General features: G+C 58.0%; 51 protein-coding genes (1 of these 51 cut by a window edge). 33 read left to right on the top strand and 18 right to left on the bottom strand.

Translation table 11 applies throughout. The features are described from left to right. Positions 1 to 214: 214 nt before the first annotated feature. The 13 genes from dgcN (at position 215) to IV493_RS10090 (ending at position 16,005) form a co-directional block, all read left to right on the top strand. On the top strand, positions 215 to 1,222 hold the full coding sequence (gene dgcN / locus IV493_RS10150; RefSeq protein WP_061062276.1) for an N-acetyltransferase DgcN: 1,008 nt from the start codon (positions 215 to 217) through the stop codon (positions 1,220 to 1,222). A gap of 1 nt (position 1,223) precedes the next feature. Beyond that, positions 1,224 to 2,189, top strand: a complete 966-nt coding sequence (gene dgcA, locus IV493_RS10145) for an N-acetyl-D-Glu racemase DgcA (protein ID WP_195857080.1) — start codon at positions 1,224 to 1,226, stop codon at positions 2,187 to 2,189. 15 nt (positions 2,190 to 2,204) lie between these two features. Beyond that, the gene (locus IV493_RS10140; RefSeq protein WP_195857079.1) at positions 2,205 to 4,067 is read left to right on the top strand and encodes an ABC transporter ATP-binding protein; all 1,863 of its coding nucleotides are present in this window, start codon (positions 2,205 to 2,207) and stop codon (positions 4,065 to 4,067) included. 25 nt (positions 4,068 to 4,092) lie between these two features. Beyond that, the gene (locus tag IV493_RS10135; RefSeq protein WP_195857078.1) at positions 4,093 to 5,634 is read left to right on the top strand and encodes a glutathione ABC transporter substrate-binding protein; all 1,542 of its coding nucleotides are present in this window, start codon (positions 4,093 to 4,095) and stop codon (positions 5,632 to 5,634) included. Between the two features lie 82 nt (positions 5,635 to 5,716). Then, positions 5,717 to 6,649 (top strand): ABC transporter permease, encoded by a 933-nt coding sequence (locus IV493_RS10130; RefSeq protein ID WP_195857077.1) that lies wholly within the window; start codon positions 5,717 to 5,719, stop codon positions 6,647 to 6,649. After that, the gene (locus tag IV493_RS10125; protein ID WP_110331786.1) at positions 6,646 to 7,530 is read left to right on the top strand and encodes an ABC transporter permease subunit; all 885 of its coding nucleotides are present in this window, start codon (positions 6,646 to 6,648) and stop codon (positions 7,528 to 7,530) included. Before IV493_RS10130 ends, IV493_RS10125 begins: the two co-directional genes overlap by 4 nt. 2 nt (positions 7,531 to 7,532) lie before the next feature. Beyond that, a complete protein-coding gene (locus IV493_RS10120; protein ID WP_195857076.1) occupies positions 7,533 to 8,576 on the top strand; it encodes a P1 family peptidase in 1,044 nt (347 codons plus the stop codon). Continuing rightward, positions 8,573 to 9,394 (top strand): M55 family metallopeptidase, encoded by an 822-nt coding sequence (locus tag IV493_RS10115; RefSeq protein WP_195857075.1) that lies wholly within the window; start codon positions 8,573 to 8,575, stop codon positions 9,392 to 9,394. The genes IV493_RS10120 and IV493_RS10115 overlap by 4 nt, the downstream gene beginning before the upstream one ends. A gap of 357 nt (positions 9,395 to 9,751) precedes the next feature. Then, positions 9,752 to 10,660, top strand: a complete 909-nt coding sequence (locus IV493_RS10110; protein WP_195857074.1) for a LysR family transcriptional regulator — start codon at positions 9,752 to 9,754, stop codon at positions 10,658 to 10,660. A 336-nt stretch (positions 10,661 to 10,996) separates the two neighbouring features. Continuing rightward, positions 10,997 to 12,490 carry a cytosine permease gene (locus IV493_RS10105; protein WP_195857073.1) on the top strand — a complete coding sequence of 498 codons (1,494 nt, stop codon included), beginning with the start codon at positions 10,997 to 10,999 and terminating at the stop codon, positions 12,488 to 12,490. Next, complete coding sequence (locus IV493_RS10100; protein WP_195857072.1) at positions 12,490 to 14,196, top strand: nitrilase-related carbon-nitrogen hydrolase; 1,707 nt, start codon at positions 12,490 to 12,492, stop codon at positions 14,194 to 14,196. Before IV493_RS10105 ends, IV493_RS10100 begins: the two co-directional genes overlap by 1 nt. 46 nt (positions 14,197 to 14,242) lie before the next feature. Further along, positions 14,243 to 15,400 carry a transporter substrate-binding domain-containing protein gene (locus tag IV493_RS10095; RefSeq protein WP_195857071.1) on the top strand — a complete coding sequence of 386 codons (1,158 nt, stop codon included), beginning with the start codon at positions 14,243 to 14,245 and terminating at the stop codon, positions 15,398 to 15,400. Then, the gene (locus IV493_RS10090; RefSeq protein ID WP_013357611.1) at positions 15,397 to 16,005 is read left to right on the top strand and encodes an ANTAR domain-containing response regulator; all 609 of its coding nucleotides are present in this window, start codon (positions 15,397 to 15,399) and stop codon (positions 16,003 to 16,005) included. Before IV493_RS10095 ends, IV493_RS10090 begins: the two co-directional genes overlap by 4 nt. A gap of 173 nt (positions 16,006 to 16,178) precedes the next feature. Here the strand turns inward: IV493_RS10090 and ychF are convergent, their stop codons facing one another. Both ychF and pth read right to left on the bottom strand, forming a co-directional pair. Next, positions 16,179 to 17,270, bottom strand: coding sequence for a redox-regulated ATPase YchF (ychF, locus tag IV493_RS10085; protein ID WP_013357612.1), 1,092 nt, complete (start codon positions 17,268 to 17,270; stop codon positions 16,179 to 16,181). Positions 17,271 to 17,378: 108 nt separating this feature from the next. Continuing rightward, entirely contained in the window at positions 17,379 to 17,966 is a 588-nt protein-coding gene (gene pth / locus IV493_RS10080) for an aminoacyl-tRNA hydrolase (protein WP_013357613.1), read from the bottom strand. A 255-nt stretch (positions 17,967 to 18,221) separates the two neighbouring features. Here pth and ychH point away from each other — a divergent pair, with 255 nt between their 5' ends. Next, positions 18,222 to 18,497: a stress-induced protein YchH gene (ychH, locus tag IV493_RS10075; protein WP_013357614.1), complete on the top strand. Its 276-nt coding sequence runs from the start codon at positions 18,222 to 18,224 to the stop codon at positions 18,495 to 18,497. Here the strand turns inward: ychH and IV493_RS10070 are convergent. From IV493_RS10070 to lolB, 4 genes are all read right to left on the bottom strand, one after another. Next, the gene (locus IV493_RS10070; protein ID WP_195857070.1) at positions 18,494 to 19,645 is read right to left on the bottom strand and encodes a GGDEF domain-containing protein; all 1,152 of its coding nucleotides are present in this window, start codon (positions 19,643 to 19,645) and stop codon (positions 18,494 to 18,496) included. The two genes, ychH and IV493_RS10070, sit on opposite strands and share 4 nt — an antisense overlap. 211 nt (positions 19,646 to 19,856) lie before the next feature. Next, positions 19,857 to 20,804, bottom strand: a complete 948-nt coding sequence (gene prs / locus IV493_RS10065; protein WP_003850825.1) for a ribose-phosphate diphosphokinase — start codon at positions 20,802 to 20,804, stop codon at positions 19,857 to 19,859. Positions 20,805 to 20,940: 136 nt separating this feature from the next. Then, positions 20,941 to 21,798 (bottom strand): 4-(cytidine 5'-diphospho)-2-C-methyl-D-erythritol kinase, encoded by an 858-nt coding sequence (gene ispE, locus IV493_RS10060; RefSeq protein WP_195857069.1) that lies wholly within the window; start codon positions 21,796 to 21,798, stop codon positions 20,941 to 20,943. After that, the gene (lolB, locus tag IV493_RS10055; protein ID WP_033782873.1) at positions 21,795 to 22,418 is read right to left on the bottom strand and encodes a lipoprotein insertase outer membrane protein LolB; all 624 of its coding nucleotides are present in this window, start codon (positions 22,416 to 22,418) and stop codon (positions 21,795 to 21,797) included. The genes ispE and lolB overlap by 4 nt, the downstream gene beginning before the upstream one ends. 216 nt (positions 22,419 to 22,634) lie before the next feature. Here lolB and hemA point away from each other — a divergent pair, with 216 nt between their 5' ends. Genes hemA through kdsA form a run of 6 tightly spaced genes read left to right on the top strand, consistent with a single transcriptional unit; the run spans position 22,635 to position 27,957 of the window. Next, positions 22,635 to 23,891 carry a glutamyl-tRNA reductase gene (gene hemA / locus IV493_RS10050; protein WP_013357619.1) on the top strand — a complete coding sequence of 419 codons (1,257 nt, stop codon included), beginning with the start codon at positions 22,635 to 22,637 and terminating at the stop codon, positions 23,889 to 23,891. A gap of 43 nt (positions 23,892 to 23,934) precedes the next feature. Further along, the gene (prfA, locus tag IV493_RS10045; protein ID WP_013357620.1) at positions 23,935 to 25,017 is read left to right on the top strand and encodes a peptide chain release factor 1; all 1,083 of its coding nucleotides are present in this window, start codon (positions 23,935 to 23,937) and stop codon (positions 25,015 to 25,017) included. Beyond that, entirely contained in the window at positions 25,017 to 25,847 is an 831-nt protein-coding gene (gene prmC, locus IV493_RS10040; protein ID WP_195857068.1) for a peptide chain release factor N(5)-glutamine methyltransferase, read from the top strand. Before prfA ends, prmC begins: the two co-directional genes overlap by 1 nt. A 26-nt stretch (positions 25,848 to 25,873) precedes the next feature. Then, entirely contained in the window at positions 25,874 to 26,266 is a 393-nt protein-coding gene (locus IV493_RS10035) for a SirB2 family protein (RefSeq protein ID WP_147788616.1), read from the top strand. A gap of 1 nt (position 26,267) precedes the next feature. Continuing rightward, positions 26,268 to 27,077 (top strand): invasion regulator SirB1, encoded by an 810-nt coding sequence (gene sirB1 / locus IV493_RS10030; protein ID WP_147788272.1) that lies wholly within the window; start codon positions 26,268 to 26,270, stop codon positions 27,075 to 27,077. 25 nt (positions 27,078 to 27,102) lie between these two features. Beyond that, positions 27,103 to 27,957 carry a 3-deoxy-8-phosphooctulonate synthase gene (gene kdsA / locus IV493_RS10025; protein WP_013357624.1) on the top strand — a complete coding sequence of 285 codons (855 nt, stop codon included), beginning with the start codon at positions 27,103 to 27,105 and terminating at the stop codon, positions 27,955 to 27,957. 60 nt (positions 27,958 to 28,017) lie between these two features. Here kdsA and chaA read toward each other — a convergent pair whose 3' ends face one another. Continuing rightward, positions 28,018 to 29,109: a sodium-potassium/proton antiporter ChaA gene (gene chaA / locus IV493_RS10020; RefSeq protein ID WP_013357625.1), complete on the bottom strand. Its 1,092-nt coding sequence runs from the start codon at positions 29,107 to 29,109 to the stop codon at positions 28,018 to 28,020. Between the two features lie 373 nt (positions 29,110 to 29,482). On the opposite strand from chaA, the gene chaB reads away from it, so the two are divergent. Further along, complete coding sequence (chaB, locus tag IV493_RS10015) at positions 29,483 to 29,713, top strand: putative cation transport regulator ChaB (RefSeq protein ID WP_013357627.1); 231 nt, start codon at positions 29,483 to 29,485, stop codon at positions 29,711 to 29,713. Between the two features lie 225 nt (positions 29,714 to 29,938). After that, positions 29,939 to 30,613: a gamma-glutamylcyclotransferase gene (locus IV493_RS10010; RefSeq protein WP_167493432.1), complete on the top strand. Its 675-nt coding sequence runs from the start codon at positions 29,939 to 29,941 to the stop codon at positions 30,611 to 30,613. A 63-nt stretch (positions 30,614 to 30,676) separates the two neighbouring features. Here IV493_RS10010 and IV493_RS10005 read toward each other — a convergent pair whose 3' ends face one another. The 8 genes from IV493_RS10005 to IV493_RS09970 all read right to left on the bottom strand — a co-directional run bounded on the left by IV493_RS10005 (position 30,677) and on the right by IV493_RS09970 (position 39,683). After that, complete coding sequence (locus IV493_RS10005) at positions 30,677 to 32,104, bottom strand: serine/threonine-protein kinase (RefSeq protein ID WP_195857067.1); 1,428 nt, start codon at positions 32,102 to 32,104, stop codon at positions 30,677 to 30,679. A gap of 44 nt (positions 32,105 to 32,148) precedes the next feature. Further along, on the bottom strand, positions 32,149 to 33,102 hold the full coding sequence (locus IV493_RS10000; protein WP_095707306.1) for a hypothetical protein: 954 nt from the start codon (positions 33,100 to 33,102) through the stop codon (positions 32,149 to 32,151). 14 nt (positions 33,103 to 33,116) lie between these two features. Beyond that, complete coding sequence (locus IV493_RS09995; protein ID WP_013357631.1) at positions 33,117 to 33,893, bottom strand: PP2C family serine/threonine-protein phosphatase; 777 nt, start codon at positions 33,891 to 33,893, stop codon at positions 33,117 to 33,119. Beyond that, positions 33,890 to 35,026 carry a type VI secretion system-associated FHA domain protein TagH gene (gene tagH / locus IV493_RS09990; protein WP_013357632.1) on the bottom strand — a complete coding sequence of 379 codons (1,137 nt, stop codon included), beginning with the start codon at positions 35,024 to 35,026 and terminating at the stop codon, positions 33,890 to 33,892. The genes IV493_RS09995 and tagH overlap by 4 nt, the downstream gene beginning before the upstream one ends. A gap of 36 nt (positions 35,027 to 35,062) precedes the next feature. Further along, on the bottom strand, positions 35,063 to 35,761 hold the full coding sequence (tagF, locus tag IV493_RS09985; protein ID WP_013357633.1) for a type VI secretion system-associated protein TagF: 699 nt from the start codon (positions 35,759 to 35,761) through the stop codon (positions 35,063 to 35,065). Positions 35,762 to 35,774: 13 nt separating this feature from the next. After that, positions 35,775 to 37,889 (bottom strand): type VI secretion system membrane subunit TssM, encoded by a 2,115-nt coding sequence (gene tssM / locus IV493_RS09980; RefSeq protein ID WP_095707304.1) that lies wholly within the window; start codon positions 37,887 to 37,889, stop codon positions 35,775 to 35,777. After that, the gene (gene icmH, locus IV493_RS09975; protein WP_135909072.1) at positions 37,889 to 39,106 is read right to left on the bottom strand and encodes a type IVB secretion system protein IcmH/DotU; all 1,218 of its coding nucleotides are present in this window, start codon (positions 39,104 to 39,106) and stop codon (positions 37,889 to 37,891) included. The genes tssM and icmH overlap by 1 nt, the downstream gene beginning before the upstream one ends. An 85-nt stretch (positions 39,107 to 39,191) precedes the next feature. Next, positions 39,192 to 39,683, bottom strand: coding sequence for a hypothetical protein (locus tag IV493_RS09970; protein WP_013357636.1), 492 nt, complete (start codon positions 39,681 to 39,683; stop codon positions 39,192 to 39,194). 487 nt (positions 39,684 to 40,170) lie between these two features. On the opposite strand from IV493_RS09970, the gene IV493_RS09965 reads away from it, so the two are divergent. The 7 genes from IV493_RS09965 to cobA all read left to right on the top strand — a co-directional run bounded on the left by IV493_RS09965 (position 40,171) and on the right by cobA (position 52,107). After that, entirely contained in the window at positions 40,171 to 41,382 is a 1,212-nt protein-coding gene (locus IV493_RS09965) for a nitrate regulatory protein (protein WP_013357637.1), read from the top strand. 262 nt (positions 41,383 to 41,644) lie between these two features. Beyond that, positions 41,645 to 42,895, top strand: coding sequence for a CmpA/NrtA family ABC transporter substrate-binding protein (locus tag IV493_RS09960; protein ID WP_095707301.1), 1,251 nt, complete (start codon positions 41,645 to 41,647; stop codon positions 42,893 to 42,895). Positions 42,896 to 42,906: 11 nt separating this feature from the next. Then, entirely contained in the window at positions 42,907 to 43,779 is an 873-nt protein-coding gene (gene ntrB, locus IV493_RS09955) for a nitrate ABC transporter permease (protein ID WP_013357639.1), read from the top strand. A 10-nt stretch (positions 43,780 to 43,789) separates the two neighbouring features. Then, positions 43,790 to 44,578: an ABC transporter ATP-binding protein gene (locus IV493_RS09950; protein ID WP_013357640.1), complete on the top strand. Its 789-nt coding sequence runs from the start codon at positions 43,790 to 43,792 to the stop codon at positions 44,576 to 44,578. Between the two features lie 10 nt (positions 44,579 to 44,588). Then, the gene (gene nirB / locus IV493_RS09945) at positions 44,589 to 48,653 is read left to right on the top strand and encodes a nitrite reductase large subunit NirB (protein ID WP_195857066.1); all 4,065 of its coding nucleotides are present in this window, start codon (positions 44,589 to 44,591) and stop codon (positions 48,651 to 48,653) included. Continuing rightward, positions 48,650 to 51,268: a nitrate reductase gene (locus tag IV493_RS09940; RefSeq protein WP_195857065.1), complete on the top strand. Its 2,619-nt coding sequence runs from the start codon at positions 48,650 to 48,652 to the stop codon at positions 51,266 to 51,268. Before nirB ends, IV493_RS09940 begins: the two co-directional genes overlap by 4 nt. Further along, the gene (cobA, locus tag IV493_RS09935) at positions 51,268 to 52,107 is read left to right on the top strand and encodes a uroporphyrinogen-III C-methyltransferase (RefSeq protein ID WP_195857064.1); all 840 of its coding nucleotides are present in this window, start codon (positions 51,268 to 51,270) and stop codon (positions 52,105 to 52,107) included. Before IV493_RS09940 ends, cobA begins: the two co-directional genes overlap by 1 nt. A 485-nt stretch (positions 52,108 to 52,592) precedes the next feature. Here cobA and mazF read toward each other — a convergent pair whose 3' ends face one another. The 3 genes from mazF to IV493_RS09920 form a co-directional block, all read right to left on the bottom strand. Continuing rightward, a complete protein-coding gene (gene mazF / locus IV493_RS09930) occupies positions 52,593 to 52,928 on the bottom strand; it encodes an endoribonuclease MazF (protein ID WP_061062307.1) in 336 nt (111 codons plus the stop codon). After that, complete coding sequence (mazE, locus tag IV493_RS09925) at positions 52,929 to 53,177, bottom strand: type II toxin-antitoxin system antitoxin MazE (protein ID WP_033782896.1); 249 nt, start codon at positions 53,175 to 53,177, stop codon at positions 52,929 to 52,931. It lies immediately after the preceding gene. Between the two features lie 148 nt (positions 53,178 to 53,325). Further along, positions 53,326 to 54,138: a DeoR/GlpR family DNA-binding transcription regulator gene (locus IV493_RS09920; protein ID WP_195857063.1), complete on the bottom strand. Its 813-nt coding sequence runs from the start codon at positions 54,136 to 54,138 to the stop codon at positions 53,326 to 53,328. Positions 54,139 to 54,490: 352 nt separating this feature from the next. On the opposite strand from IV493_RS09920, the gene IV493_RS09915 reads away from it, so the two are divergent. The 4 genes in view from IV493_RS09915 to IV493_RS09900 are tightly spaced (at most 55 nt apart) and all read left to right on the top strand, a layout consistent with a single transcriptional unit that may run on beyond the window. Next, entirely contained in the window at positions 54,491 to 55,288 is a 798-nt protein-coding gene (locus tag IV493_RS09915; RefSeq protein WP_195857062.1) for a GolD/DthD family dehydrogenase, read from the top strand. A 55-nt stretch (positions 55,289 to 55,343) separates the two neighbouring features. Beyond that, positions 55,344 to 56,279: a D-ribose ABC transporter substrate-binding protein gene (locus IV493_RS09910; protein ID WP_033732417.1), complete on the top strand. Its 936-nt coding sequence runs from the start codon at positions 55,344 to 55,346 to the stop codon at positions 56,277 to 56,279. 45 nt (positions 56,280 to 56,324) lie between these two features. Next, positions 56,325 to 56,936: a DUF2291 family protein gene (locus tag IV493_RS09905; RefSeq protein WP_013357648.1), complete on the top strand. Its 612-nt coding sequence runs from the start codon at positions 56,325 to 56,327 to the stop codon at positions 56,934 to 56,936. A 10-nt stretch (positions 56,937 to 56,946) separates the two neighbouring features. Continuing rightward, positions 56,947 to 57,671: the start of a sugar ABC transporter ATP-binding protein gene (locus IV493_RS09900; RefSeq protein ID WP_095707295.1), read on the top strand. 808 nt of this gene lie beyond the right edge of the window; 725 of the gene's 1,533 nt are visible here — the first part of the coding sequence; the start codon lies at positions 56,947 to 56,949; its stop codon lies beyond the right edge, outside the window.

The raw sequence follows: 57,671 nt of genomic DNA, 5'->3' as shown, positions 1-57,671 counted from the left end.
CTGTTTTTCTCTCAACACAATCTTTTTCCTATGACCCACCCCTCCATTTACTCCATTCCCTGTCCCACCCCCCTGAAAAACCCACCCATCATCACTATTACCTCTGGCTATAACCTGCCGTTATACCCTCCTGCTAAACAAGCATTCGTCACCTTTCAGAACGCATGAAATAGTGGTTTCAGAACCTGATCTTTTAGCTGAAACGAGAGACAACATGCTAATCCCACAACCCTATTTACTCTTTCTTGGCGATGTAACCGATCCCCTCGCGGCAAAAACGGCGCGCGGTATTCATATCTGGCGGCCTGAGCAGTGCGTTGGCGAAATTAAACTGCCGGGCTGCACGGTCAGTCTGGGTCTGGATGAACTGGATATTCCCGGTGCCAAAGCGCGCGGTGCGAAAACGCTGGTGCTGGGCACTGCCAATGCCGGGGGATATCTGCCTGCGCACTGGCTGGAAACCATCAAAAGTGCCATCAAAGCAGGCATGAATGTTGCCAGTGGTCTGCACCATCGGCTGGTGGATGAGCCGGAACTGGTGACGCTTGCGCAGGCTTCTGGCGTTGAGCTGTTTGACCTGCGTCATATGCGTCCGGCGCTTAATGTTGGCAGCGGCAAGAAGCGCACAGGTAAGCGCATCCTGACCGTCGGTACGGACTGCTCAGTGGGCAAGATGTACACCTCACTGGCGCTGGAGGCGGCGATGCGTGCGCGCGGCATGAAAGCTGATTTTCGCGCCACGGGGCAGACCGGCATTCTGGTCGCGGGAGAGGGTATTGCTGTGGATGCGGTCATCGCTGATTTTATTGCCGGTGCAGCAGAAGCGCTTTCTCCGGCGAATGACGAGGACCACTGGGATATCGTCGAAGGTCAGGGTTCGCTGTTCCATCCCTCTTATGCGGGCGTCAGTATGGGGCTGATGCACGGAGCGCAGCCACACTGGCTGGTGATGTGCCATGAAATGGGACGCCCCCATATGCGTCATTTGCCGCACCAGCCCATGGTCAGCCTGCAGGCGTGCGTGGAAGCCAATCTGCGTGCCGCGCAGGTGACCAGTGAGTCGGTTCAGCTCGCTGGCTTTGCAATCAACACCTCCAATTACAGTGAAGAAGAGGCGCTCGCTTATTGCGCCGAAATCAGCGCTGAGTTCGGCTTACCGGCCACGGATCCGGTGCGCTTTGGTATTGATGAGATCGCCGCACTGCTTCAGGAGCGTGGCTGAAATGCGACAGTTGCAGATTGAGGTGGTGGAGCTGCCGCTGGCGCGACCCTTTGCTATCGCACGCGGTACCCGAACCGCCGTGACGGTCATCCGGGTCACACTGGAGCAGGAGGGTTTCATCGGGCAGGGCGAATGTACCCCGACGGCGCGTTACGATGAGTCGCCGGATAGCGTTCAGGCCATGCTCGAAGCCGTTCGTACTGAGGTGGAGTCGGGCCTGAGCCGTCATGATCTGCAACACCGTTTACCCGCCGGTTCAGCGCGCAACGTGCTGGACTGTGCGCTGTGGCGACTGGATGCCGCCCGGGCGAATCAGACGCTGTGGCAAATGAGCCAATGTGCTCAGCCATCGTCGGTGGTGACGGCAGAGACCCTTAGCCTCGATACGCTGGAATTCATGGCTATCGCGGCGGCAGATGCGGTCTCACGTGGCGCCATCCTGCTCAAAATTAAGCTCGACCGTAATGAGATTCTGGAAAAAGTGGCGGCGATTCGTGCGGCGGCACCGCACGCCACGCTCATTATCGATGCCAATGAAGCCTGGTCGGGGCTGGAACTGGAAAGCCTGCTGGCGGCACTGAAGGCTTTCAATATTGCGATGGTGGAGCAACCCCTTCCCGCGGGGCAGGATCATGACCTGCAACGTTTTAAACATCCCATACCGGTCTGTGCCGATGAGAGTTGCCATACGCGGGCGGATATTGCCGGATTACGCGACCGCTACGAGATGATCAACATCAAACTGGATAAGTGCGGTGGCCTGACGGAAGCGCTGGCGATGGTGGAGGAAGCCCGCGCGCGCAAAATGCGCATCATGGTCGGTTGCATGCTGGGTTCGTCACTGGCGATGGAGGCGGCATTGCCCGTCGCGGTTAACGCGGAATTCGTCGATCTGGACGGCCCCATCTGGCTTGCCGCCGACAGTTCTCCTTTCCTGAGCTACTCCGAAGGCCGTATCTGGCTATAACGCTTTGAGGCGACGATGACAGACACACAACGTACTTCTCCTGCTACCCGCGCGGCCTCGCCATCTCCCGTATTGGCGATTCAGGATCTCAGCGTCACATTTGATGGACGCAGCGGTGAGAATCAGGCACTCAAAGGCATCAGCTTTGCCATTAATCCGGGTGAAATTGTCGCCGTGGTGGGTGAAAGCGGTTCAGGTAAATCGGTTACGTCGCTGGCGGTAATGGGCCTGCTGTCCGGCAATGGACGTGTCGATCGCGGCAGCATGCAGTTTCGTGATCGCAGCGGAAACCTGCACGCGTTAGAAACCCTGAACGAAGCACAGCGCCGCACGTTGCGTGGCAATGAAATGGCAATGATCTTTCAGGAGCCGATGACCTCGCTGAATCCGGTGCTGCGCATTGACGATCAACTTACCGAGGCATTACGCGATCATCAGAAGTGCGACAGAAAACAGGCCCATGCGCGCGTGCGTGAGCTGCTGCGACAGGTGCGTATCGCGGATGTGGATCGCGTGATGAAAAGCTATCCGCACTCGCTGTCCGGCGGCATGCGGCAGCGTGTGATGATTGCGCAGGCGCTGGCCTGCGATCCGCAGCTCCTGATTGCCGACGAGCCTACCACTGCGCTCGATGTCACCGTGCAGGCGCGCATTCTCCATATTCTGCGTGAGCTGCAACGTGAGAAACAGATGGCGGTGCTGTTTATCACCCATGATATGGGCGTGGTCGCGGAAATCGCCGATCGCGTGGTGGTCATGCTGCGTGGCGAAGTGGTCGAGCAGGGAACCGTGTCTGAGATTTTTGCCTCCCCGCAGCACGCTTATACCAAAGCGTTACTGGCGGCCGTGCCCAGACTCGGCGATATGCGGGAACACGCATGGCCGCAACGCTTTACTCTGCCGGGTGCGCGGGATGCTGCGCAAAGCGAGCAGAAAACCGCTCGCTATGATGAGTCGCCGCTGCTGGATGTGCGTGGGCTGAAAGTCTATTACCCGATTCGCAGCGGCATTTTATCGGGCCTGACGCATCATGTGCATGCGGTGGAGCAGATTGATTTCACGCTGTGGCCGGGTGAAACCCTGGCCATCGTGGGTGAAAGCGGCTGCGGCAAATCGACAACCGGACGGGCACTGATGCGCCTCATCAACAGTGACGCTGAAAGCATTCATTTTGAAGGAAAGGAGATCTCTGACCTGAAAGAGGCGGAGTTCCAGCCGCTGCGCCGTGAAATCCAGATGGTGTTTCAGGATCCCTATGCGTCACTGAATCCCCGCCTGACAGTGGGGTTCACGATTGCCGAGCCGTTGCTGCTACATGGCATGGTCTCTTCACTTGAACAGGCTTCTCCACAGATCGATGCGCTGCTGAAGAGCGTCGGTCTCCTGCCGGAGCACGCGCGTCGTTATCCGCACGAATTTTCTGGCGGTCAGCGTCAGCGTATTGCCATCGCCCGCGCCATGGCGCTGAAACCGAAAGTGATCATTGCGGATGAAGCGGTATCGGCCCTGGACGTCTCGATTCAGGCGCAGGTGGTGAATCTGATGATGGACCTGCAGCACCAGACGGGCGTGGCATGGATCTTCATCTCTCACGACATGGCGGTCGTCGAGCGCATTGCGAATCGCGTCGCGGTGATGTACCTCGGCCAGATAGTCGAGCTTGGTCCGCGCCAGTCGGTCTTTAATCAGCCGCAACACCCCTATACCCGGCGTCTGCTGGCCTCCGTGCCGGTCGCCGATCCTGAGAACCGTCAGCCCCGTCTTTTCGATGACAGCGAAATTCCTTCGCCGTTACGTAAGGTGGGTGAAACGGTCACTAAACCCCGTTATCGCCAGGTTGCGCCCCAGCACTGGGTCGCTGACGGCATTGCATTGTAATTATCCTCAACGCTCAGGAGAATATATGAAAACACTGTTTCGCCGTACTTCGCTGGCTCTCGCATTGACGACAACGCTGGTCATGACTGCGCAGGCACAGGATCTGCGCATCTCCATGTATGCCGATATTACGGGACTGGATCCGCACGACACCTCGGATAATGTCAGTTACTCGGTGCAGAGCGGCATCTTTGAGCGCCTGTTCCAGTTTGATCCGCAGATGAAGCTGCAGCCCTGGCTGGCGACCGGTTATACCTCCAATGACAGTGCCACCGAATTTACGCTGACGCTGCGCAAAGGCGTCACCTTTCAGGACGGTACCCCGTTTGATGCGGACGCTGTCAAAGCTAACCTTGATCGGCTGGCAGACCAGAAAAAAGGGCTGAAGCGTAACAGCCTCTACAAGATGATCGATAAGGTCACGGTGCTGGCACCTGACCAGGTAAAAATCGATCTCAATCAGTCGTTCGGGGCCTTTATCAACACGCTGGCGCATCCTTCGGCGGTGATGTGGAGCCCGTCCGTTCTTAAGCAATATCCGGACGAAGCGCAGTTGCGGCTGCATCCGGTGGGAACCGGTCCGTTTAAATTCGTCAACTGGACACCGGGCAAAGCGGTCACGCTGGCGAAGTATGACGGTTACTGGCAGCAGGGATGGCCTAAAGTCGACCATGTGATCTTCTCGCCGAGTCCGGAAGATGCGACCCGCGTCGCCGCATTAAAATCGGGGCAGGTGGATGCCATCTGGCCATTGCCGTCAGACCTGATCGCGACCGTGAAGCAGGACAGCCACCTTTCGATTCAGCGTGACCCCAGCATCTATCTCTATTACATGGCGATCAACACGCAGCACAAGCCGCTGGCCGATGTGCGGGTGCGTCAGGCCATCAACTATGCGATTGACCGTAATCTATGGCTGAAAGTGGCCTTTGCCGGACTGGGCAAACCGGCCACCTCCGCGATGCCGGAAGGGGTGCAGTTTTATCAGAAACAAACCGACCCTGACTATCGCTATGCACCGGACGAGGCTAAAGCGTTGCTCAAAGCCGCGGGCTATCCGAATGGTCTGGATCTTAAGCTCTGGGTGACCAATGCCACGGCCAGCGTCCGTGCCGCACAGGTGCTGAAAGCGCAGCTGGCCACCGTGGGCATCCGTGCCACCGTGACACCGATGGATTCCGGCACGCGCAACGCCAAATTGTGGGGCGTAAAGGATCCGAAAATGGCGGAGTTTGACCTCTATTATGGCGGCTGGTCGACCTCTACAGGCGACGCCGACTGGGCGCTGCGTCCGCTGTTTGCCACCGAATCCTGGGTGCCGACCTCCTACAACGTCTCCTACTTCAGCAATCCGGATGCAGACAAAGCGATTGCGGCCGGACTGGCGACCGCCGATCCGGCAAAGCGCGGCATCGCCTATGCGCAGGCGCAAAAGGTGCTCTGGAAAGAGGCACCAGTAGCGTTCCTTGGCACGCCAGACAATCTGGTGGGCAAGCGCAACACGCTGAGCGGCGTTTCGATGCTGCCTGATGGCAATTTGCTGTTCACTCAGGCGTCCTTTAAATAAGACGGTTTCTTCTTTCTCGTCCCCTGTCCGGAACGGGTCGGGGACGTGAGAAGGCCCGTCGCACCTCATTTCAGGGAATGGCATGATTGCATACATCCTTCGCCGATTACTGGAGATGATCCCGGTTTTGCTGGTGGTCTCGCTACTGGTTTTCGGTTTTATCAAGCTCATGCCGGGCGATCCGGCGCGCATTTATGCCGGACCGGATGCGCCCATTGAGGCGGTCGAGGCGGCGCGTCAGCATCTCGGGCTGAACGATCCGCTGCCGCAGCAGTATCTCCACTGGATCGGCAGCCTGTTGCAGGGCGATCTGGGCACTACCTATCGCACCCAGCAACCAGTGCGGGAGGTGATTGGGCAGGGCTTTATGCCGACGCTGTGGCTCGCCTTAGCGGGTTTTACCTGGTCCGTTATTCTCGGGTTGTTATTTGGCGTGATGGCGGCTCTGAAACGGGGAAAATGGCAGGACTGGACGCTGATGAGCGTGGCGGTCGGCGGCATTTCGATGCCGGCTTTCTGGCTGGGACTGTTGCTCATCCAGTTCGTCGCGATGCCTTTCGGGCTGTTCTCCGTCAGCGGCTTTAACAGAGCCAGCGATATTGTCCTGCCCGCCATCACGCTGGGTTCATCGGTGGCGGCGGTCATGGCGCGCTTTACCCGTTCGGCCTTCCTGGAGGTGGCGCAGGAAGATTATGTGCGTACCGCAAAAGCCAAAGGGCTGCGCAACCGCCTGGTGACGTGGAAACATGTGATGCGCAATGCGCTTATCCCGGTGATCACTATGCTGGGTCTGCAGTTCGGTTTTCTGCTGGGCGGATCCATCGTTGTGGAGAGTGTTTTCAACTGGCCGGGATTAGGCTGGTTACTGATTGAGTCGATCAAAGCGCAGGATCAGCCGGTGATTCAGGCGCTGGTGATGCTGTTCGTGTTTGAGTTTATTGTGATTAACCTGCTGGTCGATCTGCTTTACGCGGTGGTCAATCCGGCCATTCGTCTGCGACAGGAGCCGAAATGAGTAGTCAATCGCTGACCGAAAATCCGCCTCAGATCATTCGTTCGCCGTGGCGTGATTTCCTGCATGCCTTTGTGCGTAACCCGCTGGCGCTGGTCTCTGGCGGGTTTGTGCTGCTGCTAATTGTGGTGGCGATTTTTGCCCCCTGGCTGGCACCCTGGGATCCCATGGTCCCGGACTGGATGGCGCTGTCGTCGCCGCCTTCTACGGCACACTGGATGGGGACCGACGAGCTGGGGCGCGACCTGCTCAGCCGCATTATCTATGGGGCGCGCATCTCGCTCTATATCGGCGTGCTGTCGGTGACGATGGGCATGCTGGTCGGGGTGATACTGGGCTTACTGGCGGGCTATTACGGCGGTTGGGTCGATATGCTGATCATGCGCGGTGCCGACGTCTTATTCGCGTTTCCCGGCATGTTGCTGGCCATTGCGGTAGTGGCGCTGCTGGGAACGGGTCTGAACAACGTCATTATCGCGGTTGCGGTCTTCAGCGTACCGGTATTTGCCCGTATCGTGCGGGCGTCGACGCTCTCTCTGAAGCAGGCTGCCTATGTTGAAGCCGTGCGCTGTGCCGGTGCGCCAGACCGCGTGATTATTCTGCGGCATATTCTGCCCGGCACGCTCTCCAGCGTGATTGTCTATTTCACTATGCGCATTGGCACCAGTATTCTGACGGCGGCAGGTCTGAGTTTTATCGGACTGGGTCCGGAGCCAGACGTGCCGGAATGGGGCAATATTCTGGCGATGAGCCGTAGCATGATGATGGCCGGGGCCTGGCACATGAGCGTATTCCCGGGACTGGCGATCTTTATTACCGTGCTGGCATTTAATCTGCTTGGCGACGCGCTGCGCGACACGCTCGATCCCAAACTCAAGGGCTGAAGATGGATTATCAACAACTGCAGCGCGACCTGCTGCTGGATCGCTGGCGTGACAGGCGTCAGCTCGGGCAGCCGCGCAGCGCATGCGGACCCACGAATCGCATCAGCGATGTCCCGGGCGTGCGTGTCGGACATGACACGCTGAGTGAAGGCGAAAAGCAGACTGGCGTCACCGCTATCGTTCCGCCGGGCGACAATCTGTTTCTCACGCCGCTGCCGTGTGGAGCTGAGGTGCTGAACGGCTTTGCGAAACCCGTCGGACTGGTGCAGATAGAGGAACTTGGCGTGCTTCAGACGCCGATTCTGCTCAGTAATACGCTGGCAGTTGGCACGCTGTTTACCGCGCTGGTGCGAAATGCTATCCGTCGTAACCCGGAACTGGGACGAACGTTGCCCACGGTCAACCCGCTGGTGCTGGAGTGCAACGATGGCTGGCTGAATGATATCCAGGCGCTGGCTGTCAGTGAGGCGATGGCGCAGGCGGCGCTGCAGACGGCCTCCGCTGACTTCGCGCGCGGCAGCGTCGGCGCGGGACGCGGGATGAGCTGTTTCAGCCTTAAAGGGGGCATCGGCACCGCCTCGCGGGTTATTCCCTCGCTTAACGCCACGCTTGGCGTGCTGGTGCTGGCCAATTTCGGCGCACTGGAGGCCTTAACGATCGATGGCGTGCGGGCGGGCGAGATGATTGCGCCGCTACTGGCCGGGGGGACGCCGCAGCTGGATGCCGGTTCTGTCATCATCATTATGGCCACAGATGCACCGCTGGATGCCCGTCAGCTGAAGCGCATCGCGAAGCGGGCCGGTGCCGGTCTGGGGCGGCTGGGCAGTTACTGGGGCCACGGCTCGGGCGATATTGCGGTGGCGTTTTCCACGCAACCGCTGCCGCAACCGCCGCAGGACGACACGCTGGAGCCGCTGCTTGCCGCGGCAGCCGATGCCACTGAACAGGCGGTACTGGATGCCTTGCTGAGCGCCGAGGCTGTTACCGGCTTTCGCGGTCACCATCGACCCTCACTGACGCAGATTCTGGACAGGTTAACCTCATGAAAATTTTTATCTCAGCCGACATTGAAGGCATCGCGGGCGTCATGCGCCCGGAGCAGTGCACACCCGGTCAACCGGAGCATCAGATCGCCCGTGGTCTGATGGAGCAGGAAGTGAATGCCGCGATTGAGGGGGCGTTCGCCGGCGGCGCAACGGAAGTAGTTGTTGCCGATAGCCATGCGCAGATGACCAATTTACGTGCGGAAAATATCGATCCCCGCGCCCGACTGGTGCAGGGCAAACCTCGCTGCCTGTCGATGGTAGAAGGGATAGAACAGCAGCGGTTCGACGGGCTGTTTCTGGTAGGATTTCACAGCGCAGCAGGTGAACCCGGCGTACTGGCGCATACCATCAATGGGCGTGCGTTCTGGCGTATACACATCAATGGCCTGGTGATGGGCGAAACCGATATTTATGCCGCCGCCGCCGCTGAACAGGGTACGCCATTGCTGCTGGTCACCGGCGACGATCAGTTACAGAGCTGGATAGCGGAACACTACCCCTCAGTCGATTATGTCTGTGTAAAACGCGCCATTTCGCATACCTGCGCGGAATCCATTAGTCCACAGACGGCCCAGCGTGCGATCGCGGCCGCAGCACGCGCTGCGCTGAAGCATCAACCCCAGGTGAGCACGACCCGCCTGACGGCACCTTACGCTATGCAGCTTCAGGCCACAAAACCGGTGCTGGCCGATCTGTTCAGCCTGATCCCTGGCGTCACGCGCCTTGACGCCGTTACCGTGGGCTATCAGGCGGAGAAGATGGAGACGTTAATCAGCTTACTCAGTGCCTTCTCCTATCTGGCGAGTACCCAGTCGTAGCGACATCATTCCAGGGCTGCCTGCAACGTCAGCCCGTTTATCCCGCCTTTCTGTTCGCCTGACACTGTGCTGCCGGATGTACATATGCCTCATCCCCCGGACGAGACAGGATCGCTGCTGGCTTCAGCACGATGAACCCACACTTCTGAACCAGCTGCACCACGGCAGCGCGAGCCCTGCTCCCTGCAGAGGCTTCAGGCGGACTGCCGGATGCGGATAGGTGCGAGGCAGGTCGCTGAGCCTGCGACGTTTTTGCGGTACAGTTTTTGCAATAGGGGAACAATTACTTTCACTCTCCGCCGGTGCAGCCTGTCGGAGAGGCCTCCGGGTCCGGTATTCCATCCAGGATAAATCATCATGCGGCTCCGCCATATAGAGGTCTTTCAGGCCATCGTACAGACCGGCAGCATCAGCGCAGCGGCGCGCCTGCTGAATGTGTCGCAACCGAATATCAGCCGTGTGCTGAATCACGCTGAACAGCAGCTGGGATTTGCGCTGTTTGAGCGACGTATACAAGGTATGAGTGTGACGGCAGAAGGGCGACGCCTGCTGCCTGAAATCGACGATCTCTGCCAGCGCCTGCAATCCATTACCCAGCTCACCGAACAGCTGCGGCGCGGTGAAGGGCAGTTAGTTCGCGTCGGCGCGGCGCACGCGTTTGGTCAGATGGTGATGGCCCCGGCGCTGGTCACCTGGCGGCAACAGATGGCTTCGGTCAGTGTCGAACTGGTCACCGAGCACTTCAGTACCTTATGCCAGATGATTCTGGAAAATCAGCTCGACTTCGCGCTGGTCTTTGGTCAGCAGGTCGATGCGGATCTGCTGGCTGAACCTCTTTTTCAGTCTTCGATGGTGGCGCTGTTACCGCGCCATCATCCCCGGCATGAACCCGTTACGCTGGAGTGGTTGTGCAACAATAATTTACTGATGATGCAGGCTCAGGATCCCCTTGGACGCGTTCTGCATCGTGCGCTGCGTGATAAGAAACTGAATCCCGCCGTGTCGTTGTCGATCAAAACCTATTCGGTCATTGCAGATATGGTGCTGGCAGGCGGCGGCGTGGGCGTCGTGGATCTCTTCACCGCCTGTCGCTATGCCGATCAGCTAAAGCTGCTGCCCATCGCGCAACCTCTGCCGTTTGAAGTGATGCTGATCAGCCGTCGTGACCAGCCACAGTCGCAGTCCACGCTGCAACTTAAGCAGGTGATCCGTAACAGACTGTGGGAGATAGCCCGGCAGTGTGAGACGCAGTTCATGGGGGCCTGAACCCGCGTCTGCATTGTCAGGTTGCCTGAGATTTTATTCATTCTTAACCCGGATACGTCATGAAATAACGCGCAGTGCGCCTGTTTCACAATGGTGCATGCTGCACTGACTTCATGCGTGTTAATCCCGTCACCACGCCGGTTTACCGCCTTCCTCCGCTGTTTTAACAGTTGGCGCAGTAATTGCTTTCTCATAGTTACCGCATCCTGCAGCGCAGGAACAGGCACCGTAGCCTGGTAAGCGGCCTGTGGCGACACGCCACTCCACGACATTGATTTCAGGCGAAGAAGCCCTACCGGCAATGCTGTCGGCGGGGCTTTTTTTTGGAGTAAATCTATGAATAAGTTGAAAGCATGGTTTCAGGGGCCACAGGATATTACCGAAGCAGAAGCCGTTGAGGATTACGCGGTTGGCCGTGTGCCGTCGCACTATCGCTGGCCCATTCCGGCCATTATTCTGGTGTTGCTTGGCAACTCTACCGCCATGTTCTGGTTCAGCCTTGGCGCAGACATGAGCTACCAGGTCGGCTGGCCAATGTTGCTGCTGCCGATAGGTTATATGGTGGTATTCGCCACCCTGATTGGCTCGTGCATTATGAAGATGGCAAGCAAAGAGGGGCTTTCTCTTAATCTGATGACGCGCGGTCTGGGGTTTGGCTATATGGGCTCCGCCGTCACCTCGCTGATTTACGCGGTAAACTTCATCTTCTATTTCCTGTTCGAAGGCACCATTGTTTCCCACGCCATCGCCAACTATGCGGGCGTGCCGGTCAACTCCCCGACCGGTATCGCCATCTTTGCGCTGATGGGGCTGGCTGCCATCTGGTTTGTCTGGAAAGGCATGTCATCAATGCAATTTCTGCAAACCTGGGGCGTTCCCATTTTCATTGTGCTGTTTGGTTTTTGTATCTGGCAATTAACGCACCACTATCCGGCGGTCAGCTTCAGCGGCTGGCAGTCAAAAGGGGAGGTGGACAGTAACGCCCTGTGGCTGGTCATGAATATGGCCAACGGGCAGATTGTTTTTCAGGGCCTGATGGCCACCGATTACGGTCGTTTTGCCCGCCCGGGTATCAGTCATAAAGGCACCGCAACGATCATGCTGGGGATGCTGATCCCGATTGTCGTAGTCATGCTGTTTGGCGCCTTTATGGCCTATACCCTGATGCCGCATATTCAGGGCGAAGATGTCTGGTCGCTGGCGCTCGATCCGGGATTTGTCTTCCCGCTGATCATCGGGCTGACCGGCGTGTTATTTGCGGTGATTACCCAGATCCGTATTAACGTGCTCAATCTCTACTCGGGTTCGATTGCACTGTCGAATACCATGGATATGGCGTTTAACTATCGGCCGGGACGTCAGTGGTGGATGTTGCTGGTCTGGCTGCTCGGCGTGGTGTTCTATATCTGCAATATCCTGCAGTACACCGGCACTTTCCTGTCGATTACCGGCATTCTCACCAACACCTGGGTATTCATTATCCTTGCTGACTACTTTATCTGCCGCAAAGTGCTGCATCTTGCGCCCTCTGATTTCGTGGAGTTTCGCAAAGCGTATCTGCGTATGTGGAACCCGTCCGGCGTCATTGCGTTGTGCGTCGCGGTTGCGATAGGCGCGGCGGGTGTGCTGGGCCTGTATCCGATGGTGTACGCCTCGTTTATTGCCATGCTGGTGGGTCCTGTGCTGCATGTTGCTATCAGCGTGGCAACGCGCGGCAGCTATTACTTCAAAACGTTCCCTGAGGATATGCAAACCAATTGGAAACCCTCTGATGCTTACCAGGGACCGAAACCGGTATTTAATCCGTTACTGAGCAAGGAGGCAGAATAATGCAAATCAATGTGGCAACCATTCAGTTTGAACCCACGCAGTTCAGAAAAGAGGAGAATGTCGCTCGCCTGCTGGCATTGGCAACCCAGGCCGCGCGGGATGGCGCACGTTTGATCGTAATGCCGGAAATGGCCACCACCGGTTACTGCTGGCTGGATCGCGCGGAAGTCGCCCCCTATGTCGAAACGGCAGACGGCGCCACCAGCCGGGCATTTGCTGCTATTGCGCGTGAGTTTAACTGCTTTCTGGTCTTCGGCATGCCGGAGCGGGACAGGGTCACCGACCTCTACTATAACAGCGCCATCCTGGTCGGACCGCAGGGCGTAATCGGCGTTCACCGTAAAACCCACCCCTATATTTCGGAACCGAAATGGGCGGCGAATGGTGATAGCGGTCATCAGGTCTTTCAGACGGAGATCGGCAATATTGCGATGTTGGTCTGTATGGATATTCACTTTATTGAAACCGCCCGGCTGGCCGCGCTGGGCGGCGCGCACATTATCTGCCACATCAGCAACTGGCTGGCTGAACGTACACCTGCGCCTTACTGGCTCACGCGCGCCTGGGAGAATGGCTGCGCGCTGATTGAAAGTAATCGCTGGGGATGGGAGCGGGGCGTGCAGTTCAGCGGCGGCAGTTGCATTGTGGATAGCCAGGGGCGTTTGCTGGCCAGTTGCGACGGCGGCGATCGGATACTCAGCGCTGAATTACCCCTTCCGGAGGAAAATCCGCAACTGAATAAGCGCCGGCCTGAGCTGTATCAGCGTTTGATGACCAATACGTTCTTCTGGAATCCAAAAGACTTTTTTGGCTTGTACGGACGTCATCCACTGCCCGATGGCAAAGCGTCCCGGATTGCGGTGGCGCAGTTTCGCCCGCAAAACGATGTTAATGCTAATCTGGCACAGATTCGGCATCAGGCCGAACAGGCGAAAGCGGGCGGCGCAGAACTGCTGGTCTTGCCGGAGCGGGCGCTGACCGGGAGTGACGGTAGCCGCTTCGCGCTGACGATGGATGATACGCCTGTACAGACGCTGATCGCACTGGCGATGGAACTGGATATCGCGCTGCTCGCGGGATTCGCCGAGCGGGAAGGGGAGCAGTACTTTAACAGCGCGGTACTGGTGAGCAGTAGCGGATTGAGTGCGCACTATCGGCAGATTCACGTCAGCGACCAGGATCGGCAGTGGGCCAGCGCAGGCAATCAGTGGGTGACGTGCGATCTGCCGTGCGGGCGCGTCGGTATTTTGCTGGGCGAAGATTTACTGGTGCCGGAAGCCGCACGGATTCTGGCGCTGGAAGGCTGTGACATCATCGCCTGTCCGGCGCAGCTTCATTCCCCCGTTCCCATGGCGCACGCGGGCACGGCGATCCCCCATGTCTGGCCGATTCCGCGCGGTGCCGATCCTTACCACTGGCTTCTGCCGCGCGTTCGGGCGGGTGAGAATAATGTCTGGCTGGCGTTCGCTAACTGGCCAGCCGCTGAAGGAAAAAGCTTTGGTCTGAGCGGGATTTTTGGCCCGGACACGTTTGCTTTTCCGCGTCAGGAAGCGAAAGCTCTCGGTGAGAAAGGACTGGCGCTGCTGGATATCTCAACGGGTTCAGCCGCTACCCATTACCCCGACCATGTTGTAAGACGCAAAGACCTGGTGCTGATGCGTCAGCCGCATTACTACACTGCGCTGATTACTCAACCACCGCGATGATCCAAAGACGCGGCCTGTTGTGGGTCGCGTTGTTTCAGGAGCTACTATGTCTGCCACTCAGCCGCTGCCTAAACGCGTTATTCCGGTTGGTATTCTCTATTCTGTTTCAGGCGATTATGCGGTGATCGGGCGCGAGATGCTTAATGGCATCCTGCTGGCGATCGAGGAGATAAACGCTAATCCCGCCCATCCGTTTACCCTTGCGCCTGTGATCCGCGATCCGCAGGGTTCGCTGGATCTCTACTATGAATATTGTCACGACTTACTCTATCGCCACGGCGTGCGTCATGTGATCGGCTGCTACACGTCCGCGGCGCGAAAGACCATTCTGCCGTTGATCGAGGGTGCCAACGCGCTGCTGTGGCATTCCGCGCGCTATGAGGGGTTTGAGAGCAGCAATAGCGTGATTTACCTGGGCGCCACCCCTAATCAGCATATTTTGCCGATGCTGAGCTGGCTTTTACAGCAGCAGGCGGCAGAGATCTATCACATCGGTTCGAACTATGTCTGGTCCTGGGAGATGGATCGCATCACCCGTGAAGCCATGATCCCCGCGGGCGGCAGCGTGCTGCAAAGCAAATTACTGCCGATGGGCGAAGAAAATGTCGAGACGATAATCGCGGATATTATCGCCTGCCGCCCGAAAGTCCTCCTGAATACCCTGGTCGGTAAAAGCGCTTACAGTTTTTACCGCGCCTGGCATCAGGCCTGCCAGAAGCAGCCCTGGTTAAATGAGGTGCTAAAGCTAAGCCTGACCTTGTGTGAACCGGAAGTTCAGTTGATTGGCGCAGAGGCGTTAGAGGGATACCTGGTTTCTGCCAGCTGGTTTCAGTCGATAGACAACACCGCCAACCGGCGTTTTCTCAGCAGCTATCACCAGCGCTTTGGTGAGCATGTTTCGCCATCAGTGGACAGCGAGAGTGCCTGGCTGGCCGGGCATTTGCTGGCGAGAGCCATTGCGCGCCACGGCAATGATGACGTTGAAGGTGTACGCGATGCGGTATTGCTGGATGAAATGGATTCGCCAGCCGGGCGAATCCGCCTTAACGCCGGAAATAATCACTGCTGGCTGACCCCGCATCTGGCGCGTTGCCACAACGGCAGGCTGGAGAGTTTCTGGCAGGCTGATGCGCCGGTGGAACCCGATCCCTGGCTGGCCTGGGTGGACCTCGCGAGCCTTACGCCGCATGGAGGTGGCGAATGAGCCGAAAAAACGTGCAGATGCGCGGATTAAAGGTGTGTGTGATCGGCTGTTCTGACCGTGATAACCACCATCTGGCGCAGCAGTTTAGCCGCATAGGGATAGAAGGCCTGTTCTGTGCAGTGTTTCCGGATGAGAACCAGCTGGCTGACCAGCAGCTGCTGGTGTTCGATGGCGATAACTCTACCCTGTTTCACCCCACAAACCCGCTCCCCTGGCCCGCGCTGCCAAAGATTGCGCTGACTGCCATTGAAACGCCATCACGACTACAGTGGATTGCCGAACAGAAGATCGACAGCTACATGCGCAAACCCGTGCGCTTTGACGGTGTGATGACTGCGTTTACCCTGGCGCTTACTCATGCTGCACAGATCCACCAGCTCGAAGCGCAGCTCCGGCGGCAGGAGGAGCGTCTTAGGGCGCGCAGATTTCTGTTTTCCGCGCAACTGCGGGTAATGTCTGCGCTACGGCTTGAGGAGGACGATGCTTACAGCCTGCTGCGCCGCGCTTCAATGGCGCAACACATGACCATTGAAAATCTCAGTTGTGCGTTGCTGAACGATACGGAGTCCTGGATCAACCGGCTGAGGTCAATGCTGACGGAGTAATGGGCATTGTTTAACCGGAGGCTGTACTGTTTTTCATACGCATCTTTGAGTGCGTTGTTGCGAGAGATATTGGGACGCTGTGAAATAAAAAATCCACGCAATTGCGTGGATATTTTTATAGGGTTTTTGCGTTGTTATGAGATTCAGCGAAACCTCATGAGGCAATCAGCAAATCAGACGTTAAACAGGAAGTTCATCACATCGCCATCTTTCACGATGTACTCTTTACCTTCTGAACGCATCTTGCCGGCTTCTTTCGCGCCTTGCTCGCCTTTGTAGGCGATAAAGTCTTCAAACGCGATGGTCTGGGCGCGGATAAAGCCTTTCTCGAAATCGGTGTGGATTTTACCGGCTGCCTGTGGGGCAGTGGCGCCAACCGGGATGGTCCAGGCACGCACTTCTTTCACGCCAGCGGTGAAGTAGGTCTGCAGGTTCAGCAGCGAGTAACCGGCGCGGATAACGCGGTTCAGGCCAGGCTCTTCCAGTCCCAGCTCCGCCATGAACTCTTCACGATCTTCATCTTCCAGCTCGGCAATGTCCGACTCAACGGCGGCGCACACCGGCACGACGACTGAACCTTCTGCTTCAGCAATCGCACGCACCTGATCCAGGTACGGGTTGTTCTCGAAACCATCTTCATTGACGTTAGCAATGTACATCGTTGGTTTCAGGGTCAGGAAGCTCAGATAGCGGATGGCCGCTTTGTCGTCGGCATCCAGATCCAGTGAACGCAGCATGCCCGCTTCAGAAAGATGCGGCAGGCACTTCTCCAGCGCAGCCAGCTCGGCTTTGGCATCTTTATCGCCGCCTTTGGCTTTCTTCTGCACACGCTGAATCGCACGTTCACAGGTTTCAAGATCGGACAGTGCCAGTTCGGTGTTGATGACGTCAATATCTTCCGCCGGGTTCACTTTACCCGCCACGTGGATGATGTTGTCGTTTTCAAAGCAGCGCACCACGTGGCCGATCGCTTCGGTTTCGCGGATGTTGGTCAGGAACTGGTTACCCAGGCCTTCACCTTTGGACGCCCCTTTTACCAGGCCCGCGATATCGACGAATTCCATGGTAGTCGGTACCACGCGCTGTGGTTTAACAATCTCAGAAAGCTGGTCGAGACGCAGGTCAGGCATGGGTACCACGCCGGTGTTTGGCTCAATGGTACAGAACGGGAAGTTAGCCGCTTCGATGCCCGCTTTAGTCAGCGCGTTAAACAGAGTGGATTTACCGACGTTCGGCAGGCCCACGATACCGCATTTGAATCCCATGGTTTGATACCCTTTATAACTGGATGGACAGCGCGCCAGAGGGCGGACTGTCGGAGACGAATGGAAAAATTTCGCGCATTATACACGGAATCACGACGATTCGGGCGTTTAAGCAGGCCTGAAGGCGTGCAGCCGGTTCATTGCCTTGATGCGATCCTCTTTCAGCCACAGTTCGGTGCAGCGCGCCGCCTCATCAATGGCATCATCAATCAGCTTCTGCTCGCTGGCGGGCGGCTTGCCCAGCACAAATCCGGTCACCTTGTTGCGATCGCCGGGATGCCCGATACCGATGCGCAGCCGATGGAAATTATTGTTGTTGCCCAGCTTGCTGATGATGTCTTTCAGGCCGTTATGGCCGCCATGGCCGCCGCCCTGCTTGAACTTCGCCACACCGGGCGGCAAATCGAGTTCATCGTGCGCCACCAGAATCTCTTCTGGCGTGATGCGATAAAAGGTCGCCATTGCCGCCACCGCTTTACCGCTCAGGTTCATAAAGGTGGTCGGCACCAGCAGGCGTACATCCTCGCCGGCTATCGCCAGGCGTGCAGTGTAGCCATAGAATTTGCTTTCCTCTTTCAGTGACTGATTGTGGCGTTCAGCCAGTAGATCCAGATACCAGGCACCCGCATTGTGGCGTGTGGCGGCATATTCAGCGCCCGGATTGGCCAGTCCCACAATCAGTTTAATGCTGCTCACAATGATTATCCTGCTGTTATCGCGAAAGGGCGTTAGTTTACTTCGCCACAGGCGAGATGACAAAGCACAAGCATTGAAATGGTTCAGAACGGTGATTAATCATTTTCTATCTAAATCAACAGGCTGCATTCAGGGCCAGGTCATTCTTTATAGCTGATGTGTGATCCAGTCCGCAACGTGGACCCCAGCCATTGCCTAAACTTATGGCACTTAACATTGTGTGCGGTTATTAACTCATATGGATGGAGGTGCAGCATGAAACATCAACACTGCCGCGTAGCGGGTAACAGCTTGATGGTACTGGGATTAGTCACAATGGTGCTGGGTGTTGGGTTTTCAATCATGAACCAGCTGCCGTCACTCGATTTGCCGCAGTTTCTGGCGCAGGGCGCGATTCTGAGCATCTTTATTGGCGCACTGATGTGGCTGGTGGGCGCGCGTATCAGTGGCCGTGAAAAAATTGAAGATCGCTATTACTGGCTGCGTCACTATGACAAGCGCTGCCGCCGGTCACACAATTCCCACCACTAACTGATGGCTGCCGGGACCGGATGCTGCGCTGTGCAGTTCCGGCCACTGGCTTTGGCGTGATAGAGCGCCGCATCAGCAAGCGCCAGTAAACTCTCAAAATCCTGCTGGCCGTGCGTGACCGTGGCAAAGCCAATGCTGACCGACCAGGCAATTTCATTGGGTTGCGACGCACAGACTGCCAGCCGGATCGCCTCACACCACGCCTCTGCATCCCGTGCTTCAGCCGGAATGATGGCCGCAAACTCTTCGCCGCCCAGTCGTGCAAAACGCCCCTCAGCCGGTATCAATCCTCTGACAATTTCGCAAAAGTGAATCAAAATCTGGTCGCCCTGATGATGGCCATACCGATCGTTGATGCTTTTAAAATGATCGAGGTCGAACAGTATCGCGCTGAACGGCCGGTTCTGACGGCGGCAGCGCGCCACTATTTTCTCCGCTTCAGCAAATAGGGCGCGGCGATTCCAGACGCTGGTCAGCGGATCGTGCAGGGAAGTGTGTTTTAACGCGATCTGCATCCGCTCATTTACCATGGCCAGAATGGTAAACGTCAGGCCGATGACAAACAGAATGGATTCCAGAATCACGTAAACCGAGAAGTCCGATCCGCCAATCGCCCCAGGTTGTGTACTGGGAATGGCGCTATCCAGAAACAGGCGCGCCAGATGAAACAGCAGGTGGATCCACAACAGCAACTGGGCAGGCCAGAAAGTGGCTTTCAGCGTGTCACGCGCCTGCCAGACCAGCTGGATCAGTGCGGCAGTATAAGCAACGCAGGCGATACACAATACCAGTACCCGTTTGGGTAAGCTGTAATAAAACGCCGGAAAGCAGCAGAGGAGTACCCAGAGCAGAGCACCCAGTAGCCAGTGCGTGCCGATAGGTTTACCGCAGAAGCGCCGGAACGCATTTAATAATCCGCCATAAGCGAGCATCACTAACACATTGCCCACTGCAACCGGCAGAAAATGCAGGCCGCTGCTGCGCAGACTGCTTAAGAATACGGCAATCAGGGTGAAAATCAGTGACAGGCAGGTGAAGCCAAGAACGCGGTCATAGTGCGACCCCACCCAGGCAAAAACCATAATGATGCTCAGAAACCCCAGTACATAGAGCTCGCAGACAAACAATGTGTAGATATCGAGGCTCATGGTGGCTGAATTCTGATGGGAAATGCGCAGCAAATTACCACTTAACGCTTAACGGCAGAAGCGGGGGAACATCGCGTTTTAGTAAAAGAGTGGGTGGCGTTGAAAATAGGGGATTAAAAGGAAATTTATCGGGGAAAAGTCAGAAAAAAAAGCGCGTTAATCCAGACGGCAGAGATAAAAAAACCGGGCACAGGGCCCGGTTCCGCGAAGATTAATGCTCGAACATCGCCGAGATCGATTCTTCGTTACTGATGCGGCGAATCGCTTCGGCCAGCATGCCAGATAAGGTCAGCGTGCGCACATTCGGCAGTGACTTAATCTCGTCAGAAAGTGGGATGGTATCGCAGACGATGACCTGGTCGAGTACAGATTTACGCAGGTTTTCAACCGCATTGCCGGAGAAGATCGGGTGCGTCGCGTAAGCAAATACGCGTTTGGCACCACGTTCTTTCAGCGCTTCAGCCGCTTTGCACAGCGTGCCGCCGGTGTCGATCATATCGTCGACCAGCACGCAGTCGCGGCCAGCAACGTCACCGATAATGTGCATCACCTGAGAAACGTTCGCGCGAGGGCGGCGTTTATCGATGATAGCCATATCGGTGTCGTTCAGCAGTTTAGCGATAGCACGGGCACGTACTACGCCACCAATATCGGGAGAAACAACAATCGGGTTTTCCAGACCGATCTGCATCATATCTTCCAGCAGGATCGGGCTGCCAAATACGTTATCAACCGGGACGTCGAAGAAGCCCTGGATCTGCTCGGCGTGCAGGTCAACCGTAAGAACACGGTCAACACCGACGCTGGAAAGGAAGTCTGCCACTACTTTAGCGGTGATAGGCACACGCGCGGAACGCACGCGGCGGTCCTGACGGGCATAACCAAAGTAGGGGATGACTGCGGTAATACGACCAGCAGAAGCACGACGCAGCGCGTCGACCATCACAACCAGTTCCATCAGATTATCGTTGGTGGGAGCACAGGTGGACTGGATGATGAAAATATCACCACCGCGTACATTTTCATTAATCTGTACGCTCACTTCACCATCACTGAAACGGCCTACAGCGGCGTCTCCCAGGCTGGTGTAAAGGCGATTGGCAATACGTTGTGCTAGTTCCGGGGTGGCGTTACCAGCAAATAGCTTCATATCAGGCACGAGAAGAACCTCAGGCTTTGCGTCCAGAGAATGAACGGCATGACTGTAACCGGCGCGTACGGTCATAGACGTTCACACGGGTGTGTTAATGCGAAACGTGCAGTGTCTGGAACGGGGTGACACTGTCACGCATTCGCTAATCGCCTCGCAGGGTACGCTGTAGCGGCGAGACATTAACGCCCCGGGCTACAAATCCGCGTACCCCATTCGGGGCAAGCTCCAGCACCTGGCGGGCGGCGGACTCGGTGTCAAATTCAGCAAACACACAAGCGCCTGTGCCAGTCAGGCGTGACGGCGCGTATTCTAGCAGCCAGGAAACAAGCGCATCAACCTCACGAAAACGTTTTCTTACCACTGCTTCACAATCATTGGTGAAGGGTAAGGCTAAAAGCGTCGATAAACTGCGCGATGGCGTATCCCGCGTCAGCCCGGGGTCGTTGAATACCACGGGTGTGCTGATGTTCACACCGGGATGGGCGACAAGATACCACTTTTCTTCCGGCGCTGCGGGCTGAAGTTGTTCACCCACGCCCTCTGCAAAGGCCGCAAAGCCATGCACAAAGACCGGTACATCCGCGCCCAGCTTCACGCCGATTGCCGCCAGCTCATCCGGTGTGAAGCCGGTTTGCCACAGATGATTTAGCGCCACCAGCACGGTCGCCGCATCAGAAGAGCCACCACCGATGCCGCCGCCCATAGGCAGCCTTTTCTCGATAGCAATCTGCGCACCTGCGCGTGCGGGCAGGCGATGGTTGTCCTGTGCCGCCTGCTTCAGCATGTTCGCGGCGCGCACAATCAGGTTGTCCGCATCCGCGACGCCCGGCACCGGCGTTAACAGCTGAATCGAATCGCTGTCATCGACGCTAATCTGCAGTTCATCACCGTAATCCAGAAACTGAAACAGCGTCTGCAGGTTGTGATAGCCGTCGGGACGACGGCCAGTGATGTAGAGAAAAAGATTCAGTTTTGCCGGGGCAGGCCAGTGGGTGATCATTGAACGGTCCAGCCGTCCATACGCAGTTTAATCCGCTGGTCACCCTCTTTCAGCTCCAGGCTGGACGGCAGCGGCGGGGTAACCTTGCTGTCGTAACCCGCAATCGAAACCTGCCAGTTCTGACCGTCGCGGCTGTAGTTGAGGCTGCTCAGCTGATAGCTATCGTTAAGCTTATAATCTGTGGCATCGCCCGGCAGACCCATCATCCACTGACGCAGATTCGCCAAAGGAATGTTCATGCCGGTCAGCTGTGAGATCATTTTCTGCGCATCGTTGCTGACGTAGCGCTTGCCTTTGTTATCGACGATCTGCACCACTGAGCCCTGCGCATCAAGCTGCAGTTCGGTGCTGCCGAGCGGATTGGTCAGCAGCAGGCGATAGCGATCGGGCGCGGTCTGTTGCCAGTTGAAGCGGGCGTAGACTTTCTGCTTGTCTGAGAGGTAGGCAAAGGCGCCGCGGGTCTGGTAGTGCGTGACCTTTGAGACCGCCTGCTGATGCTGTTGCCACTGTGGCGCGGTAACGCTGGGGCCGGGACCTTGCGGTTTGTTGACGCTACAGGCCGCCAGCAGCACGCTGGCAAGGGGCAAAAGGCGCAACAGATTGCGTGGTGAATTAAGCATCAAGTGGTCATCTCCTCGGACACATTTATTATTCGTAACGGATAACGCTAACCGTCCCGGTTTTAACCGTCAATGCTGTTATGCAGCAAATTGAGCACGAACAGGTTAATCTTATTACAGTCATAGCCTTTGTATGGCTTTTCTTGATCTGCCGCATCTTGTAGAATGCGCCTCACAAAACCCTGACATTATTGGGACATCCCAACCAAAACCGCCATGACGCTGCTCGCTCTCGGAATCAACCACAAGACTGCCCCCATTGCTCTGCGCGAACGCGTTTCGTTCGGGCCGGAGACGCTTGAGCAGGCGCTGAACAGCCTGTTATCACAGCCAATGGTGCAGAGCGGCGTGGTGTTGTCCACCTGTAACCGGACGGAACTCTACCTGAGTGTAGAGCAGCAGGCCGATTTACAGGCGCGTCTGGTGAGCTGGTTATGCAATTATCATCAGCTGGATGAAGAGGATGTACGCAACAGCCTCTACTGGCATCAGGATAATGAGGCGGTCAGCCACCTGATGCGCGTCGCCAGCGGACTTGATTCACTGGTGCTGGGCGAACCTCAGATCCTCGGTCAGGTAAAAAAAGCGTTTGCCGACTCCTCACGTGGTCATGCGCTGAGCAGTGAGCTGGAACGAATGTTCCAGAAAACCTTCTCTGTCGCCAAACGCGTGCGCACGGAAACCGATATCGGTGCCAACGCGGTGTCAGTGGCCTTTGCCGCCTGTACGCTGGCCCGTCAGATCTTCGAATCCCTCTCCTCCGTTAATGTGCTGCTGGTTGGCGCGGGTGAAACCATTGAGCTGGTGGCACGTCATCTGCGTGAACATCAGGTCAAAAATCTGATCATTGCCAACCGCACCCGCGAGCGTGCCGAAGCGCTGGCGTCGGAAGTTGGGGCAGAGGTGATTACGCTGGCGGAGATCGATGCCCGCCTGGCCGAAGCCGACATTATTATCTCCTCAACCTCCAGTCCGCTACCGATTATCGGCAAGGGGATGATGGAACGCGCTCTGAAAGCGCGACGTAACAAACCCATGCTGCTGGTCGATATTGCGGTGCCACGCGACGTGGAGCCGGAAGTCGGCGATCTGCCTAACGCCTATCTCTACAGCGTGGATGACCTGCAGGCGATCATCGAGCAGAACCTGGCACAGCGCAAAGCGGCCGCGGTTCAGGCCGAAAGCATCGTGGTTCAGGAAAGCAGCGAGTTCATGGCGTGGCTGCGCTCACAGGGCGCGGTGAATACCATCCGTGAATATCGTTCTCAGGCGGAGGATATCCGTGCTGAGCTGGAAGGCCGTGCGCTGCAGGCGCTGCAGCAGGGTGCCGATCCGCAAAAAGTCATGCAGGAACTGGCGCACAAGCTGACCAACCGTTTAATACACGCTCCAACCAAATCACTTCAGCAGGCCGCCCGCGATGGCGATAATGAACGCCTGCAGATTTTACGCGACAGCCTGGGTCTCGATTAGGCGCACCGCTGTCGCCACCTGTTTACGGGAATCCCACATTTAAATGAAAACCTCTATAGTTGCCAAACTGGAAGCCCTGCAGGAGCGCCACGAAGAAGTGGAAGCGATGCTGGGCGATGCTGGCGTGATCGCCGATCAGGAGCGTTTCCGTGCGCTGTCACGCGAATATGCTCAACTGACCGATGTGACCCGTTGCTTCCGCGACTGGCAGCAGGTTCAGGAAGATATCGAAACGGCGCAGCAGATGCTCGACGATCCTGAAATGCGCGATATGGCGCAGGAAGAGTTGCAGGAAGCGCGTGAGAAGAGTGACGTGCTGGAACAGCAGTTACAGGTGCTGTTACTGCCGAAAGATCCCGACGATGAGCGCGCCTGTTTTATTGAAGTGCGCGCCGGAACGGGCGGTGATGAAGCCGCGATCTTCGCCGGCGATCTGTTCCGCATGTACAGCCGCTATGCCGAAGCGCGTCGCTGGCGGGTGGAGATCGTCAGCGCCAACGAAGGCGAGCATGGCGGTTACAAAGAAGTGATTGCCCGCGTCACCGGCGACGGTGCCTATGGCCGCATGAAGTTCGAATCAGGCGGACACCGCGTGCAGCGCGTGCCGGAGACCGAATCACAGGGCCGTATTCATACTTCAGCCTGCACCGTTGCCGTGATGCCGGAAATTCCGGAAGCGGAACTGCCGGAAATCAACGCTGGCGATCTGAAGATCGACACCTTCCGCTCATCCGGCGCAGGCGGTCAGCACGTAAACACCACCGACTCCGCGATCCGTATTACCCACCTGCCAACCGGCATCGTGGTGGAGTGTCAGGACGAACGTTCACAGCATAAAAACAAAGCCAAAGCGCTGGCGGTGCTGGGTTCCCGTATTCACGCGGCAGAGATGGCCCGCCGTCACGCCGCCGAAGCCAGTACCCGCCGCAACCTGCTGGGCAGCGGCGATCGTTCTGACCGTAACCGTACCTATAACTTCCCGCAGGGCCGCGTGACTGACCACCGCATCAACCTGACAATCTACCGTCTGGACGAAGTGATGGAAGGCAAACTCGACAGCCTGATTGAGCCGATTGTGCAGGAGTACCAGGCGGATCAGCTGGCAGCGCTGGCTGGTCAGGACTAATGGATATTCGTCACTGGCTGAAACAGGCTGTCGCCACGCTGTGCGGGGGTGACAGTCCGAAGCGTGACGCAGAGATCCTGTTGGGTTTCGTGACCGGCAAATCGCGCAGCTGGTTAATTGCCTTTGATGAAACGGCGCTCAGCGGTGCGCAACTCGCCCAGCTGGACAGCCTGCTGGCGCGACGTGCCCGGGGTGAACCGGTGGCGCATCTGGTAGGCGAGCGTGAGTTCTGGTCGCTGCCGTTACGTGTCAGTGACGCCACGCTGATCCCGCGTCCGGATACCGAACTGCTGGTTGAGCAGGCGCTGGCGCATCTGCCCGCGACTCCCTCGACCATTCTGGATATGGGCACCGGCACCGGGGCGATTGCGCTGGCGCTGGCCAGCGAGCGGCCCGACTGTCAGGTGACCGGCGTGGATCGCATTGAAGCCGCCGTTGAGCTGGCAGGCAGCAATGCAGAACAGCTCAACCTCTCTAATACCACCTTTCTGCTCAGTCACTGGTTTCAGGCGCTGACGCCGCAGCACTTTACGCTCATCGTCAGCAATCCACCCTATATTGATGCCAGCGACACGCATCTGGAGCAGGGCGACGTGCGTTTCGAACCGCGCAGCGCACTGGTGGCGGATGAAGCGGGGCTGGCCGATCTGCGCACGCTGATTGAGCAGGCGCCCGCGTGGCTGCTGCCGGGTGGCTGGCTGCTGCTGGAACATGGCTGGCAGCAGGGTGAGGCGGTGGCCACGCTGATGCAGAGTAATGGCTATCACGCCGTTGAAACCGTCAGGGATTACGGCGGTAATCCGCGTGTGACGCTGGGTCAGTTCGCTTGATAAAAGCGCTTTGAAAAGGATTCATGATGTTTGCTTTTTATCCCCTGATTAAAAATCTGCATATCTTAACGGTCGTGCTTACCGTGACGCTGTTCCTGCTGCGGTTTTACTGGCTGCGCCGTGGTTCGGCGATGATGACAAAACGCTGGGTCCGCATTCTGCCGCACGTTAACGATACCCTGTTACTGGCGACCGGCGTCCTGCTGGTGGTGATTACCCACTTCTATCCCTTCACGCCACAAGGAAGCTGGCTGACGGAGAAGCTTTTAGCGGTTATCATCTACATCGCCTTAGGATTTGTGGCATTGAGTCGCCGTCCACGCACTGATCGCACCCGCTGGATCGCTTTTCTGGTGGCGTTAATCGCCCTGGTGACCATCATTACGCTGGCGCTGACCAAAATGCCGTTATGGGGATAGCATGACCTCGATCGAACAATTAGATTTCAGCCAGACACCGCTGTGTGAAGCGGTGATTGGTGCCACGCTTGCCATCCGCGCCGATTTCCCGGCGGTGTCGGTGGAAGCGCAGCTTGCGGCGTTAGTCGCCGAAGCGCGTGACTATGTCAGCGACATCGAAGATGCTGACATGCAGCTGGAAAAGCTGCTGGAGCTGTTCTATCGCCAGTGGGGATTTTGCGGCGCCAGCGGCGTCTACAAACTTTCTGATGCGCTCTGGATCGACAATGTATTAAAGACCCGTCAGGGCACCGCCGTGTCACTGGGCGTGATTCTGCTGCACATCGCAGCCGAGCTGGAACTGCCGCTGATGCCGGTGATCTTCCCGACGCAGCTGATTCTGCGCGCCGACTGGATTGATGGCGATAAGTGGATGATTAACCCGTTCAATGGCGAAACCCTTGACCGGCATACGCTGGAAGTGTGGCTGAAAGGCAATATCAGCCCCACCGCGCGTCTGTATGACGATGATCTCGACGAAGCCAAAACCGTCACCGTGATGCGCAAGATGCTCGACACGCTGAAAGCGGCGTTGATGGAAGAGCAGAAGATGGAGCTGGCGCTGAACGTCAGTCAGGTGCTGTTGCGTATCGATCCGGATGATCCCTATGAAATCCGCGATCGCGGTTTGATCTACGCGCAGCTGGAGTGCGAACATATCGCCCTGAGTGATTTAAACTATTTCGTTGAGCAGTGTCCTGAAGACCCGGTCAGCGAAATGATCAAAGTTCAGATTCACGCAATCGAACAAAAACAGGTCACGCTGCACTAAGCGGACCCACTGAAAAGGAAAGGGCATGACACAGAAAGTCGTGAGTATTGGCGATATCAACGTTGCAAACGATCTGCCATTTGTTCTGTTTGGCGGGATGAACGTGCTGGAGTCGCGCGAGCTGGCGATGCGCATCTGCGAGCACTACGTCACCGTGACAAATAAACTCGGTATTCCTTACGTGTTTAAGGCGTCGTTTGATAAAGCGAACCGCTCCTCTATTCACTCTTACCGTGGCCCAGGCCTGGAAGAGGGGATGAAGATTTTCCAGGAGCTGAAGCAGACGTTTGGCGTGAAGATTATCACTGATGTCCATGAAGCGGCACAGGCGCAGCCCGTCTCCGAAGTGGTTGATGTGATCCAGCTGCCGGCCTTCCTGGCGCGTCAGACTGACCTGGTGGAAGCGATGGCGAAAACCGGTGCGGTCATCAACGTGAAGAAGCCACAGTTCGTCAGCCCGGGTCAGATGGGTAACATCGTGGATAAGTTCGCGGAAGGCGGCAACGAGCAGGTTATCCTGTGCGATCGCGGCAGCAACTTTGGCTACGACAATCTGGTTGTCGATATGCTCGGCTTTAACGTGATGAAAAAAGTGACCAAAAACAGCCCGGTAATTTTCGACGTGACCCATGCGCTGCAGACGCGCGATCCGTTTGGCGCAGCATCCGGCGGTCGTCGTGCGCAGGTGGCAGAGCTGGCGCGTGCCGGTATGGCGGTCGGCATTGCCGGTCTGTTTATCGAAGCGCACCCGGATCCGGAGCATGCCCTGTGTGATGGCCCATCCGCGCTGCCGCTGGATAAGCTTGAGCCGTTCCTGGTGCAGATGAAAGCGATTGACGATCTGGTGAAGAGCTTCCCGGAACTCGATACCAGCAAGTAAGTTTTCTGCAAAAAAAAGAGCGAATAATCGCTCTTTTTTTTCGCCTGAAATTCGGTGAAGTTACAGCATGATGGTCATCAGATAGCCAATAAACAGCGCCAGATGCGCAGCACCGTTCAGAACATTGGTGCGGCCGGTTGAGAAGGAGATCTGACAGAGGATCAGCGATGCCATCATAATCACCATCTGCGGCGGCTCCAGCCCGAATATCAGCTCCTGTCCGGTCAGCGTGGCGATAATGGTCACCGCAGGCACCGTCAGGGAGATGGTCGCCAGCACCGAACCAAAGAACAGGTTCATGGCGCGCTGCACCTGATTCATCAGTACCGCCTTAATCGCGCCCAGGCCTTCAGGGGAGAGGATCAGCAGGGCCACCAGGAAACCGGTGAACTGTGCCGGTGCATTCATCTCCGTCAGCAGGCTTTCCAGCGTGTTGGCGTTCATTTTGGTCACGGCAATAACGGCAATCAGATGCACAATCAGCCAGACGGTGTGCCAGACGCTGCTGTGCGCCGACGGCTTACCATGGTGCGGATCACCATCATCGCTATCATCTTCATGCTCATAGACAAACAGGCTCTGATGCGTTTTGGTCTGAATCAGCAGGAAAACGCCATACATCGCCGCGGAAATTGCCGCAATCAGCAGCGCCTGAGTTACCGAGAAGTTTCCGCCCGGCAGCGCGTTGGGAAACACCAGCACCAGAATCGCCAGCGGAAAGATAGCGATGAGATATTGCTTCACGCCCGCCAGATTAACGTACTGCGTCGCAAATTTGTTACCGCCCAGCAGCAGCGCAAAACCCACCAGACCGCCGGTCACAATCATCACTATCGAATAAAGCGTATCGCGCATCAGTCCCGGTGCGGCATCGCCGGTCGCCATCAGCGCTGAGATCAGGCTCACTTCCAGAATCACCACTGACAGACTCAGGATCAGCGAGCCATAAGGCTCACCCAGTCGGTGCGCCAGCACGTCAGCGTGACGCACAACGCTGAATGCGCTGCTCAGAATGGCAACCAGCGCCAGTAAGTTAATACCGACTACGACCGGAAATGAAGTATTTGCACCAAAAAAATAGAGTATACCCAGCGTGATAATGGGAAATATCAGCGAGAATTCCTTGTGACGTGTTTTTTCATGTGAAGGCATTCACCATCCTCTCTGGTTAATGATTATCCGGACGCAGCGGATGCTGTTGTTAGAAATATAATCAGTTTTAAGGCAGGGCGCAGTTTATCTTTTCACCGGCCCGGGTGGGAAAAATTTACTGCTTTTTACTTAAATGCAATAAAGTTCCGAAGGGGTATTAACCTGATATTATCTCAAATATTGCAATAGTAATCAGTCTACAACAATTATGACTTATGCACCTATGTGGTCTCATTCTGCCGGGAAATCGGCTTATCATTATGATTTGCAGGGTCAGCACCTGATTTTTCATCTGAAGCGCTAATAAGTCGCTGTTTGTATTTTTGCTGGCCTGCGCCAGGCTTAGTGTGAATCCATAAACTGAGGAGCCGTTATGCCTTACGCTAACCGAGCCGACTTACCTGACAATGTAAAACATGTGCTTCCTGCGCACGCGCAGGATATCTATCAGCAGGCCTTTAACAGCGCATGGGATCAGTATAAAGAGGCTAAAGATCGCCGCGGCGATGATTCACGGGAAGAGGTCGCGCATAAAGTCGCCTGGGCCGCCGTGAAGAAAGAGTACGAAAAAGGCGATGATGATAAGTGGCACCCTAAACGTTAACCCGGCGGCTAGCCGGTTTGCGGTAAAGGGCCAGGATTATCTGGACCTTTTTTTTGCCTGTGCTATCAGGTTTATCTGGTTTTTTTTAACCTGCGACCGGAATCACGCTTGAAACCCCGCGCGTAAATAGATTAATGTCAATTTGATGATCGAAACGCAGTGCTGTTTTGGCGTCATGTTACAGGAGCCATTCTGCAGGACGCTGTTGAAGTCGAGGAGGTCGCATTGCTTACCCGGGAATTTCTGTTAAAAGCGGATTGTAAGACGTCATTCGGGGATATCGATGAGACGCTGCTCTGGAGTTGCGAGCAGCGCGCGGCTTCGCTGGCAGCCACGCTGGCCTGCCGTCCCGATCACAGCCCGGTCTGGATCTTTGGCTACGGCTCGCTGATGTGGAACCCGATTTTTGAGGCGGACGAAGTCGCGTCCGGTTCGCTGGAAGGCTGGCATCGCGCTTTCTGTCTGCGGCTGATTGCCGGACGTGGCACCGCCACGCATCCTGGCCGCATGCTGGCGCTGAAGCAGGGTGGCCGCACGACGGGACTGGCATTTCGTCTGCCGGAAGCGCGGTTACATGAAGAGCTGGCGCTGCTGTGGAAGCGGGAGATGATCACTGGCTGTTATTTACCGACATGGTGTGAGTTACAGCTGGAGGATGGCCGCAGCGTCACTGCGCTGACCTTTATTATGGACCCGCGCCATCCGCTCTATGAATCGGACTCCTGCCCGGAGGCGATTGCGCCTTTAATTGCCGCAGCGAGTGGCCCGCTGGGATCGAATGCACAGTATCTGTTTGCGCTGGAAGAAGAACTGACCCGGCGCGGCATGGAAGAAGAGAGTCTGAGCCGGCTGGCGCATCAGGTGAGGACGTTACAGCAATCCTGCCTCAGGCAGGCCTGAGCAGGGTCAGCCGCAAAGAAAAGGGCGCGACAATGTCGCGCCCTTTTACGATCGATCCGGGGATTAGTTACCCGGATTAATCAGCCAGGTGCCGGGCTTATCGATCGTCAGAGACTGGCTGTGCATCTCACTGCCATTCTTCACGTCAATTTTATACTGTCCTGCCGCCAGATTCAGCGCGGCAAATCCGCTGCTGCCGGGTTTGACCTCAACCGGCTGTCCATTCAGCACCACGCTTTCACCGCTTTCCAGCTTAAGATAAACCGTCGCCAGGGCAGCAGGCACGGCGGCTGGCGGCGGAACTGATGCGGGTGCCTGCGTCGCGGCTGCCAGGTTGTTAACGACATCCGGTGTGGCACTGTGGCGATTAGCCAGCCAGACGGTGACGACCACGGCCAGCAGCGCCACGGCAGCCAGCCCCAGCAAGCCTGGCGACAGCCGCCGCACCGTGCGCGGCGTTACCGGCTCCGCTGACGCCGCAGCGTGATTCATCGCCATCACCACCGGCGGAGCCGCTTCAACCGGCTCCTCGACGGGCAGCACAGTCGCCTCGCCCGGTACCGGGAAGCTGTTGACCACGGCTTCCACATCACTGACCGGCAGATCAATCAGCGCCGCAAAGGCGTCAATCGTTTGCGGACGATCGCCGGGTTTCATAGCCAGCGCGCAGTCAATGGCATGCAGCAGCGGCAGCGAGTAGCCTTCAGGCTGACGTTCCACCAGCGGCTGATAATTATCTTCAATACAGCGCACCACACTGACTGGCGGTGGATTACCGGTAATCAGGCTGTGCAGCACCGCGCCCAGCGCGTAAATATCGGTCCACGGTCCCTGTTCGACTTCGCCTTCTTCGCTGTACTGCTCAATCGGCGCAAAGCCCGGTTTAAGCATGATTTCGGTTTCGTCAGAGAGGTTGCCAATCTCTTTACGCGCCGAGCCGAAGTCCAGCAGCACCGGCAGCTGGTTTTCCTGAATCTGGATATTGTCGAGCGAGATGTCGCGATGCAGATAGCCAGCCTGATGGATGGTGCTGATAGCTCCCAGCAGCGGCGGCAGCAGGCGGCGGATCCAGGCTTCAGAGATCGAGGCCGGGCTGGTCAGTTGCCACTCTTTCAGCGTCATCCCGCTGTAGTAAAGCGTGCCCATATAGGCGGTGCCGTTCTGCTCCCAGAAGCGCAGCACGTGCAGCAGACCGGGATGATTGAAGCGGGCCAGCAGACGCGCTTCCTGAATAAAGCTGGTCAGCCCGGCATTAAACAGCTTCTGGAAACGTTCACCGCGCAGCTCCAGCGTTAAGTCGGCGGCACGGACAGCCAGCGACACGGGCATATACTCTTTAATGGCAATAGTACGTTCAAGCTGGTGATCCCACGCGCGATAGACGATGCCGAAGCCGCCGCCTCCGATCACTTCCTTGATCTCAAATTCATTAAAACGGTATCCGTCAGGCAGGGCATTCGGAACGGTTTTCGGATTATCATTTGCCGACATAGTGAACTCTCTGTACACGGCCTGGTCGTCAGGCTGCGCGGTAATTAATTGATGTTACGCCAGGCACCAATGGCAGGATCAACCAGATCCGCGTGCAGGGTGTCGATGAGTAACACATTCACTTTTTGCTGTGGCATGAAATAGGGCGCCCACTGGCTGCGCAATGTATCGACTCGCGATTTCACAGCGTCAGCGTCCTGCTGCGCAGCATTCTTATCCATCTTTATTAACAGCGCACCATTGAAGCGCCAGACATGCTGCCTGGCATCAAAGGGCAGCACCAGCCAGCTATCTGGCGTATCCGGGCGTGTCACAATCATGCGCTGATTATTCGCGGCAATGACTTCCAGCTTGCTGTCCGGAATAGTCAGATTGGCGATGGGGTAACCCTGATAAAAGGTGACCGCAACTGGCGTCGGGTGATCCGCTGTCGCCAGCGTCAGTTCACTTTTGCCTTCTGCCCAGCCGTCAGGCGAGCACTGCTGCTTGCTGACATCCGGGATGAACAGGGTCCGCGCATTCTCATCCCAGGCGGTGCGGAAATGGCAGCCGCTGGGGAGATCAAAATGTTGCAGCGGCGTGCTGTTGGCGGGCCGTGACAGGTCGAGCGGGGCGGCATTGCTGTCACTCGCGCTGGCGGTTGCATCCGCCATCACAATCGGGCGCCAGTTCTGCAACTTGCTGGCGCTGCCGCTGGCCAGGACGCCACCTTCTTTATTGGTCATCTGCCAGGGCAGTTCGTCCAGTAAGCCGCACTGATTCGCGAGCAGGGTGCCCAGGCGCGGTAAAAAGGTGGTCAGCACGGCCGAATCCTTGCTTTTGCCAGAGACGATACGCAGCGGCAGCGTCTCTTTACACCAGTCGTCAGGCGCTTTACTCACCACATTATCGATATAAACCTCCAGCGCCAGGCTGGGGGAGTAGACCACACGATAATTTTCAGCCTGGGCGTTAAAGGCAATCAGCAGAGTGATGATGCCGGGCAACCACAGTTTCATAAGGATCCTTGGAATCAAAAACGAGGCGGCAGAAAGCGCGCCGAATCAGCCAGTGAATAGAGCAGTGTTGCCTCCTCCGGCTCACCAATCCAGACCGCCAGTGCGCTGAGATTATCTTTCTTAACGTTGCGGCTTACCGCCTGTTCCATCAGAGCCAGCCACTCTTCGCAGGCATTCACCATGCGCAGCGCCTGTTCCATTTCACTACTGTTCAGATTCAGCCAGAAGCCATCGGTGCAGACCAGAAAAGCGTCCCCATCCTCCAGCGCAATCTCCTGCGAAAAGCTGACTAAGCGAGGCGGCTCAGCGCCGAGCGCATTATAGAGTAAATTACTGTTAATGCCGGTATTTTCATAGCCCGCTTCTTTCAGCTGCTGGGCCAGACTGTGGTCCCGGGTCACCTCGTGAAGCACGCCCCGCCGGAAGTGGTAAACCCGGCTGTCACCGGCATGCGCCCACCATGCACGCTGTTTCTGGCGGTCAATAAACAGGGCTGCCAGCGTGGTGCTCATGCGGGAATATTTCGGATTTTTACCCTGTGCCTCATGCAGCGCTAAGCGGCACTGTTCGATCGCCTGGTGGGTGATTTCCGGCGTAAAGTCGGTGTTCGCCTGTATCTGGCTTAGCAGCGTGTCGCGCACCAGCTGTGCCGCCATCTCGCCGCCGGGCAGCCCGGCCACGCCATCGCAGACCACAAAACAGGCTTTTCGCTCATCCAGCTCGGCACCTGTGCGATCCTGATTCTCATCGCGTAGCCCCTGCTGGCAGCGGCTGGCAAAAACGATTTTCATGCGTCGTCCACCCGCGTCTGAGAATCTTTATACTGATTCACTTCCATGTCGTAGGCATGAAGGAAAGCTTCGCCAAACAGCGTATGGAAATCATCTTCTATCTCACCGGCCGTACGCTGGTAATTACGCATGAAGTAGTCCCAGAGCGCCGCTTTCTTCGCGGTGGAAAATGGCAGTTTTGACACCAGGCCATCGGCGCGCGCCTGCTCTTCCAGCCGCTGCGGATTAAAGGATTGCAGCATCGCCGCAATAATGGCGCGAATTCCGGCAATCATGCCCAGCTGGTGGGCCTGCAGATCGACCAGCGCATCGCGCACTGCCTGCTCCGGCGGCATAAATCCGGGCATCTGGCTCTGATACATCTGCATCAGCACGGTTTTGCCGGAGGGCAGGATCTTGAACGGGTTGTTGGCCTCATTCAGAATCATGGTCATGTCCGCTTTCACGCCCCGTTTGAGAATGGAACGTGATGAGAGCAGCGCCACGGTGCCCTGAGAAAAGAGGCTCAGCATCCGGCCGGTAATGCGCATCTGCTCTTCGTCAACCGGCGTGGCGTGACCGTTGCTCAGCCCCATGCCGTCCAGCAGGGCGGCGATGAGCCGATCCTGATCCACCGGCTGTGCTGTCAGCGCCCGGCGCGGCTCACTGGCCTGCGGATCGATCGCCAGCCGCGCATCACTGTGCCGCTCATGACGTGAAGGCGGCACGTCGTTGACCAGCAGCCGGTCCTCAACCTCATGATGTTCGTGAATGCCCAAAGGATTCGCGGGCCGGGCGCTGTCACCCGCAAACAGCGCCAGCGGATCGCTCTGCGCGTTCTGGCAGGCGGGATCGCGCACTTCCAGCGCATAATCACCGATGCGCAAGGCGTCGCCGTGCTTCAGCAGCACCTGCATGCCGCGACCCAGCGTAATGCCGTTATGCTCGACCGGCGTTACGCTGCCCTGGTTGGTCAGCCGGCACTCCCCGTCATGCGACAGGTGAACCAGCGCCTGCAGGCGCGAAATAGCCCGCGTCTCATCCGGCAGCACCAGATCGTTGTCCTGACTGCGGCCAATGGTGCCGCCAGGCGGTTGAAACGCGACGCTTCTGACCGGAACATCCGTAGTGCATTGCACGATGGTAAATTGCATGAGTTATCCCAGATTGAACGGCAAACGCATCCGGCCTCACTCGAACATCGGAGGATAGAGGCCATTACGTCCCGGCTGTGCACCTGCCGCCGGGTTAAACAGTAACGAAAACAGTTGCGCCGTGAGGTTGCCGCTGTGCTTGTGGGTCGCATGGGCAAAACCATCACTGCGATTACTCCACCAGTAGCTCATATGCTGCTGAGGGTCGAAACGTTCGGCCACTTCACGCCAGCTCAGCGTGCAGGGCAGATCCTGAAAACCGATCACATCCATAATCTCTGAGGGCTTCCTGGCGGGCACCAGCAGCGGCGGCAGCGCCTGAATCTGCTGCTCTAACTGCTCGCCGTCCAGTGGCGTCTGAACCGCCCGTAACAGGGTCGCGCCCAGATCCTGAAACCAGTCACCGGAGATGGTCAGCTGAGCCGGATGCCACTGCGCCAGCGGAAAGCTGTGCAGCGCCAGCAGCGGCCAGGCGCGGCCGACGCGGTCACAGGAGGGCAGCAGACAGCCCATCTGTACGTGTGGCCGGGTCGCGGTCACCGGCAGGACAAAGTTCCATACCGGCGCGTGAAGAAAGTTCGCGCTGTATGACCAGGCCTGCTGATGCCAGTGCATTAATCCCTGCTGGAACCAGTGATTCCACGGGCTAATCTGTTGCTCACTCAGACGACGGTGCAGAAAGTCACCGGTCGACGGCAGCTTGCCGTACCAGCCGGGGGCGGTGTAAGCAGCCATGTTCACCTCACCATTACTCGCTTTGCGAGTGTGATCGCGCGGCCGGGTGCAGCGGTGCTGCCGCCAGCACGCTGCCCGCCTGGCCCGCGATTTTAAGATTGTCTGCCAGCTTGCGCATCATCAGTGCATTGTCACGCGCATAAGGCGATGACTGAATCTGCTGATCCAGCAGCTGGCTCAGGTGCCAGTCGAGCTGCTGCAGATCGCGGGCACTGACCGTATCGGGCAGCGAGCGCTGTAAGTTTTGCAGCAGCCAGGCCCGTAAAAATTCGCCATCGTAATTGCGCGGCTGATAGAGCATCTGATAGGCGCGCAGCGCATTGCGGCTGTAGGCGTTATCATCACCCGGATCGTTGCGCAGAATATTAGTGATCTGCTGCGCCACGCGCGGCAGCAGCAAAGACTTAAGCGCATTTTGATAAAGCACCCAGGCGGCGTCGCTGACCTGACTGCCGCGATATAAGCCAGCCCGCATAGTAAGCGGCGGATTATCGAGAGAAAAACGTTCCGACAGCGGCAGCTTCACCAGGTTGTTCAGAAAGGGTAGCAGATCAAAAATATTATCAGCAGGCTGATGAATCACCTGCTGACTCTGCTCACGAATGGCCGGCACCCGTGCGGCCACCTGCTGCAGATAGTGCTGATTCTGGTAGTAGCTGATGCTCCACAGGCTGGAGGCAATCAGCAGCGCGCCTGCCAGCACGCCGTAGCCAATCCAGTGGAACAGCTGATTGCGATACTCCCAGCGGCGATTACTGCCCGCCAGTCCGCTCTCTTTAAAGATCAGATCGCTCAGCAGGTCACGAATAAAGAAGCTCTGGCCTTTGTTGCCGGGAATCGGACTGTTGCGGTTAACGCTGTCCCAGGCGGCAATCGAATGTTCGCCCGCCTGACGTAACTGCAGTTTACGGCTCAGTTCACCCATCACCCGATCAAATGGCAGGCCTTCCTGCGTACCGCTGGTAAAGAAGAGGCCGCGGGGGCTCCAGGCGACGGCATCCTGATGATCAGAGAAGACGATATCGAGATACTCGTTCAGCAGCGGGCGCAGTGAGGCGAACTCCTGCGGGAAGAGGAAGCATTCAGCGCGCTCATTCAGATCGCGCTCCTGGGTCATCTGCTCCGCCAGCTGCTGCTGTAGCTGCTCTTCCAGCCGCTGGAACTGCTGGCCAAAATGATGATGCCAGTCATCCTTGTGCGGCTTGCCCGTCTCACGGTTAAACGTAAAGCCCCAGATAGCGTCACGCCGCGTTTTATCGATGTTGCCAAAGTAGCTCATGAAGCCTTTCAGCAAATCGGTTTTAGTGACCATCACATAGACCGGGAAGTGAATACCCGTCTGCTGATGCAGTTCCGCCATACGCTCACGCAGCGCGCTGGCCTGGGCAAAACGCGCTTCGGCAGAATCGCTCAGCAGATCGGCCACGCTGATCGTCATGATGACACCGTTAATCGGCTGGCGGGTGCGATAGCGTTTCAGCAGATTGATAAAACTATGCCACTCCGCGGCATCGCGCACGCGCTGGCTCTCCTGCAGCGCATACCGCCCTGCGGTATCAATCAGCACTGCGCTGTCGGTAAACCACCAGTCGCAGTTGCGGGTGCCGCCGACGCCACGAATTGCCTGTTTACCCAGCGTATCGGTCAGCGGGAAATCGAGGCCCGCATTAAACAGCGCGGTGGTTTTACCGGCACCGGGCGCACCCATCACCAGATACCAGGGCAACTGGTAGAGATAATTAGCATTAAAGCGCGAGAGCAGATTGCCGCTGTGACGACGGCCAAACTGGGTGCGTTTTAGCTGCATCGCCGCGTCGCTGAAGCGCTGATTAAGCCGCTCCTCAGTCATCTGACGTTCCGCCGGATCGTCGTTGCCCGCCAACTGAAGCTGGGTCAGTAAGCGGCTGTTAAACCAGGCACGATAAAGCGACGGGATCAGCTGGAACAGGATCCAGAGAAAATAGAGCGCGCTCACGGTGAGCTGGCGAGGGAGCACCGGTTCCAGTGGACGCGACTCGCCCCATGTCCAGAACGGGCCCAGCATCCAGACCAGACAGCTCAGCGCCGTGACGCCAATAAAGCTCCACAGCAGGCGATGCGTTAACAGCAGGCGAAGGGAAGCGCGCATTATTGTGCTCCTTGATGATTACTGAGCGTTTCAGGCGCGGCAAACAGGGTGATCTCAACGCGGCGGTTGCGGGTCCGGTTTTCGCTGCTGTCGTTGGGCAGCAGCGGGTCGCTGTCACCACGGCCTTCAGAGCGTACCGTATGACCGTCCTCCAGCTGCAGCTGCAACAGCTGGGTGATGGCACGGGCGCGGGCGAATGAGAACTCATAGCTGGAGGCAAAACGGCTGTTATCCACCGGATGATCGTCGGTAAACACGGACACCAGAATGGTGCCTTTGACATCTTTCATCGCGGTTGAGACGCGGGCCAGCAGCGCGCGGCCCACCGGGTTGATCACCGTGCCTTGCTCGGCAAACAGTTTGTCTGCGGGAATAATCACTTTACTGCCAAAGGCACCATCGCTGACTTCGAGCTGTCCGGCAGCAATCACATCGTTCAGTCGCTGACGCAGATCGAGCAGCGCCTGCGGAGAAGAGGGACGGCGGCCTGCAGTAATCTGCGGCAGCGGGGTCTGATAGATGGTGCGCAGCAGCGGTTCGGCAGCGTTGCCGAGCCGCCAGTTCAGGCCGCTGTAGATCAGGCAGCCGATAAGCGCGACCAGCATGGCGCAGGCCCAGAGCGGCACCATCGGGCGGGCGAGGGTACTGACCAGCGGATGCACCTCGACCAGCGGGGGTTGCGGCGTCTGGCGCTGGGCGCGCGTCTCGTCAATCAGGCTTTTCAGGCGCTTACGGATACCGTCGCACTGGGCGCGGCCATTTTCACTGCCGCGATAGCGGCCTTCATAGCCCAGCAGCAGGCAATATTGCACCACTTCCAGCAGCCAGAGATGTTGTTGCGGGCTTTGTGAAATGCGCGACAGCAGCTGAAAGAATTTCTCGCCGCCCCAGCTTTCATTGTGAAAGGTCACCAGCATGCCATTGCCCGACCAGACGCCACGCGTGCCCCAGGGGGTTTGCGCTGCGGCTTCGTCCAGCGCGCTGCAGATGCAGTAACGCGCGCCGATAATCATCTCAAACGGCAGCCCTGCCTGTTTACAGCGTTGTTCAAACTGGCGGATTTCATCGATCAGAGACTGACGCAGACCCGCAGGATCGTCATGGGTGGCTGCCCGACGAATCTGCACCACCGCATTCAGCAGTGGCGCCGCAGCCTGAAGTAATAGATTCTCATTGCCTGAGGGGGTCGCCTCACGCGCAGGGGATTCCACAGTCATTAATTCGTGATCTTCCAGCCAATGGCAAATCCCTGTACCCGCAGCACAGGACGGTGCTGCGGGCAATATGCGCCGGATTTCATATTCAGTCTAAGATCCAGGTCGCGGTATCGTTAGTCCGACAGGCTTTACTCGCGCCGCCGACAGCCACACAGACCTGTTTCGCTTTCCGCGGACGGGGACGATCGCTCTGTAGCGTGGCATCGTAACGACTGCTCTCTACGCCCGCTTTTAACGGTACATAACCAATTAACGGGCCATCAGCCTGGTCAGCAATCGCCAGCCAGCTGTGCTCCACATTACCTAATACTTCAAACGGTTTACCCGTTTCGAGATAGCGAACGACTTTGCCGCCGTAATCCGGGGAGGTCATGACCGAGGCACCATAGAGCGCCCGCCAGGTCTGATTGACCGGCTCAAATTCAGTCGGTGCCGCGACAGCGTGTCGATGGACCAGTTTGACGCCGTTAATTTCGCTGGTGACCAGCGTATCGTCAGTGACGGGCGGCGGCGGGGCCTTACAGCCTGCCAGGGTAAGCACCGCCAGCAGCGTTAACGCAAGACTCTTTTTCACCATGTTCCTCGTGATCTCATCAAAGTATCTGCATATTGCCAGGCCCGATGCAGGAGGCGCTGTTTTTCGCGCCGCATCGTGCCGAAAGTCTGTCGTTCAAAAAAAGTTCAGATTACATCAGGATAGTTACGCGTTTAGTCTACCTAAGACTTTTGAGAATTCAAACCATTGCACCCACTGGCGATGCGTGATAGCAGGCGCTTTTGGGGCGGGCTGCGATATAAGAAAAGCGCCAGACAATGTGATAGTTAAAGCGAACTGAATTATCGCAGGGACAAACTGGTTGAGAACATTGCCGCGCATTCTGACATGCAATTGATCCGATTGGAAACTATTAAGCCTTTCTAATCGTTCGTTACCGATAAAATTTATCTCTTCACCTAAAGAATCTTATCAAAATCAGAATTTACGCGCCGGATATGCCCGCCTTTTTTCCGGAAAGCGGCACGCCTTTTGCTTCAGAAAAGTTTTAATGGCGGAGAGGTGAACCATGGATGCCCTGATCTGGCTGCAGGCATCGCGTGACAGCGATATTGCCAGCCTGCAACGGCTGCTTAAGACCGGCGAACTGATGGCTGCCGTCAGTGAGCTGGTTCATCGGCTGCAGCGGGAACGCGGCGCAAACAATCTCTGGATCTGCTCCGGTGGCACGCTGTTCAGCACCGAGCGTCACGCCCGTCAGCAGGAGGTCAGCGCCGGCCTGCACCATTTCTATCAGGCGCTGCCGTCCGCCACCGCACAGCCCGGCTTCAGTCGTTTCTGCAACCTGATTGCGGCTGCCCTGCAGGCGCTGGCGGAATTACCGCTGCTGCGTCAGCAAATCAGCCAGCATGAGCGGGATCAGGCGGCGGCGATGGCGGCATTTAATCAGGTTATCCGCACCTTACTTAATCTGGTTTTTGAGGCAGCCGACACCGCCAGCGATCCCGATATCTCGCGTGCACTGATCGCGCTGTTCAGCTTTATGCAGGGCAAAGAGCTGGCAGGTCAGGAGCGGGCCATCGGTTCAGCTGGCTTTGCGGCGCGGCACTTCACGCCTGAGCAGCGCAGCCAGATGGTGGCGCTGATTGCGGCTCAGGAGCAGAGCTTTACCACCTTCCGGGAGTTTGCCGACAGCGCCGCCTGTGAAAGCTGGCAGCCATTGTCTCAGGCCAGCCGGGATATCGAACGGCTGCGGCGCATCGCCTGCACCGGTAGCCAGTATGATGAAACCGGCGCGCTGGAGTGGTTTTCCCTGCTCTCCGAGCGTCTGGACCAGATGAAAACGCTGGAGGATGCCCTGACGGCCACGCTGATGCAGCGCTGTCGTGAGGCGATTGAGCAGGCGCAGCAACAGGCGGCATCGCCGGTCGTGCAGAGTGACAGCAACTTTTCGCTCTACGTCTGCGGAGCTGACTGGCTGCCCGGCGCGTCAACGCTCAGCAGTGACGGGCTGGCCCCGCAGCTCGGGCGCTCAGTGCTGTCGCTGATTGGTGAGCAGTCACAGCGCCTGCAGCAGCAGGCGGATGAGCTGGCATCGATGCGCGCTTCACTCGACGAGCGACGGGTAATCGATCAGGCCAAACACTGGCTGATGCAGCAGCAGGGATTCACCGAAGAGGCCGCCTGGCAGGCGCTGCGCAAAAGTGCGATGAATCAGAATAAGCGCGTACTGGAGATCGCGCAGGCAGTGCTGGCCGTCGCGAAGACCCTGAGCAACTAACCCGGACGAGGTAGCTGCACAACCTTTGTGCGTGATCTGCGTCAGAAACGTGCAAAAAAGGTTAATTATTCAGCAGCGCATCACCGCACGTCGGCTTTAACGCGGCTTCAGCGATCTGGCACACCCTTTGCTTTAACCCTACAGAGAGTACGCATTGCTCCCGCCAATGGCGGTGGGATCAGTGCTTTGGATAAAGGCGTCCATCCGCAGGCTTCGGCTTGTCGGAGGACGCCTTTTTTTATTTCTGTTCAGGGGCAACATGATGAGCAAAACGCCATTTTCACTGACACGACGTCAGGCGCTGATCTCCGGTGCAGCGCTGGGTGCGGCCTGGATCGTGCCGGGATTACGAAATGCAGTCTGGGCAGCAGGCTCCGATGCGCCAGAAAAGGCGCAGGTGCGGGTTGGCTTTATCCCACTCACCGACTGCGCGCCGGTCGTCATGGCGTCGGTAAAAGGCTTCGACAAAAAGTATGGCCTGACATTGCAGGTCAGCAAAGAGGCGAGCTGGGCGGCTGTGCGTGACAAACTGACCTCCGGCGAGCTGGATGCGGCCCATGTGCTTTACGGCATGATCTACGCGCTGCAGCTTGGCGTAGCGGGGCCGCAGCACGACATGGCGAACCTGATGACGCTCAATCACAACGGCCAGGCGATCACTCTGTCGAACCAGCTGAAAGCCAGTGGCGTTACCGATGCGGCCAGCCTGAAAAAAGCCGTTGATAGCCGCCCTAAAGGCAGCCTGACCTTCGCCCACACCTTTCCCACCAGTACGCACGCCATGTGGCTCTACTACTGGCTGGCCAATGCCGGCATTCATCCGTTTGACGATGTGCGCACCGTGGTCGTGCCGCCGCCGCAGATGGTGATGAACATGAAGATTGGCAACATGAGCGGCTACTGCGTCGGCGAGCCGTGGAACCAGCGTGCCATCAGCGACAATATCGGCTTTACCGCCGCCACCAGCCAGCAGATCTGGCCGGAGCATCCGGAAAAGGTGCTGGGCACCCGTGCACAGTGGGTGAAAGAGAATCCCAATACGGCCCGCGCGCTGACTGCCGCGGTGCTGGAGGCGGCGCGCTGGATCGATGCTTCAGACGATAACCGCCGTGAAACCGCGCAGGTGTTAGCCGGTCGAGCCTGGATCAACACCAAAGTGGAGACGCTGCAGGGGCGGATGCTTGGTCAGTACGAGAACGGGCTGGGACAGTCGTGGCAGGACGCGCATCCGATGCGCTTCTTCGACAACGGCAACGTCAGTTTTCCGTGGCTCTCGGATGGCATGTGGTTCCTGACCCAGATGAAACGCTGGGGACTGCTCACCAGCGATCCCGATTACCTCGCCGTGGCCCGCCAGATCAACCACATCGACGTCTATAAACAGGCCGCCAGCGCCGTCGGGCAGATTACCTTGCCCGCCAGTGAGATGCGCAGCAGCACCCTGATCGACGGCAAAGTCTGGGATGGCAGCAATCCTGCCGCCTACGCCGCCAGTTTCGCTATCAAACGTTAAGAGAGGTTGCCATGAAAACTGACGCGCGCGCCCTGGCGCAGCCGGAGCAAACCCCCGGCAGTGCCACCGTTATTCCGCTACAGATCATCCCGAAAGCCGCAGTTCGTCCGGCGCGGCTGCGTCCGCTGTTGCAGCGCGCCATTCCCGCCGCGGGCGGCCTGCTGCTGATGTTGCTGGTGTGGCAGCTCGCGGCGCTGTCCGAACCCTCGTTTCCCTCGCCTTATGCCACCTGGCAGGCCGCGCAGGTGCTGTTTGCTGACCCGTTCTACAGCAATGGCCCCAACGATCAGGGCATCGGCTGGAACGTGCTGGCCTCGCTGCAGCGCGTCGCCATCGGCTTCGGCCTTGCCGCGCTGGTGGGCATCCCGGCGGGTTTTCTGCTGGGGCGCTTTACCTTTATGGCGCGCATGTTCAATCCGATTATCGCCCTGCTACGGCCGGTCAGTCCGCTGGCCTGGCTGCCAATTGGACTGCTGCTGTTTCAGCGCGCCGAACCTGCCGCCAGCTGGACCATTTTCATCTGTTCCATCTGGCCGATGATCATCAATACCGCTGAAGGGGTGCAGCGTATTCCGCAGGATTACCTCAACGTGGCGCGGGTGCTACAGCTCTCTGAATGGACGGTGATGCGCCGGATCCTGCTGCCCGCCGTGCTGCCTGCGGTGCTCACCGGGGTACGTCTCTCTATCGGCATCGCATGGCTGGTGATTGTTGCCGCCGAAATGCTGACGGGCGGGCTGGGGATTGGCTTCTGGATATGGAACGAGTGGAACAACCTCAACGTGGCAAACATTCTGATCGCCATCCTGATTATCGGCGTCGTCGGGTTGCTGCTGGAGCAGGCGCTGATGCTGCTGGTCCGTCGTTTCAGCTGGGAAAAATAAGGAGAACACCATGCAACACATTATTCGCGTTCAGCAGGTGAGCCAGCGTTTCAACACTGCCAGCGGCGAGTTTCTGGCGCTGGACAACGTCAGTTTTGATATCCACGAAGGGGAAACCCTGAGCCTGATCGGCCACTCCGGCTGCGGCAAATCGACGCTGCTGAACCTGATTGCCGGATTAACCCGTCCCAGCAGCGGCGTACTGCTGTGTGATAACCGCGAAATCACCGGACCGGGTCCCGAGCGCGCGGTGGTGTTTCAAAACCATTCGCTGCTGCCGTGGCTAACGGCATTTCAGAACGTCGAACTGGCGGTGCAGCAGGTGTTTAAAGGGCGTTTCAGCAAAGCGGAGATGCGCGACTGGATCGAGCACAACCTTAATCGGGTGCAGATGAGCCACGCCATGCACAAGCGGCCTGGCGAAATCTCCGGCGGCATGAAGCAGCGTGTCGGCATTGCGCGGGCGCTGGCGATGAAGCCGCGCGTGCTGCTGCTGGATGAGCCATTCGGCGCGCTGGATGCCTTAACCCGCGCCCACCTGCAGGACAGCGTGATGCGCATTCAGCAGGAGCTGAATACCACCATTGTGCTGATCACCCATGACGTGGATGAAGCGGTGCTGCTCTCCGATCGGGTGCTGATGATGACCAACGGCCCGGCGGCACAGGTCGGGGAGATCCTCACCGTCGATCTGCCGCGACCGCGCTCGCGGGTGGCGCTGGCGGATGAGCCGCGCTATCACCAGCTGCGCCAGAAAGTGCTGCATTTCCTCTATGAAAAACAGACCACGGCAGCGTAAGGAGCAGACCATGAGGCAACGGTTGCTGGTGATAGGCAATGGCATGGCGGGGATGCAGATGGTGGAGAGCCTGCTGCAGCGTGCGCCTCAGCGTTACGCCATTACGGTCATTGGCCGCGAGCCGCACGGCAACTACAACCGCGTGCTGCTGTCGCCGGTGCTGGCGGGTGAAAAGTCCTTCACTGACACCCTGATCCACGATCGCGACTGGTATCAGCGGCACGGCGTGACGCTGCTGAACGGTGAAACCGTGCAGCAGGTCGATCTGGCGGCGCGGACGGTGCAGACCGATCAGCGCCAGCTCGACTGGGATCGGCTGGTGTTTGCCACCGGATCGCAGCCCCGTCTGCCCGCGATTCCCGGCATCGACGCAGAGTCCGTCATGGGTTTTCGCAGCATCGCCGACGTCCGGCGACTGCTGGCGGGCCAGGGACCGGTAGTGATCCTGGGCGGCGGCTTTCTCGGCATTGAAGCGGCGGCGGCACTCCGCGCCCGTGGCCGTGAGGTGACGCTGGTGCACCATAAACCCTGGCTGCTGGATCGCCAGCTGGATGCAAAAGCGGGTGAGCTGCTGCTGGCGGCCTTAGCGCAACGCGGTATCCACTGCGAACTGAACAGCGGACTGTCGGCGATTGACGAGGCGGGCGTGACGCTGACCTGCGGGCGTCACTGCGCCGCCACGCAGGTGGTGATCGCCATCGGTGTTCAGCCTGAGGTGACGCTGGCGCAGGCGGCAGGGCTACCGTGTCAGCGCGGCATTCTGGTCGATGGTCAGCTGCGCAGCGCCATTCCCGATGTTTACGCCGTGGGCGAGTGCTGCGAAATCGCGGGCGAAACCTTTGGCCTGGTCGCGCCCTGCCTGGCGCAGGCACAGATTCTGGCGGCGCAGCTGGCGGGATCGCCGCTGGCAGATTTCGTCAGTGAGCCGCTGGCGACGCGGCTCAAAGTCAGCGGCATTTCGCTGTTCAGCGCCGGGGATGTCAGCGAGGCGCTGTCCATCAGCAGTTTTGATCCGCTCTCCGGCGACTACCGCCGCCTTTTTCTCCGTCAGGGCCGCCTCTGTGGCGTACTGCTCTCTGGCGACACCAGGCAGGGCCCCGCGCTGCTGGAACGTCTGCAGCGCGCCGACCCTGTCACGCTCGATGCCCTGTTCGATCACGATCAACCTGAACCGCAGCCACAGGCTGCAGAGAGTCCTGAGATGAGTAAACCGGTTTTAGCCGTCATTGGTCACGGCATGGTCAGTCACCACTTTCTTGAACAGCTGGTTGCCCGTGAACTGCATCAGCACTATCACATCGTGGTTTATGGCGAGGAGCGCCAGCAGGCTTACGATCGGGTGCATCTGTCAGACTATTTCAACGGTAAAACGGCCGGCGATCTGTCGCTGGTCGGCGCAGACTTCTTTGCCCTGCACGGTATTGAACTGCGCTGCGGCTGCACAGTGGTGACGATCGATCGCCAGCAGCGCAGCCTGCGTGACAGCGCGGGCAATGAGCTGGCGTGGGATAAGCTGGTGCTGGCGACCGGCTCACGCGCGTTCGTCCCGCCGGTGCCGGGCCACGACGGCGAACGCTGTTTTGTCTACCGCACGCTGGATGACCTGGATGCCATTGCCGCCTGCGCCCGGCATAGCCAGCGCGGTATCGTGATTGGCGGCGGCCTGCTGGGTCTGGAAGCGGCGAATGCGCTGCGGCAGCTCGGGCTGGAGACGCACGTCGTGGAGTTCGCGCCGCGCCTGATGGCGGTACAGCTTGATGAGGGCGGGGCACTGATGCTGCGTCAGAAGATCGATGCGCTGGGCGTGACGGTTCACACCTCAAAACAGACCGAGCTGATTGAGCAGCAGCCCGACGGCAGCGTGGTGCTGCGCTTTGCTGACGGCAGCCATTTACCCGGCGACCTGGTGCTGTTCTCCGCCGGTATCCGTCCGCGCGATGAGCTGGCGCGCGAGGCGGGCCTGACGCTCGGGCCGCGCGGCGGCATTGAGATTAACGATCGCTGTCAGACCAGTGATGACGACGTGTTTGCCATTGGTGAATGCGCGCTGTGGAACGGCCAGATCTTTGGCCTGGTCGCGCCGGGCTATCAGATGGCACGGGTGCTGGCCGGACATCTGGCGGCTGAACCGGCTGCCTTCAGCGGCGCGGACATGAGCACTAAGCTGAAACTGCTGGGCGTGGAGGTCGCGTCGTTCGGTGATGCGCATGGCCGCACGGCGGGCAGCCAGCACTATCACTGGACCGACGGGCCAAAAGGCATCTACAAGAAAATCGTGGTCTCTGCGGAGGGCACCCGACTGCTGGGCGGCGTGCTGGTCGGGGACAGCAGCGATTACGCCACGCTGCTGCAGATGATGCTCAACGATTTACCCTTGCCTGCCGCGCCGGAGAGCCTGATCCTGCCTGCGCTGGCCGGGGCGCCGAAAGCACCAGGCGTCGCAGCGTTGCCCGACAGCGCCCAGGTCTGCTCCTGTCACAACGTCAGCAAGGGCGATATCTGCGCGGCGGTGAAAGGCGGATGCGGTGAGATGAGCAGCATCAAAAGCTGCACCAGAGCGGCCACCGGCTGCGGCGGCTGTGCGGCGCTGGTGAAGCAGGTGATGGAGTTTCAGCTGGAAACTCTCGGCGTCGAGGTGAAAAAAGATGTCTGCGACCACTTCAGTTATTCACGGCAGGAGCTTTATCACCTGGTACGGGCCGGTGAGTTCAGAACCTTTGATGCGCTGCTGGCCTCACACGGCAGGGGGCAGGGCTGTGAAGTGTGCAAGCCGCTGGTGGGGTCGATTCTTGCCTCCTGCTGGAACGACTATCTGCTGAAACCGGCGCACCTGCCGCTACAGGATACCAACGACCGCTACTTCGCCAACATCCAGAAAGATGGCACCTATTCGGTGGTGCCGCGCGTTCCGGCGGGTGAAATCACGCCACAGGGGCTGATCGCCATCGGGGAAGTGGCGGCGCGTTATGACCTCTACACCAAAATCACCGGCGGGCAGCGTATCGACCTGTTTGGCGCGCGGCTCGATCAGCTGCCCGCTATCTGGCAGACGCTGCTTGAGGCCGGTTTTGAAACCGGTCACGCCTACGGCAAGTCGCTGCGCACCGTGAAGTCCTGTGTCGGATCGACCTGGTGCCGCTACGGCGTGCAGGATTCGACCGCCTTCGCCATCGCGCTGGAGAACCGTTACAAGGGACTTCGCGCCCCGCATAAGATCAAGATGGCGGTTTCGGGCTGTACGCGCGAGTGTGCGGAAGCGCAGAGCAAAGATATCGGCGTGATCGCCACCGAAAAGGGTTGGAACCTCTATGTCTGCGGCAATGGCGGCATGAAGCCGCGCCATGCCGACCTGTTCGCCAGCGACCTCGACGATGCCACGCTGCTGCGCTATGTCGATCGCCTGCTGATGTTCTATATCCGTACGGCTAATCGTCTGCAGCGCACCAGCGTCTGGCTGGACAATCTGGAAGGCGGTCTTGATTACCTGCGGCAGGTGGTGATTGAGGACAGCCTTGGGCTGGGCGAGACGCTGGAGCAGGAGATGCAGCGGGTGGTGGAGGCATATCAGTGCGAGTGGCAGACCACGCTGGCGGACCCGTCGCGGCTCGCGCTGTTTACGCCGACGATCAACAGCGAGCAGCCCGATGAAACCCTGCACTACAGCCGGGTACGCGGCCAGCGGCAGCCTGAAGCCGTGGCTGCGCGCCCGCTGCTGCAGCTGCCCGCCGAGCCGTGGAGCGCCGTCTGCACACTGGAGGCGATTCCGCCAGAAGCGGGGATCGGGGCGCGGCTCGGCAGCGAACGTGTTGCGCTGTTCCGCTTTGGCGACGCGTTCTATGCGCTGGAGGATCGTGAACCCGGCAGCGATGCCAGCGTGCTGTCGCGCGGGATTCTGGGTGACGTCGGCGGCGAGCCGGTGGTGATCTCTCCGCTCTACAAGCAGCGGGTGCGGCTGCGTGACGGACAGAGTCTGGATAATCCGCAGCACCAGCTGCGCTGCTGGCCGGTGAAGCTGGAAGCGGGGCAGATCTGGCTGGCAAACCGTCCGCAAAATCCGCTGGCGCAGGCATCATGAACAGCACCTGTCCCTATTGCGGCGTCGGCTGTGGCGTCTGCGTCACGTCGCAGGGCAATCATCAGGCAACGGTGATCGGCGATCCGCACCATCCCGCTAACGCAGGCCGGTTGTGCGTTAAGGGCGCGGCGCTGGGCGAGACGCTGACGCCACAGGGGCGTCTTCTTACCGCTCAGGTTAACGGCCAGCCGGTCAGCCTGGATGCGGCGCTGGATGCGGCAGCGGCAGGATTACGGGCAGTGATCGATCAGCATGGTCCGCAGGCGGTGGCGTTTTACGGTTCAGGCCAGTTGCTGACCGAGGATTACTACGTTGCCAATAAGCTGATGAAGGGCTACATCGGTGCCGCCAATATCGATACCAATTCGCGGCTCTGTATGGCATCAGCCGTAGTCGGTTATAAGCGGGCGCTGGGGGCAGATGCGGTGCCCTGCTGTTATGAGGATCTGGAGCAGGCCGATCTGGTTTTGCTGGTGGGGTCCAATGCTGCCTGGGCACATCCGGTGGTCTGGCAGCGGCTGATGCAGGCGAAGCTGCAGCGACCGGCGATGCGCATAGTTGTTATCGATCCGCGCCGCACGGCCAGTTGTGATCAGGCCGATCTGCATCTGCCACTGCGTCCCGGCAGCGATTCGGCGTTGTTTTCCGGTCTGCTGCACTGGCTGGCGCAGAACGATGGTCTTGATGCCAGCATGCTGCCGCACCTGAATGGCGTGAGTGAAACCCTGGCCGCCGCCGCGCAGTGGGATGTCGCGCGGGTCGCAGAGACCTGTGATTTAACGGAACAGCAGGTGATGCATTTTTTCCGGCTGTTCAGCCAGCACGATCGGGTGCTGACGCTGTGGTGTATGGGGATTAATCAGTCCGCCACCGGCAGCGACAATAACCAGGCGATTCTTAATCTGCATCTGCTGACAGGCATAATAGGCCGTGCGGGCTGCGGGCCTTTTTCGCTGACCGGACAGCCAAATGCGATGGGCGGTCGCGAAGTGGGCGGTCTGGCGAACCAGCTGGCAGCGCACATGAGTTTTACTGACGAGGATTGCGACCGGGTGCAGCGTTTCTGGCGCAGCCCGTCGATGGCCCGCCAGCCGGGGCTGATGGCGCTGGATCTCTTCAGGGCGATTGCCGAAGGCGAGGTGAAAGCAGTGTGGATTGTGGGCACTAATCCGGCGGTGTCGATGCCGGAAGGCAATCGCGTGGCACAGGCGCTGGCGGCCTGTCCGCTGGTCATTGTCTCAGATGTGATGGCGCAGACCGACACCAGCACTTTTGCCGATATTCTGCTGCCCGCCCAGGGCTGGGGCGAGAAGAACGGCACCGTGACGAACTCAGAACGACGTATTTCGCGGCAGCGCGCCTTTGCCGCCGCACCAGGTGATACCCGGCCTGACTGGTGGCTGCTGGCGCAGGTGGCGCAGCGGTTGGGGTTCCGTGAGGGATTTAACTGGCAGCATCCGGCTGAGATTTTCTGCGAGCACGCGGCGCTGTCGGGTTTTGAGAATGACGGTCAGCGGGCATTTGATATCAGCGGGCTGGCGCAGTTGAGCCAGGCCGAATGGGATGCGCTGCGTCCGGTCCAGTGGCCGGTAAATGCTGCTCATCCGCAGGGCTGTGCACGGTTGTTTGGCGATCGCCGCTTTTTTCACCCTGACGGCAAAGCCCGGCTGCTTGTCCCGGCCACGCCCGCCTTAACCCCGCGTGATGCGGCTTATCCGCTATTGATGAACAGCGGTCGGGTGCGCGATCAGTGGCATACCATGACGCGCACCGGGCTGGTGCCGCGTCTGATGCAGCATTGTGATGAGCCGTTTGTGGCGCTTCATCCCGCTGACGCCGCGCAGTATGGCGTGACGGCAGGCGGTCTGGCGCGGGTGCAGTCAGTACAGGGCTGGATTAGCGCGCGGGTGCGCGCTGATGCCGGGATGCGGCGCGGCGAGCTGTTTGTGCCGATGCACTGGAACCGGCAGTTCAGTCAGCAGAGTCACGTCGATATGCTGGTCGCCGCCCGCGCCTGTCCGTTTTCAGGGCAGCCTGCGCTGAAGCAGACGCCGGTCCGGATTCTGCCGCTGGCGGTGAGCTGGCAGGGCTGGTTGTGGCAGCGCGGGATTACGCAGCCCGCAGGATTGCGTTACTGGTCGCGTGCGCCCTATGCGGCGGTGCAGCGTTATGCGGTAGCAGGCGAGGGATCGCCGCAGGCATGGCTGGCCGGGCAGGTTGATCTGTCAGGCTGTGACCTGCAGGTCGCCACTGGCAGCGGCAATGATTACCGGCTGCTGGCATGGCGTGACGGTGTGTTACAGCTGGCGTTTTATGCCGGATCCATGTTGCCGTCGATTGATAGTGCATTTGTCGCGGCGGCCTTTGCGGATGCGCCGCAGGATGCTGCCGGGCGGCACAGCGTGCTGGCGGGCCAGTCGGTGCAGCGCAGCGCGGCAGGCCGGATTATCTGTAGCTGTATGGCGGTGGGTGAGCAGACGATTTTGCAGGCGATAGCGCAGGGGTGTCGAACCACTCAGGCACTGGGCCGGAAGCTGAAGTGCGGCACGCAGTGTGGCTCCTGTATTCCGGAGCTGAAGCAGCTTTTGTTGTCCGACGTGGTTGTGGAGGAATGATGACGCGAGCAATTGATTCTCTGGATAAGTTACTGGCCCCGGCCGGTGTGGCAAAGCCGCAGGGTGCGGTGTGGCTGGTGGGCGCAGGCCCTGGCGATGTAGAGTTGCTGACGGTGAAGGCGTTGCGGTTGCTGCAGCGGGCCGAAGTAGTGGTGTATGACCGGCTGGTGAGTGAAGCGGTGATGGCGGAAGTACCGGAGAGCGCGTTATGCGTTGACGTAGGTAAGCAGCCGGGGCAGCACGGATTGAAGCAGGCGCAGATTAATCAGCTGCTGGTGGATCTGGCGCGCAGCGGGCGCAATGTGATCCGGCTGAAGGGAGGCGATCCGTTTATTTTTGGGCGCGGTGGCGAGGAGATGGTGAGTCTGCAGGAGGCCGGGATTCGCTGTGAGGTAGTGCCGGGGATTACGGCGGCGGTGGGCTGTGCGGCGGCCAGCGGAATTCCGCTGACGCATCGGGATTGTGCGCAGTCGCTGCGGTTGATTACCGGCCATGGCCGGTGCGGCGAGCCTCAGCTGGATGCAGCCGCGCTGTCGGCGGTGAATCAGACGCTGGTGTTTTATATGGGATTGAGCTGGAGTGCGTCGATCAGTGCGCAGTTGCAGGCGCAGGGGCGTGATCCGGAGACGCCGGTAGCGATTATTGAGAATGGAACCCGGCCGAATCAGCGGGTGTTGATTACCACGCTGGGTGGCCTGGCGGAGACGGTAGCGCAGGAGAAGCCGGTGTCGCCGTCGCTGCTGGTGGTGGGTGAGGTCGTGCGGTTTTATCGGGCGGATTTGCAGGTGCGGGGGGATGCGACGGTGAGCCGGTGCGACGTGCAGGAAAAGCCTGCCTGATCGCAAAGGGATCCCGCATCCCTGCGGACTGGGCTCGCCCTCCCTGGCTCGCACACTTTGCTCTTCAGGCAGGCCATTCCTGCACGGCTGGCGATGGTGCGGAGGTTTTGCGGAAGCGGACGCGATTAGGTGCAGGTAGGTTTGGGTGAGAAAGAAGGAATGATTTGAAGAGCCGGTATGTCGTGCAGGAAGTACGGTGCGTCGTGCAGGAAAAGCCTGCCTGATCGCAAAGGGATCCCGCATCCCTGCGGACTGGGCTCGCCATCCCTGGCTCGCACACTTTGCTCTTCAGGCAGGCCATTCCTGCACGGTTGGCATTGGTGCGGGGTTTTGCTGGAACAGGTCTGAATTAGGTGCGGATGGTGAGCGCGCACGTGCCGGGATGTGGGGGCAGACCGGTGCGGTTTGCTTAGGCAGAAAAGGCCTGCCTTGAAGAATCATTTTCGGAAAGACCGATGTGTCTGATTGTTCAGAAACTACTGAGGCTATAAACCGATGATGACTTTTATCTTTCCACGAATTTGCTGAAGTTCGCTTGCGGAAACGACACCTTTTTTGATGGCCCCCCTGACTTTCCAGGCGATGCTTTTTACCTGGTCGGATAGGGCAACGCTATCTTTCTCAGCGCTTATGGGAACTTCGAACGGATATCCCTTTGAATGCGTTGTGCAGGGTACACAGACACACATGCCGGTTTTATTGTTGTAAGCAAACGGGCTAAGAACAACAGCTGGCCTGTGACCTGCCTGCTCACTTCCTTTGGTCGGATCAAAATCCACCCAGATGATATCTCCGGCTTCAGGCACAAAACGGCTTACCATTTACCAAATCTCCTTCCCGACAGGCTCACCCCATTCAACCGGATCGTGCAGATTTTCTTCTGTCACGCCTTCAAGCAGTTCTGCAAGAGAGTAACCAACTTCCTGCTTTACAGGTTCAATAATGAGTTTTCCTTCAACCAAATCGATTTTTATTTCGTCATCAATATTAAGATTGAGTGCCTGCATCAATGTCGCCGGGATACGTATTGCTGGAGAGTTACCCCAGCGTTTAACATTTCCATGAATCATTTAACATGCCTCCAATACACAATGTAGATACATGCTAGCGCAATATACATTGTATACACAAGTGGTGTGAGCCTGAACGTTGGGTATTGTCGTGTTTCGTCAGGTGCAGTGCGCGTGCCAGGCTTCCTGCATAAAAAAAGCAGGAGCATTACATCGCCCGCTTCAGCGGCAGCGGGGCTACCAGCACTTTCACGCCTAAGGCTTCAAACGCTTTAACCTGCGCGGTGCTGATGCCGCTGTCGGTGATCAGGTAGTGGATGTTGCTCCAGTCACAGGGCAGCGCGAACATCGATACCTTGTCGATTTTGCTGGAGTCCGCCACCACGTAAACCGTATTGGCAGATTTGATCATCGCCAGTTTGACCTTGATATCCGTTTCGCTGGGAAAGCTCAGGCCCAGACGCGGTGAAATGCAGGCGGTGGCCAGAAAGAGTTTTTCGGCCAGCACATTTTCAAAAAAGCTGGCCGCTTTCTCGCCCGAGGTGGAGAGCGTCGGGAACTTAAAGGTGCCGCCGGTCAGCAGGATGTTGATCCCCGGTTCGCCGCCCAGTTTCAGGGCGATATTCACTGCGGTGGTCACCACTGATAAGCGGCGGATATGGCTGATGGCATCGGTAATCGCGGTGGTGGTGGTACCGGAATCGAAAATCACCGTGTCGCCATTTTCGATATGCTGTGCCGCCAGTCGTCCAATCGCCTCTTTCTCCTCCAGATGGGTCTGCCGCTCCAGCAGCATCGCGCCGGTATTCTGCTTGCCCGTCATCAGCGTTGCGCCACCATGATAGCGCTGCACAAACCCCTGTTTTTGCAGCATGCGCAGGTCGCTGCGTAATGTGGCTTCAGTCAGTCCAAAGGTCTCGGTCAGCGCTTTGACCGTGACCGTACCATCTTCACGGATCATCTCCAGAATTTTCTCGCGGCGTTGCTGCATGTCAGCGAACTGCTCACTTTTGCTTTTCAATCGAAATGCTCCCTTTTCCAGTAACCTGATGGCTCGGGCGAACAAGGTCTCTGTCGCTGAGTTTAACGCGCCATTTTTATGAATGCGAGATGACCTGAATTGCCTTTGATTTTCGAACGAAAGCAAATAATCCGCAGGTTATTGAATCTTTCAGGGTTTCCGGATTGCAGGCAGCAGGCTTTATTTCGGGACTGGAAGCCAGATCACGTCTTTTCAATCAGATAAGCCGCTTTGAACGGCAGATGGTCGAAATTTGATCTGCCCCACATATCATTTCTTTTCGATAGCTTATATTTTTGTTCGAAAATGATTGAGTCAGCGGCATCAGCAAAAATATGAGGGGAAGAGTGGGATGAGTGGTGAATATGACGTAAACCTGCGCTACGGCGTGGATACCGCAATGAACCTGGCCGGTAAGGTGGCTGTGGTGACTGGCGGGCTGGGCGGCATCGCGATGGCGACTAATGGCATGCTGCTGGAGAAAGGCGCGCGTCTGGCACTGCTCTATCCGCCGTTTGAAGCGGAGAAAGTTGCCAGTCTGCAGGCGGACTTCGCGGCCGATCGGGTGCAGTTTGTCTGCTGTGATGTCACCGATCCCGCGTCGGTGGAAGAGGCGTTTGACGCGGTGGTTGCCCACTATGGCCGCATCGATATCCTGGTCAACTGCGCAGGCTACGTGATGCTGCAGCCGGTGATTGAGACCGATTTTGCCGAGTGGCAGAAGCAGATCGCGGTAAATCTCACCGGACCTTTCCTCTGCTCGCAGGCGGCCGCACGGCTGATGATCCGTGCTGGCGCAGGCGGCAAAATTATCAATATCGCCTCCCAGGCGGCGTCCATCGCGATCGACAACCATGTCGCCTATACCTCCGCCAAAGCGGGCCTGCTGGGCATGACCAAAGTGATGGCTAAAGAGTTTGCCACGCATCGCATTAACGTAAATACCCTGTCGCCTACCGTAGTACTGACGCCGATGGGCGAGAAAGCCTGGCGCGGCGAGAAGGGCGAGCAGATGAAAAAGCTGATTCCGCTCGGTCGCTTTGCCTATACCGATGAGATCGCCGCCGCCGTGCTGTTCTTCGCCAGCAACGGCAGCGACATGATTACCGGCGCAGATTTGATGATCGATGGTGGCTTCACCATCTGGTAAGGCCAACCCAACACCCGGGACTTCATACCCTGCCATAACGATAAGAGAGAACATCATGAAAAACCGTACCCTGCTGTGCACTGCCGTGGCTGCCTGTCTGGTTTCTCAGGCGGCGTTGGCCGCCGAAAAAGGCACCATTATGATTCTGGTTAACTCACTCGATAATCCTTACTACGCTTCTGAAGCCAAAGGCGCCAATCTCAAAGCACAGGCGCTAGGGTACAAAACCACGGTGCTGTCGCACGGCGAAGATGTGAAGAAGCAGAGCGAACTGATCGACGCCGCTATCGGTAAGAAAGTGCAGGGTATCGTGCTGGATAACGCCGACTCCACCGCCAGCGTGGCGGCAATCAAAAAAGCCAAAGATGCCGGGATTCCGGTGGTGCTGATCAACCGTGAAATCCCGGTGGATGACGTGGCGCTGGCGCAGATTACCCACAACAACTTCCAGGCGGGTTCAGATGTGGCCAACGTCTTTGTCGAGAAGATGGGGGAAAAGGGCAAATACGCCGAGCTCGCCTGTAACCTGGCCGACAACAACTGTGTGACCCGCTCAAAATCGTTCCATCAGGTGCTGGATCAATATCCCGATATGCAGAGCGTGGCGCGTCAGGATGCCAAAGGCACCCTGATCGACGGCAAGCGCATTATGGACAGCATCCTGCAGGCGCATCCCGATGTGAAAGGGGTGATCTGCGGTAATGGCCCGGTCGCGCTGGGTGCCATTGCGGCACTCAAAGCAGCCGGTCGCAACGATGTGATCGTGGTAGGGATTGATGGCAGCAACGATGAACGCGATGCGGTTAAAGCAGGCACGCTGAAAGCCACGGTGATGCTGCAGGCCCAGGCGATCGCCGCCGAAGGCGTGACCGATCTCGATAACTTCATTCAGAAAGGCGTGAAGCCGGAAAAACAGCGGGTGATGTTCCGCGGCATTCTGATTACTCCGGAAAACGCCAAAGGCGTCCAGGACTTTAACTACAAGTCGTAATTAACCGCTGCCGCGCCTGCGAAAGCGGGCGCCAGGGAGAAGAAGATGTCACGAAGAGTCTGGCTGACGCTGGTGGTCATGCTGTCAGGTGGCTGCAAAATTGTGTCGCAGCAGGAGCTGGCTGACCTGAAGAATCCCCCCAATCCGAAGATGGCCAACATCGACCAGCTCTGGCAGCAGAAGCTGGTGCCGCAGGTCCAGGCCGAGGCGAAACCGCTGGCGACGCTGATGTCGTCGCTGCAATCTGCCAAAGACTTTGACAGCGCCTGCCAGACCTACGGTTATCGCAGTCAGGCTGAGAATCCCTGTGTTTTCAGCGTTTCCGTTCGCGGCGAGGTAACGGCTGTCAATACCACTTCCCGCAGCGGAAAGATGGCCGTGAAGGATGAATCAGGTGACAGTGTCACTATACAGGTCGGGCCAATCATTCGTGGCACGGCGTTGCGCGATGTCTATAAAGGCGCGAGCTATCAGGACTTCAACGATCAGGTGCTGTTTGGTGATTACGGCAAGGCGATCAACCAGCACGCCTCAACCCTGATGCAGCAGTTCGCGCCGAAGGTCGGCGACAAAGTGAGTGTTACTGGCGTGTTCAGCAGCTGGGACATTCCGCAACAGCTGCCGGATATCACTCCGGCTGCCATCACCCGGCAATAAGGAGCGGCAGATGCAAAATCCGCAACCGCAAACGTCCGGCGACGTGATTATCGAAACGCGCAACGTGTCGCGTCTCTATCCTGGTGTGACCGCGCTCGATCAGGTCAGCTATCGCGTTTATCGCAACAAAGTGAATGTCCTGATCGGGGAGAACGGGGCCGGCAAGTCCACCATGATGAAGATGCTGGCCGGGGTTGAAACGCCGTCGTCGGGCGAGATTCTGCTGGATGGCCAGGTGGTGTCGCTGAACTCCACCCATCAGGCGGAGAAGCAGGGGATCAGTATCATTTTCCAGGAGCTGAATCTGTTTCCCAACATGAACGTGATGGACAACATTTTTATCGCCAACGAGTTTTTCCAGCGCGGCGTCATCAATGAAAAGTATCAGTACGCGCTGGCGAAATCGCTGCTGCAGCGGCTGCAGCTCGATGTCGATCCCTATGCGCCGCTGGGCGAGCTGGGCATCGGGCATCAGCAACTGGTGGAGATTGCCAGGGCGCTGTCGAAGGATACCCGGGTGTTGATCATGGATGAACCCACCAGCGCCCTGAGCCAGTCGGAAGTGAAAGTGCTGTTCAATGTCATCGATCAGCTGAAGCGGCGCGGCGTCACCATTATCTATATCTCACACCGGCTGGAAGAGCTGATGGAGATAGGCGACCACATCACCATTTTTCGCGATGGGCGCTTTATCAGTGAGCGCGAGGTGCGCGACGCCAGCGTGCCGTGGATTAT

It is taken from the genome of Pantoea sp. SM3640 (assembly GCF_015654165.1).
GTDB lineage: Bacteria > Pseudomonadota > Gammaproteobacteria > Enterobacterales > Enterobacteriaceae > Pantoea > Pantoea vagans.
This window is presented reverse-complemented; position numbering and strand designations above follow the sequence as displayed.

Coding starts and splice junctions, on each gene's coding strand:
- chaB (WP_013357627.1), top strand. CDS start 29,483: ATGCCTTACGCTAACCGAGCCGACTTACCTGACAATGTAAAACATGTG.
- IV493_RS09970 (WP_013357636.1), bottom strand. CDS start 39,683: ATGGTGAAAAAGAGTCTTGCGTTAACGCTGCTGGCGGTGCTTACCCTG.
- mazE (WP_033782896.1), bottom strand. CDS start 53,177: ATGATTCATGGAAATGTTAAACGCTGGGGTAACTCTCCAGCAATACGT.
- mazF (WP_061062307.1), bottom strand. CDS start 52,928: ATGGTAAGCCGTTTTGTGCCTGAAGCCGGAGATATCATCTGGGTGGAT.
- ychH (WP_013357614.1), top strand. CDS start 18,222: ATGAAACATCAACACTGCCGCGTAGCGGGTAACAGCTTGATGGTACTG.
- kdsA (WP_013357624.1), top strand. CDS start 27,103: ATGACACAGAAAGTCGTGAGTATTGGCGATATCAACGTTGCAAACGAT.
- IV493_RS10005 (WP_195857067.1), bottom strand. CDS start 32,104: ATGTCGGCAAATGATAATCCGAAAACCGTTCCGAATGCCCTGCCTGAC.
- IV493_RS10000 (WP_095707306.1), bottom strand. CDS start 33,102: ATGAAACTGTGGTTGCCCGGCATCATCACTCTGCTGATTGCCTTTAAC.
- prmC (WP_195857068.1), top strand. CDS start 25,017: ATGGATATTCGTCACTGGCTGAAACAGGCTGTCGCCACGCTGTGCGGG.
- icmH (WP_135909072.1), bottom strand. CDS start 39,106: ATGACTGTGGAATCCCCTGCGCGTGAGGCGACCCCCTCAGGCAATGAG.
- ychF (WP_013357612.1), bottom strand. CDS start 17,270: ATGGGATTCAAATGCGGTATCGTGGGCCTGCCGAACGTCGGTAAATCC.
- IV493_RS10095 (WP_195857071.1), top strand. CDS start 14,243: ATGTCTGCCACTCAGCCGCTGCCTAAACGCGTTATTCCGGTTGGTATT.
- sirB1 (WP_147788272.1), top strand. CDS start 26,268: ATGACCTCGATCGAACAATTAGATTTCAGCCAGACACCGCTGTGTGAA.
- cobA (WP_195857064.1), top strand. CDS start 51,268: ATGACGCGAGCAATTGATTCTCTGGATAAGTTACTGGCCCCGGCCGGT.
- IV493_RS09995 (WP_013357631.1), bottom strand. CDS start 33,893: ATGAAAATCGTTTTTGCCAGCCGCTGCCAGCAGGGGCTACGCGATGAG.
- IV493_RS10115 (WP_195857075.1), top strand. CDS start 8,573: ATGAAAATTTTTATCTCAGCCGACATTGAAGGCATCGCGGGCGTCATG.
- tssM (WP_095707304.1), bottom strand. CDS start 37,889: ATGCGCGCTTCCCTTCGCCTGCTGTTAACGCATCGCCTGCTGTGGAGC.
- hemA (WP_013357619.1), top strand. CDS start 22,635: ATGACGCTGCTCGCTCTCGGAATCAACCACAAGACTGCCCCCATTGCT.
- ispE (WP_195857069.1), bottom strand. CDS start 21,798: ATGATCACCCACTGGCCTGCCCCGGCAAAACTGAATCTTTTTCTCTAC.
- IV493_RS10090 (WP_013357611.1), top strand. CDS start 15,397: ATGAGCCGAAAAAACGTGCAGATGCGCGGATTAAAGGTGTGTGTGATC.
- IV493_RS09905 (WP_013357648.1), top strand. CDS start 56,325: ATGTCACGAAGAGTCTGGCTGACGCTGGTGGTCATGCTGTCAGGTGGC.
- IV493_RS10120 (WP_195857076.1), top strand. CDS start 7,533: ATGGATTATCAACAACTGCAGCGCGACCTGCTGCTGGATCGCTGGCGT.
- dgcA (WP_195857080.1), top strand. CDS start 1,224: ATGCGACAGTTGCAGATTGAGGTGGTGGAGCTGCCGCTGGCGCGACCC.
- IV493_RS10140 (WP_195857079.1), top strand. CDS start 2,205: ATGACAGACACACAACGTACTTCTCCTGCTACCCGCGCGGCCTCGCCA.
- IV493_RS10070 (WP_195857070.1), bottom strand. CDS start 19,645: ATGAGCCTCGATATCTACACATTGTTTGTCTGCGAGCTCTATGTACTG.
- IV493_RS09950 (WP_013357640.1), top strand. CDS start 43,790: ATGCAACACATTATTCGCGTTCAGCAGGTGAGCCAGCGTTTCAACACT.
- dgcN (WP_061062276.1), top strand. CDS start 215: ATGCTAATCCCACAACCCTATTTACTCTTTCTTGGCGATGTAACCGAT.
- IV493_RS10105 (WP_195857073.1), top strand. CDS start 10,997: ATGAATAAGTTGAAAGCATGGTTTCAGGGGCCACAGGATATTACCGAA.
- IV493_RS09960 (WP_095707301.1), top strand. CDS start 41,645: ATGAGCAAAACGCCATTTTCACTGACACGACGTCAGGCGCTGATCTCC.
- nirB (WP_195857066.1), top strand. CDS start 44,589: ATGAGGCAACGGTTGCTGGTGATAGGCAATGGCATGGCGGGGATGCAG.
- prfA (WP_013357620.1), top strand. CDS start 23,935: ATGAAAACCTCTATAGTTGCCAAACTGGAAGCCCTGCAGGAGCGCCAC.
- IV493_RS10110 (WP_195857074.1), top strand. CDS start 9,752: ATGCGGCTCCGCCATATAGAGGTCTTTCAGGCCATCGTACAGACCGGC.
- IV493_RS09910 (WP_033732417.1), top strand. CDS start 55,344: ATGAAAAACCGTACCCTGCTGTGCACTGCCGTGGCTGCCTGTCTGGTT.
- chaA (WP_013357625.1), bottom strand. CDS start 29,109: ATGCCTTCACATGAAAAAACACGTCACAAGGAATTCTCGCTGATATTT.
- tagH (WP_013357632.1), bottom strand. CDS start 35,026: ATGCAATTTACCATCGTGCAATGCACTACGGATGTTCCGGTCAGAAGC.
- IV493_RS09965 (WP_013357637.1), top strand. CDS start 40,171: ATGGATGCCCTGATCTGGCTGCAGGCATCGCGTGACAGCGATATTGCC.
- IV493_RS09940 (WP_195857065.1), top strand. CDS start 48,650: ATGAACAGCACCTGTCCCTATTGCGGCGTCGGCTGTGGCGTCTGCGTC.
- IV493_RS10125 (WP_110331786.1), top strand. CDS start 6,646: ATGAGTAGTCAATCGCTGACCGAAAATCCGCCTCAGATCATTCGTTCG.
- ntrB (WP_013357639.1), top strand. CDS start 42,907: ATGAAAACTGACGCGCGCGCCCTGGCGCAGCCGGAGCAAACCCCCGGC.
- IV493_RS10100 (WP_195857072.1), top strand. CDS start 12,490: ATGCAAATCAATGTGGCAACCATTCAGTTTGAACCCACGCAGTTCAGA.
- IV493_RS10035 (WP_147788616.1), top strand. CDS start 25,874: ATGTTTGCTTTTTATCCCCTGATTAAAAATCTGCATATCTTAACGGTC.
- tagF (WP_013357633.1), bottom strand. CDS start 35,761: ATGGCTGCTTACACCGCCCCCGGCTGGTACGGCAAGCTGCCGTCGACC.
- IV493_RS10130 (WP_195857077.1), top strand. CDS start 5,717: ATGATTGCATACATCCTTCGCCGATTACTGGAGATGATCCCGGTTTTG.
- IV493_RS09915 (WP_195857062.1), top strand. CDS start 54,491: ATGAGTGGTGAATATGACGTAAACCTGCGCTACGGCGTGGATACCGCA.
- lolB (WP_033782873.1), bottom strand. CDS start 22,418: ATGCTTAATTCACCACGCAATCTGTTGCGCCTTTTGCCCCTTGCCAGC.
- IV493_RS10135 (WP_195857078.1), top strand. CDS start 4,093: ATGAAAACACTGTTTCGCCGTACTTCGCTGGCTCTCGCATTGACGACA.